The organism is Ruegeria marina, from assembly GCF_900101475.1.
Classification (GTDB): domain Bacteria; phylum Pseudomonadota; class Alphaproteobacteria; order Rhodobacterales; family Rhodobacteraceae; genus Ruegeria_B; species Ruegeria_B marina.
Genome location: NZ_FMZV01000025.1, coordinates 1 through 52,695, shown reverse-complemented (window position 1 = coordinate 52,695; position 52,695 = coordinate 1). Strand labels below are relative to the sequence as shown.

Here is a 52,695-nt window from a genome sequence, read left to right as displayed (position 1 = left end):
CGTCACCCGCAGTGCCCGGATCGGTCTGATCCCCGGAAGCCGCGGTCGTGGTGTTGGTGATGGTATTGCCGGCCTGGCCGGCATCAACCACACCTTCAAGCGTCAGCGTGGCGCTGGCGCCATTGGCCAGAGTGCCAATGGCCCAGACCCCGGTGCCAGCAGTATAGGTGCCGGTGGCGGTGGTGCCGTTATTGGCGGTGGCGGTGAGCCCCGCCGGAAGGCTGTCGGTCAAGCTGACATTGGTCGCCTGCGCCGGACCGGCGTTGGTCACGGTGATCTGGTAGGTGACGGTATCGCCTGGCTCCCAGAACTGGCGCCTTTTAGGCTCCAGACTTCGTCTTTCGCATCCGGCTTCGCCTTCTGGCCGTCGGGTGCATCCCTTATGCCTCGCAAAACGGCCGCAACCGCCTGAGATGCCTTCAGCTGATTTGCCTTGATATAAAATGTCTCTGTGGTGGCTGGTGACCGGTGTCCCAGAAGCGCCCTTGCGTGCAACGCATCCTCCAGCGACGCCTCCGCCAGAAAGGTGGCACTGATCGTGCGGAAGGAATGCGGCGACAATCTTTCACCAAACAAGTGGTGTGACTGGCGGCAAACCCGATCGTAGATCGAATGATGCGCCATTGGTTTCCCCTTGCTGGCAAGCAAAAGCCGGTCGGTCTCTTCCGCGGTCGGGAATGCCGGGCGCACATGATGGATGTATCTGTCCACATGCTGGCGAAGATCCACTTGAAGGACATGATGCAGCGACTGGCCGGTCTTGGTTTCTGAGGTCGCAAAGCGCAAATGCCATTCATGTCCACAGAGCTGCAAATGCTGCCCGATCCGGATCATCGCAAGGTTTCTCAGTCGAATCGGGCAACAGATAAGCACAGCAACCAACAAGGTATCCCGGTAGCCGATTCGATGCTTGCCCACGCTGAAGTCCTGTTCCGCCAGTCGATCCAGCTCGCACAGGCACCGACCAAACATCTGCTGGGCCGAGAGCTGGCGGATTGTGTGAGAGCGGCTCGGCCTGGCCCAGTGCTTGAGGCGCTTTGAAAGATCCATGAGCCACCGCCAATCCCGGTCGGGTGACATCGCCTTTGCCACCACCTTGAGATCGCGCAGATAGGTCTCCACCGTCTTGGGAGCGACGCAGGCCATCAACTCACGCGCATAGGCTGTGACCGCCTCGGGCGTGATGCGGTCGGCAGGTCCAATGTAGGGGTCGAGGATCTCATGCTGATTTAGCCACCCCAACCAGCCCGCGTAATGCTTCTGGACTGTGCTGCGCGTTGCCTCAGCCCAATGAACCCCTCGCCCGCGCCCGTCCAGAATGTCGCCGTCGCGCAGCAAGTGCCGCCAGGCAACGCGATCCGGTTCGGGCCATGCCGGGTAACGAAGGTTGGGCCAGCCGCGCTTCATGTCTCGCCCTCGGAGGGATCATCCCGCAGGTCCTTGAGCAACGCGTTGATGCGACGGCTGGCGGCAGGTCCCTCGGTGCCGAGGTAAGACTGATACGTGGTATTGATGGACTTGTGGCCAAGTCGACGACTGACATCAAGCGCCCGCTCCGGATGCCGTTCGACCACGATCTTGGCGATGGCGTGACGAAAGAGGTGTGGCGAGATACGGATGCCCGCATGCTGCCAAAGAGTGCGGCTCAAAGCGCCCCGCAAAGCGGAGTAAGATCGCGGACCACCCTGCTCGCTAGGGAACAGATACGGCCCATCGGAGCCGGGCAAGAGCGGGCGATGATCCGCAAGAAACTGGTCGAGCAGTCCGACCGTTTCTGAGGGCAACTCCAAGTCCAATGCCCTGTGGCTCTTGGTTTCTTCGTCGGACAGGTGCACGAAGACCCGCTTCCCGCTCCGCAGTATCTGGGCATCCTGGTTGAGCTGGCGCAGGTTCTTGATCCGCATCCCTGTAAAGATCGCCAGCGAGACTGCCAAAGCGCGCTCGACACCTTTCGCACGCCGGAGTTTGTTGCGTTGATTGTGTGCCCGGGCAAGTTCCTCTTCCGGAAAGCGCAACAGGCGCCGCACCACGTCCTCGTCGTCAAATTGCTCAAGGCGCTTGCGATTGCGTTCTCCCATCCTTCCGATGTCTTTCGGCTTAAGACGCTGTGCAATCGCAATCAACGGCGCCAGGCGCGCATCATCATAACCGAGGTGGTATCGGCCAACCGCAATCATCTGCGTTGCCATCTTGTGAGCATACCCTTCTGTCTTGACCCGTTCGCCTTTGAGAAACGGGCGTAGGGCTGACTTGAAGTGATCCTCCACGAAGAACACCTCGAACCCGGTAATCCGATCGATCGGAACGGTGCTGGATTTCACCAGCGCCGTCGCCAGCCTCCGGAAGGCATAGCGATACCCCTCAATGGTCGCCGAACGATATGCGCGGATGGGCGAAGTCGGATCGAGCGGATCGGGATTGCACAAGCGAACTTCCCATGCGACAACGGCCTCCTGAAAGCCCGCCGGGAATGCCTCAAGGGGCAACATGTAGGGATTGGTTTTGAAGGGAGAACCAAGCCCCTCGCCAGGCCAGTCCGGCACCTCCCTCAGGGCACGGTTCCAGGCGTGGATCGTCCGCTTGAAGATCGCCTTCGGCGATTTGGACGTCACCTCATGGCACAAAGCTTGCCAGAAGCCGCCCAGCATCGCGCTGCGGAGCTCATCGGGCGCAATCTTCATCTCCGTGCAGTAACAAGCAATCCGGCCAAGAGCCCAACGGTCTTCCCTGCGCTCCAAAAGATCGAGTAGAGCTTGCCACACAGGTGCTGGCTCAATCTCCTGCGTGATCCATTTCCTACGGGGGCCGTGAGACCTGAGGGTCTGACTAACGATTGACCGGATGTTCTCCAAGCGCTTCACGGAAATGCCCAGGGTATCGGGTCGCTGGTTCTCGAATATTTCGCGGACAATCGCCGCGGTCGCAGGCGTTTGCGTCAGATCTAGACCCATTCGATCCTCCAGGAAACGGAAGGCAGAACGAAGGTCCCGCAGACGCGTGCCAGAGACCTCGCTTACGGCAGCATCGCGCACATCCGCAAACGTCATCCTGGGCAGCGACGCAAAGACATCTTTCGGTTGGATCGGCTTGTGTTCAGTCATGTCGGGACCCCCGGTTTGAGACAAGTGTGGTCTCGGGAAGACTTGAGGGGACTTTCCCCTGGATTCGGGAAAAGGTAGCAGATTGTTCTCCTCTCAGACTGATGGGCATATTCTCCCGAAGCTCTCGTAAACTGCGATTTATCAGGACACTAGAAGACACCATAGGTCACACTCCCCGCCGCTGTTTGATGTAGCGATCGAGGTCCGCGGGATGTACGCGAACCATTCTTCCGTCGCGGATGACAGGGAGATCACCGGCATCTATACGGCGTTGAACCGTCTTCAGAGAGCACTGTAGAACCGCGGCGACGTCCTCAATGGTCAGCAACGGCTCGAAAGCGTGCTTTTTAGGGCGCATCATTTCGGACCCTCCCCGCCCAGACCGTGGTCCACTTGCGACGCGATCCACGCTTCTACGTCACGAAACCTATAGCGAACCATCCGCGCAGAGATCCGCACGATCGGTGGGCCTTCTCGTCGGCATGCAGCCACCTCCAACCACCGCTTGCTCAAGCCAAAGACGTCCTCAACCTCGTCTCGCGTCATCAGCCAATATGGAGAATACCCACACCCGAAGGCTGTATTTTGGGGAGAATTGTCCTGTGCCATGTCTAAGCGTCTCACCTTGCGACCCAAGGGCCGGCTGCAACGAATAATGCGCTCGCAAGAAGCGAGCTCTTAGACGCGCAGCAAGGCGGACGCAAAACGCCGGCACATGCCGAACTCGAGAACCAGACGGCCGATCTTGTCAGCGGTAAGGCCTCTGCAGCAGAAATTAGATCAACTGACGGGGTTTCGCAAGTACGAGGGAACCCAATCTCGCTGTGTTCAAGCGGAATGAAGTCTCTAAGAAGACTGCCAAACAATGAGCTTGCTGTGAGTCAGGTATAGTGGAAACTAAAAAAGGGCCGACGTGCAAACGTCGGCCAGTCCAACTGGGAGGAAAGGGAACTCTCGTTCCCTCCAATGAAGATTATCGCAGAAGCCGGTCCTTGGGGCGGCATTCGAGAACTAGAAAGCAGGCATGTTGTCTCTCGGCATCAATTCGTCGCCCGAGACAGCGGCAAAATTGTGCAATGTGCTCTTGTTTCGACGATTGGCCTTCCGCCTCGATTCCCATAAGGCAGGGTAGCGGCCTAACGGGAGGCCCGAGGCAGGACTTGGGAGAAACAAATGCCGGATGGAACCACTCACAGCGATCAACAGGCATTTGAAGACTTCATCCAACGGGAACTGAAGGCTTTGGCCGATCGCGCGCAAGATCAGAGAATCTGCATTGATTGCCTAACTGACAGGCTTATTGTGGAGATGGTGGCCAGCCTTGCTCGCGCTGGTGTTCCCGCCGCTGACATTCTGAGTATGGTTGCAGACGGGATGACACTGGCGGAGGAGCCGGAAGGCCGCGAAGGTAGTGGTCGGCCGCCACGCATGCATTGATACGGGCGCCAGTTTTAGGTGTGGCATTGCCAAAGCTCTGCGCTTGCAACCCCGTCAGTGCTAGCTCAGCATCGCGCCGCTCAGCAACGCTAGCGCGCGTTTATGCGGCTCTGGAGCTCCGCACAAACTGTCTCCATGGCCGGGCGCAAGGCATCTAAGGATGGTTTCAAATATCTCTGCCCGGTGATCGAAAGCGGCGTGTGGTTTAGCAGTCGACCCACTATCTCCTCTAGGACGCCCGCTTCCATCGCCATCGTCGCGAAGGTGCGCCGATGCGCGTGCGGAGACCAAGTAATCTTCTCAGGGCCGGTAATGTAGCCCGTAAAGGACTTCGGCGATGGAAACACCCATTGCCGGCTCAATCCACGGACCGGCGCCAAGATTTCGTGGTGCAGCTGCGAGATCGGAAAATCGAAACTGCGCCCGTTCTTGGTCATTGGTAGATGGATATGATCCTCATGAATGTTCTTCCATTCCAGTGTCAGGGCTTCGGTCTTGCGAAACCCGGTGAACAGGATCAACTCGTAGAAAACCTTGTGGATCGGGTTGAAGAGGTCATCCACTTCACGGTGCCATTCCTTAAGGTCCTCTATGATCGTGCCCTTCGGTCGTTCATCAAACCACTCGATTGCCATCGTAGGGCTTTCCGTCAGGTCATGCACCCTGCGAGCATTGTTCCAGATTGTACGGAAATACTTCAGCGTGTGATTGGCCGCCGAAGGGGACTTTGCCATCGACCGGTGCCGATCAACGACCATCGCCTTGGTGATCTCATCGAGTGGCAACTTCAGCCAATCCTTCAAATGGAGATCGAATTGCTGCCGGACACTGAGTTTGTGCACATCTGATCTGAGCTTTGGCCGCGCCAGATAGCTCTCCATTGCGTCCTTTAGCGTTGGAGCGCCGATCTGGAGTTTCTTTCCAGCCCCCCTGCCCCATTCCAGCGCAAAGCCCATCGCGGTCTGGCGGGCGATATCTGCCGAGATCGTCGGGAACCGGCCGATCAGAACCCGCTGGGTTTGGCCGCCCACATCTTTCTGAAAATACCAGGTCTTCGACCGCTTCCCGACGAAGAGAACGAGGCCTTTCACCTCGCTGTCCCAGTGCTTGTCGGTTCCCGATTTTGTCTGCGGAACCTTGCGGGCGAAGGTCTCAGTCAGCTTTGGCATTTTGTCGGCTTTTTGTCGGAAGCTACATGATATCAAGTGCAACTGAGTGATACTCGGCGCAATCAATTATTCAACAAAATGAAATTATTAGCAACTACATGCTACTCTGTGCAACTCAAGACTTTTCCTTGGAAGGCAAGGGTCTTACCATTACACAACGCCCGCTCGGCGTTCACCGGTACTATTCTATTGGTTTTCGGGCGTCAAGTTAGGAACGACAAACTCTCTACAGGCTTCGAGAAGACCTGTATTTCCTTGATCGAAAAGCGCCAGAGTCAAAGGGGCAGCCAACGGGACTTCAAGCTCCCAGCCCTGCTCCAGGGCACCAAACAGACACTCGCTCTAGACCTATTGACTTCAGTTTCTTGGCATGATTCAGGCCGCGCACCGCGACCTGAACGATGAGCAACCTTTTCTGGCTGAGCAACGCCCAAATGGAACGTCTGAAGCCCTTCTTTCCAAAGAGCCATGGCAGGCCCCGCGTCGACGACCGACGTGTTCTGAATGGAATATTCTTCATCAATCTCAATGGGGTGCGGTAGTGCGATGCGCTGCGAGAATACGGCCAGCCAAAACCCTGTACAATCGCTGGAAACGTTGGAACGACAAAAGGATCCTTGCCAAGCTCATGTTGCGCCTGGCCGCCGAGGCCGCGACCAACAAGACGATCATAATCGACATGACCTACTTGCAAGCGCACCGCACAGCTTCGAGCCTCAGCGTGAAAAAGGGGGCGCAACCGCGCGAAGTCCGCAGTCGCAGGTTGATTTGGCGTTGATGTAGCCTGTGCACCCTTCCCGCTTAATCGCCATCCGGCGCCACCGCGTTTGCCATCATCGCCGATATTTCTGCTGCCCAAGCTCGACCCATATCCAGCCAAAATCGTACTCTGCAATTGGACCGGTCCTGTCAGACAGATTCTAACCAGTCTCAGTTTGCCACGAACCGAAGGAACTTAGGCAGCGCCGCGCTGACGCCACTCGGCGAGAGCGGCGGCACAGTTGAGCTTGAAATTCTGTCGGCTGGTTAGGCTGCGCTCCGAGTTGAAATGGTTGCAGACCGAGGCGTGGATGGCGGCTAATTTCTGCAAACTTCGCATCCGCCTGAAGCGCAGCGTTGCCCGTTCTCATCGTCGCAATGGCAGGTGCGAGTTCTCGGCCCGCTTGTTCAACCAGCAACCAGTTTCCTGGAGATGGCTGGCTCCGAGGTCCTTCAATGCAGCACCGTAGGACCTGAGCCGATCGGTCACGATCATTTCAGGGCAGCCATGCTTACGCATCGCTTTCCTTGGAAATTTCAGCGCGGCCTTCTTGTCCCGCTTCTTCGTGACGAAGCTTTCCAGGATTTCCCCTTCGTGGTCTACCGCCCGCCAAAGGTAGCGTCTTTCACCGTTGATCTTAACGAACATCTCGTCCAGATGCCAACACCATCGGCTCGATTTCATCCCTTCGACACGTCGTTTCCTGATCTCGTTGGCGAACATTGGCCCGAACCTGTGCCACCAAAACCGAACGGCTTCGTGGCTCACATCGATGCCACGCTCGTGCAGCAAATCTTCCACGTTTCGGAGAAACAGTGGAAACCGCACGTACAACATGACCGCCAAGCGGATGATCTCTGGGCTGGTCTTGAAATAGCGAAATGGCGAACGTTTGGTCATGACCGGACGCGACAAAGCCGCCCTCCCCGCCTCAAGTCAGTTTGCTTTGACAGCACCACTCGCCCCACTGCCAGGGTGCATGTAATTGCGAACGACCTCTTTGAGTCCCCTTCTCAGCGATTGGTCTTTGGTCGAAAAGACGTGGTAGTCGTTCACCAAGTCGTTTTGAAGCGCACCGACCACCAGTTGAAAACAGAAACTCAACCTCGTCTGGGTTTCTGCCTGATCAAACGCCGGGAATTGCGTGCCGCAGGCCCGGCGGTAATTTCGCATGATCTCGCGTGCTGAATCGCGCATTGGCGCCCAAGGGTCGTCAGGTTCGAGGATGCGGAGCAGGGACTCCCGCAAGACACCGCGCACCGGGCCGGTAAAAAGATCTGCCATCAGATCGACGAGCTCGTCCAGAGCTTCCTCGGGTTCCATCTCGTACAGCTTGTCGCCGCCGATGCGAGCATGAATCTCGAGGTTGCAAAGGTTTATCGCTGCCGCGCGCAGCGCGCGAAAATAGGCTTCCTTATCCTGGAACCGAGTGTAAAAGCTGCCGACCGATTGCCCGCAGTCCCGCGCCAGATCCGACACCTTCAGATCGTTGAACCGCATCGAGTTCAGAAGCTTGATGCCAGCTTCGATGTATGCGTCCCTGATGCGGCGGCTGCGTGCCTGCCGGGCCGGCAGTACGCCGGGGATGTCTTCGTTTACCGATATTGCATCGATATTCATCCCGTGCCTTTCCGCACTTTCCGTTCCATGCCCGATTTAGGTTCTCGGCGCGGCCTTGTCAAAGCGTCGCCTTATCCTCCCGCGCTCATCGGACAAACAAAAGCGCGGTTTGGGGTACAAAGGTGACGATCAGGAGAACGGCCATGATAAGCGCGATAAAGGGCAGGACGGCCATACAGATTTCGAGAAAATTTTCTCGAAACGCGGTCATCGCGACGATCAGGTTCAGGCCCATTGGCGGGGTCAGAAAGCCGATCTCCAGGTTGATCACCATGATAACGCCGAAATGGATTGGGTCGACACCATAGGCCATCGCGGGCACCATCAGCAGCGGACCAAGGATAAGAATGGCCGAAATCACGTCAAACAGGCATCCCACGACCAGCAATAGTAGGTTCACTGCCAGAAGGAAGGCGATCTTGTTGTCGGTGACCGACGTGATCCACATGGCCAGCTGGTCGGGCACCTCTTCGATCGTGAGGATGGTCTTGAGGCTCAGGGCGACGGCAACGATCGGAAACAGCATTCCCAGCAATTTCGCCGTCTCGACGCAAGTGTGATAAAAATCTATCGGCTTCAATTCCCGGTGAATGAAGATCTCGACGAAAAGCGCGTAGACCAGTGCCACCGCCGCAGCTTCGGTGGCCGAGAAATATCCCGAATAGATGCCGCCCAGCAGGATCACCGGCAGCATGGCCGACCAACCGCCCCGTTTCAACGCGGTGGTGAACTCCGTCAGGTTGAACGGTTGGGACGGCATCTTGCGATTGACCCAGTAGGAGTAGCCCGCCAGAACCGCCGCAATCATCAGGCCCGGAATGATGCCCGCAAGGAAAAGGTCAGCGATGTTCTTTTCGTTCACGATCCCATAGAGGATCAGCGGGATCGACGGAGGGATGATGATGCCCAGCGTACCGCCGGACGTCAGCGCCCCAAGAGCGAAGCGCTTCGAGTAGCCATTCTGCAAGAGGGCCGGGTACAGGATCGTGCCGACGGCCAGCAACGTGACCGGGGAGGACCCGGAAATAGCCGCGAAGATGGCGCAACTCAGGATCGTCGCCACCGCAAGACCGCCGGGAATGGGGCGGGTCAAGCTGACGGCAAGGTCGATCAGGCGACGGGCGATCGAACCGCGCGTCATGATCGAACCGGCCAGCAGGAACATCGGGATCGCCAGCAAGAGAGCGTTGTCGAGGCTGATCCAGATATCCTCGGCAAGGTACTCCAGATGCCCATCGCCCCAGACCAGATGCACATAGGCCGCAGACGCAAGAAGAATGACGATGATGTTCTGTCTGAACGCCAGAAGCGCCAGCACCATCACGAGAAGGAGTACAGCATACATGGTGTCACCCTGCCGGCTTGTCGGAATAGGTCTTCAGGTCGGGACGTATCGCGAAGATCAGGTGTTTCACACCGGCTGACCCGAAGGCATAGGGTATGATCAGTTGCAGCGGCCAAAGGACGAAGTAGAGGACGGGCGCCTTGTCGCCGACGTCCATCGAGATTTGCACGAACGTCCATGCGACATAGGTCGCAGCAAAATAGAACACCGCTGACAGGACATCACCTGCCCTGGACACCTCATGACCATGCCGACCGGCAAGGAAATCGAGGAACTCCGGCCGAAGGTGAGAGTTGTCGGTCGTCGCCAGAGTCAGGCCGAGAAAACCGGCAACGATAGCCCCGTAAACCGCGATTTGCTGAAGACCCAGCAACGCCGAGGAAAAGACCTCTCGTCCGATGACATCCACCATGAGAAGGGCGGCAACGAGGGCGTATGCCGCCGTTGCCACGATGGATTCGGTCAGCGTGAGTCCCTTGAGGACGGACCGCAACATAATCCGCTCACGAACAGGCTTGCTTGGCCGCGAGGATCTCTTCCCACTTGGCCTTGGCGCTGTCGCCGAGTTCGTTCAGGATCGTCTCCTGCGCCGCCGGAACCAGCGCTTTCCACTGATCCAGTTCTTCGGAAGCAAGTTCGATAACTGTGGCGCCTTCGGATGCGGCTTTTTTCAGCAGCGCGCCCTCAGCCCCGCGGATCGCAGCGCGCAAATCCAGGAAAATGGGGGCCGCTTCCTCGATCCAGGCCCTTTCCTGATCCGTCAATCCCTCCCATGTCTTGGAAGACATGATGATCGCGCCGACCTGATGCTGGTGGCGGGTCAAGGTGATCTGCGGAGCGACCTTGTCATAGCCGGTGGCGATACCGAACACCGACAGCTGGGTCGCAGCATCAACCTGCCCGGTCTTGAGCGCCGGAACGGCCTCGCTGGGCGCGAGAGGAACCGGGGTGCCGCCTGCGGTCTGGATGAACAGGGTGTCGGTCACGGCCGGAGCCGTGCGGATTTTCACACCCTTGAGATCACCCGGCACGCGGATCGGCTGCTTGGAGAAGATCGACTGATAACCGACTTCCATCCAGCTCAACGTCTTTACATTGGCCGCATCAAATTCGGCCCCGAACGTCTTGAGGAGGTGATTATCGGCAACGCAGTCGAACTGTTCCGCATTTTCAAAGGCATAGGGAGAGGCCAAAAGGCCGAATTCCGGAACCAGAAGCGACACCGCCGTATTGGACATGACACCCATGTCGATCCGGCCACGAGCGATCTGCTTTGCGACGTCCTGCTCCCCGCCCAGCTTCGAGCCAAGGTAAGGTTCGATGACCAGTTCGCCACCCGACAGTTCAGCAACCTTTTCGACGAACTTCATGGTTACCGCGCCCCAAGGCGAACCCGGCGGCGGGGCTGCGCTGAGCCGCAACTCCTTGGCTTCGGCGGCGATGCTTCCTGCGACCACCAATGCGGCTGCTATGACTGTTAGTTTCATGACGGCGTCCTCCCTGTGTCACACCAACTTCAAGCTGCACGAATGCTAGTATCACGGCCTGGATTCTGTCAATTAAAATGAATTGTTATTCATGGTTATTCTATTATCTTGTTTTTTCAATAGATTAAGAAAACTCTTAATGGCAATATTTATGAACCTAAAATCATTTTCTTGACATGCAAGTTGGAGAATCAGTAGTTTCATCTCGATCGGCACGGAGGCGGCCCAAAAGAGGCGACCACGCACCGGGGCCTGAAGAAACAGATCGGAAAACAGATGTCCAAAGTCGGCAACAAAGCAACAACTGGACGACGCGACAGAGAAAGCGCCTCGAACGGTCTCGTGCGCGCGTCTCCGACCCGGTCGGGGCTGTCAGATCTGAACGTCGTGGACAATGCTGCCGCGATGACCGTCACTGAAATCGAGCGGGTTGAAGCACCCGAGCCGGAACGCGTTACCCAGACCCATTCGACAATCATCGGCAACCCCGCAGAACAGCAGGTCGAGGAGATCCGTCCGTCAACACCGGCGAGCAATGCGCCCCGCATCGCAAATGGCTTCAAGATCGTCGACAACCGGGCGTATCAACGCAAGGAACGGATCAGGTCAACCCCCCTAACGGTGCCGGCAGGCGACGAGATCGAGTACAAAAAGCTTTTCACGAAATTCGAAGAGGCTTTTACCGCCCGCAACATGGCGGCTTTGCGCGAGTGCCTCTCCCCCGCGTTTACGTGGAAACTTCCGAATGGGCAGGTGGTCTATGGCCGGGACAATGCACTAGAAGAAATGGAACGCCGCTTTGCAATGCCCAATGGACCGAAGTTTTCGGCTTCGGTCTGGCGGTTCAGCGGTAAGACCGTCCTTCAAACCTATGATGTCGAATACATGGCGCCCGACGGTCGTTGGCGGCAATCCAAAGGTTTTGACTACTACGAAATCGGCGAAGGCCTGATCACGCTCAAGGATGCTTACTGGAAAATGATCCCCTGAAAGGTGGGATGGGAGGAAGACATGAAAATTGACTCGGCGGCAGGCGAATTCTCGTTCGACCTGGAAAAACTGGATTTGCGCGCTGACGGTATCGTGCTGACCGGCAAGATGGGGGTCTGGGAAGCCGAGACCACCATGACCGACGCCGATCTGCGGCGCATCCTCGGCATGGTTCTGCGCAAGCCCGGGGCCTGGGGCTATCTGATCAGGCTCTTGTTTAGCGTGCGCCGGGATGTGGCCCGGGAGGCGCGGCAATGAGCGCGCGAAAGCCCGATGGCCTGCCCCCGCAGGCGCAAGCCGCTTGGGATTTCCCCCTGTTCGACGCGATCATGGGCCGCCGGTCGCGCCGGTTTGGCTTGGGCATGGAGATGACCTCTGGCCCGTTCCAACACAAATCCGAGTACCATCCCTATCCGCTGAGTGATCTGGAAACGGCAATGCTGGTTGCTGCGGCCACAGCAACAACGGGACCGATCCTGGCCGAGACCAACCTGCCGGGGGCCATGGTGAAGACCATCGGGAAACCCTATCCCTCGGCCATGGGCTCGCACCGCTCACGGCTCTTCTTCACCAATGACGAAGGCGTATTCGTAGTCAACGCCGACAAGGCCAAGATGACCAAGATGCGCGAGTACGAGACCGCGGACGACCGCGACAAGCTGTTGGGTTTTTACGACAATTTTGTCGAGAAGATCGACAACGGACGGATGGACCTGCCGCCCTCGGAACCGGGCATCTGGCCTCACAACCAGTGGGTCACCAACATGCCAGGCACCACGATCTTCATGCCGGTGATCGACGTCACCAAGGACATTATCAAGCTGATGATCAACCTTTGTGACGGCAAGGCGGGACGCTATGCCCAGAACACCGGTGGGTACTACATTGTCGATGATCGCAACGGCATGCGCCCATGCGGCAACCAGAAATGGGTCGACAACGGGCTTTTGAACAAGCGCAAGGTCATGACCCTGAGCCGGCTGGAAAAACTTTTGTCGGACGGGATGCTGGCCGAAGGCGCCTTCATGGGTCAACTCATGGCACTGACACTTCAGGCGACAGGGCTGGGCGGCTGGGTCTACGGCGGGTTCTCCTCGACCGTAGTGCTGGGAGGCACGCCCGCCTGCCGCGGGCTCGGTTTCCGCTTTATCCAGTCCAAGTCGGATCCGTTCCCGATCCCAGTTGGCCGCGACGGCGTGTTTGAAGCCTATTGCCCGCCCTACTTCGCCAACATGTCCGATGCGGTCGACGCGGCGCTGGAAGGCGCGCTTCAGACAATGGATCAATGGGAAGCCAAAGGCATGGTTAAACCGCACACGGCGCCCAACGCCGAGTTCGACGCCGCCACAATCCCCGCCAGCCCCGATGGCATTCAGTGCGTCAAGGACATGTGTCAGTACATCTACGAAACCTATGGCAAGTTCCCCGCCACAGTGGACCCGATCCAGATGACGCTGTTCATCCAGGCCCATCACCTCGACCTCGATTTCTATGACAAGCACATGAAACCGGGGGCGTATCTCGACACTCACAAGAACCATTTCCGCGACTGGCACGGCAACAACGGGCCGACGAAGCGCGCCACGGAGGAATGACATGGACCCGTTTCGCCTGATCATCGATGGCAAGAAAGTCCCGACAAAGCAATGTTTCGAAGTGCTGAATCCTGCCACGGAAAAGGTCGCCGGGCTGGCGCCTCTGGCGACCAGGGAACAGCTTGAGGACGCGATCCGCGCCGCCAAGGTGGCACAGAAATCATGGGCCAAGGAAACCGAGCGCAAGCGGCAGACTGCCTGCCGCCGCATCGCCGAGCGGATCGAGGCGCATGCCGAAGAGCTTGCCGCCCTTCTGACCGCCGAACAGGGTAAACCGATGGGCGGGTTGGGATCGCGCTGGGAAATTGGTGCCGCAATCGCCTGGACACAGTATACGGCCAGCCTGTCGATGCCGCCCAAGGTACTACAAGACAACAATGAAGGCCGGGTGGAACTGTTCCGCAAGCCGATCGGGGTGGTCGGTTCGATCCTGCCGTGGAATTTCCCGGTCATGATCGCAATCTGGCACATCATTCCGGCTGTGCTCTCGGGCAATACAGTTGTCGCAAAACCCTCGCCCTACACGCCCCTCACCACGCTGAGGTTGGTCGAGCTGATGAATGAGGTTCTGCCGCGCGGCGTCGTCAACTGCGTCACTGGCGACGACGACCTTGGCCCGGTCATGACCAGCCATCCCGACATCGGCAAGATCGTGTTCACCGGCTCCTCGGGCACCGGCAAGAAAATCTACGTCAATGCCGCAGAGACCATGAAACGCATGACCCTGGAACTGGGTGGCAACGATGCGGGCATTGTGCTGCCAGACGTCGATCCCAAGCAAATTGCCGAAGGGCTGTTCTGGGGCGCCTTCATCAACACCGGTCAGACCTGCGCCGCACTCAAACGCCTCTACGTGCATGACGATGTCTACGAGGATGTCTGCGAGGAACTAGTCAAGTTCGCCCGCAAGATGCCCATGGGCGAAGGCACTGACGAGACCGCGATGCTGGGGCCGGTGCAGAACCTGCGCCAGTTCGAAATTGTCAGCGATCTTGTCGCTGACGCCCGCAAAAAGGGCCGCGTTCTGCTGGGCGGCGACCCGCCCGCGCGCACCGGCAAGAAACAGGGCTATTTCTTTCCGCTCACCATCATCGCAGACCTCGACAACGGTGACCGCCTGGTGGACGAAGAACAATTCGGCCCGGCGCTGCCGATCATCCGGTTTCACGACATCGACGAGGTGATCGAAAAGGCCAACGACAACCCCAACGGGCTTGGCGGGTCGGTCTGGAGCCGCAACATAACGACTGCCCGCCAGGTAGCCAGCCGGATGGAATGCGGGTCGGTCTGGATCAACAAGCACGGCATGATTCAACCCAATGCGCCATTCGGCGGGGTAAAGCAATCTGGTGTCGGCGTCGAATTCGGCCAGGAAGGGTTGGAGGAATACACCAACATCCAAGTCGTATTCTCCTGATAGTTCGCACACATGCTGTCGTTTCTTGATCCCAGCATTGTGCCACCCCTTCTGGTCGCCGCAGTGTTCGCGGCGTCCCTGTTGCAGGCTGTTACCGGCATCGGCTTTGGCGTGATCGCCGGGCCGGTGCTTCTCGTCACGATGGCCAGCGCGGGCGCCATTCAGGTTTCAATCGTGCTGAGTTTCCTGATCGCGCTGTTGCTGGCGCCAATGACCCTTCGCGCGGTCAACTGGCGTCTGTTGCGGCCGCTGTTCATCGGTGTTTGCCTCGGGACACCGGTGGGCGCCCTGGCCTATCTGTCGCTATCGTTGGAAACCCTGAAACTGTGCGCGGCGATAGTCGTCGGAGCAATGACTGTCATTGCGACCGGGATTCTGGCCAAATTTCCGATTTTTCAGTCTGACACTGCCACTAGGCGCGGCGCCGTCGGAGTGGTCTGCGGAGTTCTTAACGCCGCACTCGCGATGCCTGGTCCTCCGGTCGCAGCCTATGTCACCGCGATCAAGGGAGACGGAAGAGTTGTTCGGGCGACAACACTGGTTACATTCCTTCTGTCGTATCCGATCGCATTGACGGTCCAGGCATTGTTCGTCGGTGTTTCGGAAAGCCTGCTTCCAACGGTCTCTGCGTTAGCCATTCCGACCATCGCTGGTACCGCGTCAGGCCTGTTTCTCGCTCGTTCCATCAACGAGCAAGCGTTCAAGTGGCTGACAGTCCTCTTCCTGATTGTCAGCGTCTCGCTGCTCATTGCGAAATAGCACTTATTATATCCTGGAGGAACGAGAACATTCAGGTGCTGTCAGACGGACGAGAACCGGTCTCTGAAAGGCCGGTCAAGCTAGCCCCTTATGCCGCCCTAAGTTGACGCCACTCGGCGAGAGCAGCGGCGCGGTGGTGCTTGAAGTTGGCTCGACTGGTGAAATTGCGATCGGCGATGAAATAATTTTGGACCGAAGCGTGAACTGAGGCGAACAGCTAAAAACTTCGAACTCGCCGAAACCGAAGCATTGCCCGTTGCCGTCGTTGGAATGGCAGATGCGAATTCTAAGCGCGATTGTTGAGCCACCGATCATTTTCTTGGCGGTCTACGAAGCCAATCTCTCTCAATGCGGCACCACAGGATCGAAGCTTGTCTGCCAGGAAAACATGCGGCCGGCCGCGGCGGTTCATCGTTTTCTTCAAGAATTTCAATGTCGCCTTCTTGTCCCGCTTCTTCGTGACGAAGCGCTCCAGGACCTCTCCTTCGTGATCGACGGCCCGCCACAGGTAGTACCGTTCAGCATTGATCTTCACGAACATTTCGTCCAGATGCCATATGTGGGCTGCCCCCGTCTCGCAAAGTGAGTTTGCAGCATCTGATCGGATCGCTTGCGTTCATATGTCCGGCCTTTCGATGCGTTCACTCATGAACGCTGGCCAAGATGGCTTCCGCGACCTGGGTTCCCATCACCTCCGCGACCTCATTTCGGCCATTGGCATCTTCGGATTTTCCCGGGTTCCGGATCGATCGATCACTCCATCTGCTGATCAACTTGCAAGTTCCTACGACAGGCACCTCATGACGGAGGGCGGTCTATCGTGGTTTCACGAAAACCTTCATAGTTATGCAGATGCGTTTGGAAGCGCCGCAGTTCTGGGAGCATAGGCCTCGCCCGAAACCAAGAGCTTCCAGGCAATTCGTGCCATCTTGTTGGCCAGAGCCACTGCCGCCAGTTTCGACGCCTTGCGTTTCAGCAGGTTGGCCAGCCAGGGAAATGCATTGCCCCGCCTCATACTGAGCTGGCGAATAACTGCGGTCGCCCCGACCACCAGAACGCTGCGCAAGCTTTCGTCACCGGCACGCGTAATGGAGCCGAGCATGACCCTGCCCGCTGTGGAGTGAACCTTGGGTGTCAAACCGATCCAGGCCGCGAATTGCCGCGCGGAACGGAATGCCTCGGGCGCCGGCGTTTTCTGGATCAACATGGCCGCACCAACAGTGCCAATTCCAGGTATCTTCGCCAGACGGCGACTGCAGGCGTCAGCCTTGTGCCAGGCCCGAAGCCTGGCCTCGACATCATCAATCCTTTGCTGGAGCTGATGATATTCTTCCGCCTGGGCGACAAATAGATCGCGCGCCAAAGCCGGAAGGCTTTCATCAGACTGAATGCGTGAGAGCAGTTTGGGAATGTGCACCATGCCCGTCGCGATCGTCAGACCAAATTCCGCGGCATAGCCCTATCCGCCTCTATCTCCCCGCGGCAGAGCGGTCAGACCAGACGCTTACGACCGAGACGCTGTAGCCACAATCTGACCGACTCGTGGCTCACATCGATGCCACGCTCGTGCAGGAGATCCTCGACGTTCCGCAGTGACAGGGGAAATCCGACGTACAGCATAACCACCAGCTGGATGATCTCGCGGCTCGTGCTAAAGTAGCGAAACCGGTTGGGAGTCGTCATGGCCAGAGTCTACGGCTCGCCCTGCCCCGCTCAAGCCCATCGCCTTGACACCTCCTGCTGTGGAAATATTTAAAGGAGCACGTTTCGGCAGGCCGAGAGGCTACGAGACTGCCCAGCCCGTCTCAACCGGTTTCCTTCTGACACCACCTAAGCGACGCTTTCGCCGCCACTTATAGCCTGCCATGCCGAGATACCGATCTGCCCTGTGCATCGGGGTTCAGCCGCCATACTCCTCGACCAGCTGCGGCTGCATCGAATAGCTGACAGAAACCGGGGCCTGTCCGTCGACATAGCCAACCGTCTGAACCGAACTCTGGGCGACCATGGTCCCGGTGATCCATACCGGGGTGAAAAGACCGCTAACCTCGATGCCCTCGGGATACACGACATGGACGATCTGGTTGGCGGGCGGCGGCGGAGTATGGATGCAGGCGCCGACCGTAGGCACGAGGAGAAACTCGACGACCTTACGACCCTTAAATTCCAGGGGCAGAACATAGCCCGGCAGGCGGACGCTCATGCCAACGAGGTCTTCGTTCACCTCGGTGGCCGCAGCTTCACGTTCTTCCATGATCGCGAGGCGCGCGGCGAACAACCCGTCGACATCAAGGCCCTCGTCGGCCAATTGTTTGCGCAACGCTTGCGCTTCGGCGCGGGCTTCAGCGTCATCGCTCCGCTCCGCCCGTGCCTCGAACCGTAGGATCTGGCGCAAGCTGTCCATCTGATCATCGGTGAGGTTCTCGAACGGGTTCTCAATCACGGCGGCAGGAGGTGCAAGCGTAGCCCACGAGATTTCCTGAGGTTCAGTCGCCTGTGCGAAGCCCGGAGAAAGGGCAAGCGAGAATATCAAGACGAGACGGGCGAACGTGGTCATGGAAATATCCCCTTCATTTGTCATAGCCGAACCGACAGCCCGTCGGCCAGCGTCATGCGGTAGACCCGGACCGCCGGGATGAGCGAGGCGAGGAGCCCGGCGCAGAAGATGACGAAAAGGGTGGCCATTTCGCGCGCACCGAAGACATTCAATCCCAACCTCAGACCGAAGCGGGCAGACAGGATCGGGTCGGTCACGAACGTGGCCACCGTGAGCAGAACAAGGCCAAGGATCAGCCCCGCCGCGGTGAGGATGGCGGCCTCGGCGACAATTAGCGCAAAGATACGGGTGGGCGTGGCGCCAACAGACCGCAGAATCGCGAATTCGCGGCGGCGTGTGTCGAGGGTCGCAGAGAGCATGACCACCATGCCGATCATCCCTGCCAAAGCCACGGCCCACGCCATCAGTCGCATCGCGCGCTCCGCTGTCCCGGTAATCCCCCAGAGCTCGGTGAGCGCGACCGCCGGGAGGACTGCGCTCAACGCATCGGAGGGGCGTTCGTTGATGGCCCGCTGCAGACCAAGGACATTCGTCCGATCGATCAGCCCAACGTAGACGGCATTGATCCGGTCCGGTTCGTGACTGTGTTTGGCCTCCGTGCCTTCGTGTTCGCCATGATCTTCATGATCGTCATGCCCGTCATGCCCGCCATGATCGTCATGATCGTCATGATCGTCGGTGGGCATGGCGGCCGGGTCGAGGGGGTCGGCAGCAGGCGCATCTTCTTCCGCATGCAGGGCGTCGAACCCTTCGAGCGTGACGAAGACCATCCGGTCGACGGCGGTACCCGTCGGCGCGAGCACACCCGATATTGTGAAGGGCGCGTCGTCGTGCAGGTCGAAGGAAACCTCGCCCGAGCCGTGGGCGTTGACGATCACCGCACCGGGGGCATAGTCGAACCGCGCCGCGACCTCGGCCCCGACCACGGCGGCATCCGCCCCGTCACCGGAAAGGAACGTGCCTGCGGCGAGGGAGAGAGGCTGACCGCCAGAGTGCCGGAAATGCTCGAAATACGATGCATCCGTCCCGATCACCGGATAGCCGCGATGATTGTCGCCCATCTGGATCGGGACCGCCCAGGCCACCTCGGGCCGATCTTCCAGCCACTCGAAGCTGTCCCATGTCATGCCCGTCCCGGTGCCGCCGACGCCGAAGACGGTGGCCATCAGGATCTGCACCGAATTGCCGCGCGGCGCCACGATCAGGTCTATCCCGGACGCGGAGTTGGCAAAGCTGTCACGCGCGCCGTCCCGGAGCCGTTCAACACCGAGGATCAGCGCGACGCTGAGGCTAATGGCCAGCACGGTCAGGCCGGCCACGAAGCGGCGGTTCCACAGGCTGCGCAGGCTGAACCCCAGCATCAGGCCGCGCCACCGTTTAGGGCGAGAAAATCAACACTGCGGTCGAAATGATGCTCCAGGCTGCGGTCATGGCTCACGAAGAGCAGCGCGGTGCCCGCTTCGGCGCACTCCCTTGCCAGCAGGTCGACAAAGGCCGCCTTGGCCACCTCATCGAGCGCCGAGGTCGGTTCATCCGCAAGGATAAGGTCCGGCTTGCCGATTAGCGCGCGCGCGGCAGCAACCCGTTGTTGCTGGCCCACGCTGAGCTCGCTAGCCGGCTTGGATGCTAGGGACGGATCCGACAGACCCAGTTCGTCGAGCAGATTCCGGGCCGTTCCCGCAGGATCCTCGCCCGAGCGCTCGAGCCGACGCTTGGAGAATGTACAGGGAAGAAGGACGTTCTCGAGCGCGCTCAGCCATGGGATCAGATTGAATACCTGAAAGATCATGCCGATATGATCCACCCGGAACCGGTCCCGCGCGCCGCCATTCAACGCGCCTACGTCCTTGTCCGCAACAAGTATGGCCCCCGTGGGCACATCGACCACTCCCGCAATCGCCGACAGCAGGGTCGATTTTCCGCACCCGCTGGGACCATGGAGAAACAGGCGCTCGCCGGACGCCAGAGACAGCGCGCCAATACCCAGTGTGCTGCGCGCCGCGCCCGGCCACCGGTAGACAAGTCGTTCAATTCGCAATGGGTGCATAAACCGGCCTCGCGGACAAAAAGCCGCCCACCGCGCTTTCGCGGCGGGCGGTCGTTGTTACTCCAGCGTGTTCTTGTAGATCACGCCGTCCTTCATGATGATCTTGAAGTTCGAGTTGGGGTCGGCGACCAACTCGATGTTTTCCAGGGGATTACCTTCGACGAGCAGCAGATCGGCATAGGCTCCTTCCTGCACGACCCCGAGCGGACCTTTCTGATAGGGATGCCGCTCACCCGCCATCTTGAAGAACTCTTGGTTGATGCTGGTTGCCATTTGCAGAGCCTCGACTGGTGTGTACCAATTCGTAAGCTTCACCAGCTGCGCGCCCCAGCGGTCGATCATGGCAGGATTCTGCTGCATGTCCGTACCGAAGCCGACATTGACATCGTATTTCCTGGCCAGCTTGTAGGCAGTGTCGGTTCCACCAAGCATCTGATCGTACTTGCGGTTGTTGAACTCTCCATCCAGAGGGATCCTATCCTCGTCGTCCAGGAAGGGTTGCAGGCACAACCATGCGTCAGTCTCCGCAAGCATCTGCGCCGTTTCCTCGTCGATCATCTGGCCGTGTTCGATGCTTCTGACGCCAGCCTCCAAGGCGTGCTGAACCGCTTTCGCGGTGTAGGTGTGAACGGTGACGTAAGTGTTCCATCTCTCGGCTTCCTCGACGATCGCGTTGAGTTCCTCAAGACTGAATTGTGCGCCGTCCAGGGGATCGGAAAATGACGCGACGCCACCGCCTGCCATCGCCTTGATCTGTGTGGCCCCGCGCATCAGGTTTTCCCGTGTGCGCCTCAAGACTGCGGGCACTCCGTCGGCAATCGCCGTATGTCCCAGAATTTCCTGGTCGATCAATGCACGGCCTTCGGGGCGCAGCAGGACATTGGGCAAGCGCATTTCACCGTGACCGGAGGTCATCGTCAGGTAGGCCCCGGAGGGCAGAATGCGCGGCCCCACGAGGCGCCCCTCGTCAATCAGTGCCTTGACGCCAAAAATGTTGCCGCCCACGTCGCGCACGGTGGTGATGCCCTGCATCAACGTATGCTCTGATTCGAGGGCAACCTTGATAATGTTCTTGAAGGGATCCCCGAAAAGCAGTTCGGGATTGGTGACTGCGATCGAATGCGAATGCCAGTGGCAGTCCGAGAGGCCCGGCATTAGTGTCCGTCCATCGCCGGCGATGATCGTCGCATCGCCGTCAGCCGTCACGTCGGGCCCGATCGCACCGATCATGTTTCCGGTGACCAGCACATTGGTCGGGTCGCTCAGTTCCGTTCCGACCCCGTCGAAAACGCGCACGTTCTTGAACAGGACTTGCGTTTCTTTTGCCTCCTCCTGCGCTCCCACGACCGAAGCCGCAACGGCGAAAGCAGTGGCGATAAACGCTTTATGCAGCACTATGGTCACTCCAAGTCGCTTTTGTAGATGACACCGTCCTTCATGATCAGGGCAATGTTGTTCGAGTCCATCAAAAGGTGAATGTCTTGGGTCGGGTCACCGTCGACCAGAATGATATCCGCGTAAGCTCCTTCGGCGATGACACCGAGCGGACCATCTACGTACGGGTTCTTCAAACCGCTCAGAGCGAGAATTTCTCCGTTCACACCGGTGACTTGTTGCATCTGCTCAATGGGTTCGTAGAACTCGTCACGAAAGGCGAATTCCTGCCGGAAAGTAGCAAAGATATCATTTGCTCCGAAAACATCACTTCCCCAGCCCGTCTTGACGCCGTGTTCAATGCCCCATTCGAAGGCTTGGCGCGCGCCTGCATTGACCTTGGCCAACTTGGCATTCTGGATCGGGTCCTGAAACAGTGGATTGCTCGAGACGTCCTGAAGCGCGAGAAACGCCTGTGGGATCCAGTAGACGCCTTCCTCGGCCATCCTCACCATGGTTTCCTCTTCCATGATCAGGCCGTGTTCAACGGTTCTGACGCCTGCATCGAGGGATGCCACAACGGCGTTATTCACTTGGGCATGTACCGTCACATAGGTGCCGTAACGCTCAGCCTCTTCCACCGCTGCGTTGAGTTCTTCCTGGGTGTACTGAGCTGCCTCCAGCGGGTCTTTGAAGCTGGTTACGCCGCCACCTGCGTGTACCTTGATTTGGGACGCTCCCCGGAACAGCATTTCACGGACAGCGGCGCGCACGTCATCCACGCCATCAGCGATGATAGTGGTCTTCGTCGTGTTGGCGACACCAGAGGCCGCAAAGCCGTCAAACCTCGGGTGCCCGTCGTTCGTCATCCGGAAGTCGCCATGTCCGGATGTTTGAGTGATACTGGCGCCGCCGCAGTAAATCCGTGGCCCTGGTGAAACGCCCGCGTCGATGACATTCTTTACGCCAAAACAATTTCCACCCAAGTCTCGCACAGTGGTAAACCCGGCATCCAAATAGGCCTTCGCACGTGCTGCGCCGCGAGCCCCTTGTTCGAATGCATCCTGCGTCATCAATTGCGTCACGGGATCCGAATGCAGCATGATGTGCGTGTGAGTATCGATCAGCCCCGGCATAAGCGTGCGGCCGCCGCCGTCGATCACCCGACCACCGGCAACCACAACATCTTCGGTGGTGATCTCCGCAATCAGGTTACCGTCGATGACGACATTCGCGCCCTCGATCAGTTCTTCGCTCGACCCGTCGAAGACATTCACATTCGTGATGACGATGGGTCCCGTCGGGTCGTTCTGCGCGCCCGCCACGGGAGCCGCCAGTGCGAAGAAAGAAGTTATCATAAATCGTCTGAGCATTGCGTTTTACTCCATATCATTTTTGTATATGACACCGTTTTTCATGATCAGGTCGAAGTTATCTTCGGGGTTTGCGACGAGGCTCAGATCTTCCAACGGGTTCCCATCGACAAGGATCAGGTCTGCATAGGCACCAACGCTGATCTCGCCCAGCGGGCCTTTCTGATAGGGATGACGCGGCCCAGCCATTTCCATGAGTTCAGCATTGTCCGAAGTCGCCATCTTAAGCGCTTCATAGGGCGTGAAACCAAGCTTTTCGAGCTTACTGAGATATTTGCCCTGTTTGGCAGCCATTTCCGGGTCCATCAACGCGTCCGTACCGAACGCAATCTTTACCCCGATTTCCTTGGCCATCTTGTAGACCTTTTCGGTGCCAGCCGTTGCGACAAGCCATTTCTTGGTGGACTCTGCGGTCGGGAAGACCATGCGGTCTTCGTCGTCCAGCAAGGGTTGGGTGCTGAGCCAGACGCCTTTTTCTTTCATGAGTTCCAAAGTTTCGCGTTCAAGCAGCATCCCATGTTCGATGCTCTTGATTCCGGCCTCGACGGCCATCCGGACAGCTTCGTCAGCGATTACGTGCGCTGCGACATAACTATTATAGCTCTCAGCCACGTCCACGATCGCCTTCATTTCTTCCAGCGAGTATTGGCGCACGTCTAGAGGGTCAAAGATCGACGCAACACCACCGCCGGCGGCTATCTTGATCTGACTGGCTCCCATCCGAAAGATTTCACGCGCACGCTTTCGAACCTCTGCGTCTCCGTCACCAATTACAAAAAAAGCCGTGCGCCCCCAGTAGTCCATCGTACTGTCAGCTGGCACGTCGTGCGGCAGGCGATAATCATAATGTCCCCCGGTCTGCGTGAGCGGCGGGCCTGCGACCAGCATGCGCGGTCCGACAAGAATCCCGCTATCAATCAGTTTCTTTAAAGCAAAGCTATTGCCACCAAGGTCGCGAACCGTAGTGAAGCCACGCATAAGAGTGCGCTCGGCCGTCGGAACTGCCCTCGCCGCGATCTCGTAGGCGTCGCCAGTCAGAAGAGTAGTCTGAGGCACCTCTGCCATAGTCACGTGCCAATGTACGTCTGACAACCCCGGGATCATGACCCGTCCGTTTGCGTCGATCACGGCAGAGCCCTCGGGAGGTGTCAAAGCGGCACCGATTGCCGCAATCATGCCGTCTTGGATCAGAACATCCTGCCCCTCGATCAGATCAGGCGACAAGCCGTCGAAGATACGCGCGCCGGTGATTACTGTGCCAGGGTCGGATGTCTCCTGCGCCGCGACTAGCGACGCCGCCACACAGAACACGGCCGTTATTAGTTTCCTCCTGTTTTTCATGTCAGTTCTCCAGAGCGTTTTTGTAGATAACTCCATCTTTCATGATAAGGACAAAATTGGTGTGCGGGTCGGCGACAATATCGATGTCCACCAATGGGTTACCGTTGACGAGGATCAGGTCGGCATAGGCTCCTTCGGTGATCTCGCCCAGCGGGCCCTCCTGGTAGGGATGGCGGGGGCCGGCAAGTTCCAAAAGCTCGGCATTGTCCGAGGTCGCCATCTTCAGGATCTCGTAGGGTGTGAACCACGGCTTCAACTTCGTCAGGAACTGGGTCTGCGACTCGGCTGTCTTCGGGTCAAACAGCATGTCGGTTCCGAAGGCGATCTTCACCCCAATCTCCTTTGCGAGTTGATACACCTTCTCAGTGCCATCTGTGACCTGAAGGAATTTCGCCGTGCTGACCGGATCATCGAACGCCAGCGCGGTCTCGTCATTCAGGATTGGCTGGGTCGAGAGCCAGACGTCGTTTTCCTTCATCATTCGAAGGGTTTCTTCGCTGAAGAGCATACCGTGCTCCAGCGACTTCACGCCCGCCTCGATTGCCACCTGCGCGGCATCGTCGGTAAAGATATGCGCCAGAACGTATGTGTTGTAAGTGTCGGCGACCTCGACAAAGGCTTCCAACTCGGCCCGCGTGTATTGCCGGACGTCAATCGGGTCATAGAGCGAAGACACGCCGCCGCCTGCCGCGATCTTGATCTGCGAGGCACCCATGCGCATCACCTCGCGCGTGCGCAGAATGACATCGGGCACGCCGTCCGCCTGGAGCATCAGCCCATTGGCGTACCAGTACCACTGCGAGTCGCCTTGGTTCATCGGAACCGCCTGGTAGGGGCGATAGTCGAGATGGCCTCCGGTTTGCGTAATGGGCGGCCCCGAGGGCAGAATGCGCGGTCCGACAAGTTCGCCCGAATCGATCATCTTCTTGATCGAAAATGGATTCCCCCCGGTATCACGGATCGTTGTAAAGCCGCGCATCAGTGTTTTTTCGGCGCCAAGCGCTCCGCGGATCGCAACTTCCGAGATATCACCGGATACGACCGTACTTTGCGGTGTGTAAGCGTAGGTCGTGTGCCAGTGCGCGTCGATCAAGCCGGGGATCAGCGTGCGGCCGCCCCCGTCAATCACCTTGCCGCCGGCCACGGCCAGCGGTTCGGTCGAGATGGTCTCGATCAGGTTGCCGTTGATCACCACATTGGCGTTCTCGATCAGTGCCTCGTTCACGCCGTCAAAGACATTTACGTTGGTGATCAGGGTCTGGTTGGATGCCTCCTGAGCGAACACGGCGTTCGCTGAAACCGTAAAAAGAATGGCGACAAGATTTTGAATTTGCATGGTTCTTTCTCCAAATAATACCCGAAACAAGCTAATTGGACTTCCGCCGTCTCGAGAAGTCAATTACCTGAGTCTCAAGTTGCAGATGCACAGGGCAAAACACGGTGGCAAACGCCCCCTGCCCCGCAAGATCAGATGCTGAGGCTGCGTTCTCTTCAGCGATGCGGTCCAGATCCGGGGCAACCAACTGCGCAAGCGGATCTAGGGACGAGAGGCCAAGAGTTCCTACCATCTTCTCATCCCTATCGTTGGCCGACGCGATCGTCCCGATTGCGACGCAAATGCTCGCTACAATCGCCAGGCTTGGACGGATAGGTGGCCGCATCACTCATCCCCGGTTTGGCGCGACACGCCCGCGTCAGCACCGCTGTCAGGCTGACCCAGCGCGCCGGGGTCGATGGTGAAGCCGGTAATCGTGTGCGCCTTCTCCCAAGCCTCGAATGTGACGGGCTCGAAGCGGCCCTTTTGTTCCACCGGGAAGCGGATCGACTTGCCCGGACGAACATCCAACTGGAATTCGCTTTCCTTCACGACAGGCACACCGCTCACGATGACATAGGGAATGCCCGTGGTCGGCTGACCCTGCTCACCGGCCTTGTAGGTGGCATTGTCTTTCACGTTCTCCGGATCGAAGATCGTGATGTCGGCGACCATACCTTCCTGCAGGCGGCCCCGCTCCTGCATCCCCTCAAGACCTGTCAAGCCCAGGTGATATGCCGGCCAATAGGCCATCTGCGCGATCGTGAACATCAGTGGGACGCCTTGCTCGCGCCCGCCGGCCAGAACCTTGCCGCGCGTGCCCGCAGTTCGCGGATGACCGACATATTCTTCGGGCGGCAGGTCCCAGGAGTCGATCCCCTTGCCGGAAAACATTGCATCGGAGGCGACGATCATGTGCGGCATTCTCTGCCAGTAGGGGAGCCATTCGTCACGTTTGGGATTGAAGGCAAAGATCGAGCGACCCGGAAACTCTGCCGAGGTTTTCTCCCACTCTTCCTGCGTCAGGAACTTGTCCTGAACCGGATCGTAGATCGTCTCTTCGTAGGGTCGCCCACCCGAAATAATCGCGAACTTGTCCGGATGAAAGAACTCTGCGGAGATCGCCGTCGAAGCCGCCGAATAGGGATAGTATTCCGACCAGACGTTGTATCCTTGCGCGCGAGCCTTCTGAAGTTTCTCCTCGTTCTCCCACCAACCATACTCGTTGTTGTGGTTAAGCGAGAACGGAGCATCCAGCGCCAGCGCGTTGGCCAGCAATTCGCTGGTGCCTAGCGGACCTTCGGGGTTGGAGGGGTTGCCGTGGAACCGCACATGCGCGCCGAGGAAGCGGCCGTATTTCGCCGCGATTTCTTGGGTCTTGAACATTTCGAAGGTGGTCACGCCTTCGGTCATGTAGCCGATGGTCGAGGAAATTCCGATTGCACCCTGACGCAATTCTTCGTCGATATAGGTTAGGATTTGGTTGAACTGATCAGAGTTGCTGCGCGTAACCGACCAACCCGGCACACCATCCTGCACTGCCTGAGCGCGCAGGTCGAAAACGCTGGTGGCGTCGTGCCAACCGCTAGTATCGACCTCGGGGTCATGGACTCGGGTCCGTGTCATCTCCTGACTGACCCCGGTTCCATAGTTGAGCGGCCAGCCGGTTGAATCCTTTTCAGTATACCATTCGGCTACGTTAATTGCACCAGCTTCCAGATCCATCCCGGTGGTCACGCCGTCAAGCGCGGCCAGCTTCAGCGAGAGCCCGTCGAGGGCGTGGAAATGCAGGTCTATGAATCCGGGCGCGACGACATGGCCTGATGCATCAATGGTTTCGGCGCCGGTGATCTCGCTTGGCGTGATGACCTCGATCCTTCCATTCTTGATACCCACGTTGAACTGCCCGTCAAGCATCGTTTCGGGGTCCATGACCCTCCCATTCAGGATGACCAGATCATAGTCCTGTGCATGTGCGGTCGACCATGCAAGAGAGGCCAGTAAGGCGGTTGAAATTATCTTTTGCATAAAGTTCTCCGTTTCAGGATTCCGTTGACTAGATCGTTAGAACCGTTGCCCTTTGTCTCAGAAGTTCAGAATCTTGTATCCAAACTGCACCGACCAATCGGCCGGAGCGTCGCCGCCGAAAAGGACACCGGGTTTGATGAATAATTGGCTGTCGCCGCCAAATGCCTTGCCCGTCATGATCCCAAATGTGACCTGCAAGCTGCCGAAGGTCGCGTCGTTCTCCCAGTCGTGGATGATCGCCGGGTCGAAGGTCATGTAGTATTTCGACGTTGGGAGCTTGGGCACATAGTAGAAGTCGATAGTTGTGGTATTGACGTCCACGCCCAGGCTGTTGCCACCTTCGAGCCCGAAGGTGTGAACTATGGCTGGCGAAAAGATCGACCCGTTATCGAGGAACCACGCGTAGTAGGCAGAGGCTTCGGCAGCAAATTGACCATAGCCTGCCGTCGGCGTCTCGGCCGTGTCCAGAAACAGTTCGAACGTGGCCGCGGCGCCATTCTTTTCGGTTACGCCGAAGACCTTGATGAACATGAGGCTTATATCGCCAAGCCGCATTTCGTTGCCCACGGAAGGATTGGCCGCTGCAATGGCTGCCGTATCCCCAAAGGTGGGGTTAGCGTTGAACGGACTGTCCGAGAAAGGCACGGTCAGTCGGAAGGATTGGCTCATATCGCCGAAAGGCTTTGTATAGGCAAACTCGAGCAGACCCGTGTTGAGGTTGGAATCGATCTGATTGAACTGGTACTGAAGCGCGATTTGGCTGGTGAGCTTGATGGGGTTTGTCCCGTTGTTGATTTCCTCCTCCGCCAAAGTCGCGCTTGCGAACGCGATTAGACAAGCGGCCGAACTGCACAAACGCGCGTATCTCCCGGCATTTCCCAACCCTGAACAGTCGCGTTTTGTGCTTATGCTTCGGATGAAATGAGTGTCACCGTGTTGTTCCACGTTTCGTCTCCTTATGATCAAGCGGTTCTGTATGCACAGGTTCAACCGGCATCCGCCTGGTCGGATCTGCTCCTTAGTTCCTTAGCCGTGTCCTGAGGGCGCGCGCTCATCAAAACGATGCCCGGAACCGCAAGCCGAACAATGCAACCGTATCCTTGTTTGGGTTCAGGGCCGGGTTCTTGATGATCTGAACGCTCGGCGTCAGCTCCAAGCCTTCGGTCAACTGCCATTGCTGAAAAACCTCCAGCGTGTACTGGTCTCTTAAATTTGGCCCAAAGGTTGTATCATTCGGCCGACTCCAGTTGAGACCCACACCGAGCAGGTTTCTCCCAGGCTGACGGGTGTAACCGAAACCCGCGCTGACGGCGGCCTCGTAGAGGCTGCCGCCATCGTCGGCCCAACCTCCACGTATGAAGGGCAGCCATGCATCTCCCAAAACATGAGTGTAGGAAAAGGCAATGCCGTGGCCTCCCGGCGTTCCTGCCTGTTGACGCGCGTCGATTTGCCAGAAGGTTAGATGAGCATTGTTGACGAAAAGCGCTTCGGCACCCGAAGTCCAGCCGATTTCAAGCGACTTGAATGTTTCGCCTTGATCGAACAGAGTATCGAAACCACTAATCGGGTCGGTCGGATCCGCATTGGCATCTGCGATCCCTGCTGAAGCATATATGTTATCGGTCAGGAACCCGCCGGCCATTGCCCCCAACGCCCCGTCCGGCAGGCCTCCGATGGTTCCGGACCCAGTCTGAAACGCAATGTTGGAAAAACCGGTCCAGGGGCTGGCAAGGGCATAAACATCGACGAAATCCGTCACATCCAACCACCCAATATAGGCTACGCCGCGTCCTTGGGCGAATTCCTGTTGCCAATAGAGATGCGTTGCACGCCAACCTTGATCGCTGAACACTGAGCTGTTGAGACCAGCATAGCCCAATTCCCCACCGAAGCCCGTGGGCGGCACCGTAGTGAACGCGTGTCGGTTTTCGAACTTGAAAATCAAGCTACCGGTATTAGGACCCTCACGGTTGACCAGATCCCATGTCCCGAAAAGACGAAAGGCGCCGCTGGCACTTTTCCTTTCTCCGAGGCTAGAACTCGCAGTGTATCCAAGTACGTTGTAATCGATCCCAAAATCCAGCCCGAACCGCTCCTTTATGCCCGCTTTCCAGTCGTCAAAGCCCTGCTGAGCATCGACGTTCAGCAGGTCGTCTTTTTCCTGCGCATCAGAGCTGAGAAGGTTAGGCGTGGAGTCAGGCCCCGACAGCAGGCTACTCACCTGCTGGGCCAAAACAGTGGACGGCAAAACGAAGGCTGGCAACGATAGAATAATCGGCAAAGCTGAAAGTCGGCAAAAGGTCGAAAAATTCAAAACTTCTAGCCCCTCGTTTGGCTTAGACGGCACAGCTCGCTCATGGTCTTGCAACTTCAAAGGCAAAGCCGTTCTGGTCTTGAACCTGCTTCTTTACTCACGCTCCTTTAAGTGTATGTCATAAGTGGGGTTCTTCCATCACGAGAACGGGCCTGAATCCTTCGCTGTTCAGGCCGAAAATCCTTTATCTACAGGCTTTTTGCTCAAAAACTAAACATGAGACCAAAAGTTCGTCACTCTATCGGGCTGTCAAACGCCAAAACTGAAGAAATTTCTGGAAAACCGGCGGGTCTCCAGAAGATTGTAAGTTTTGCGGAACAACTACGCGGTATGCCGATAGGAGAAGGTCATCTAGCGTTACTTGACGCGGGTGCCCCGAGCCTTTTCGGGAAAAAATTTGCAGGAAAGATGTCTTCGGTGTCTCGGATGTATCTTCCGGGCCGTTTCACTGGCTACACCGTTCCTCACCGTGAATGGCTAGCTTGGCACATCCCGTTGTCATGGATAGGCGATTACATCTTCGACGGGCAGGAGGTCAAGCCGGGCGATGCCTTCATCACCGGTGAGCCCAACGGCTATACAGCGCACGGCAAAGGGCGGGATAATCTAACAATAGGAGTTTATCGACCAGCGCTGGAGGAGGCCTTGCGTGCGCTTTCGGGTCAGCCCGATTTACGGTTGGATATGAAATGGTTGAGGTTCAGGCCTTCGAGGCGGCTAGTGTCTCAGGCGCTTAGACTTCAAAGCAGTCTCTCGCAAAACGACACGAAAGAAACCGCAGACAGGGTATACAAGTACCATGGTACGCTGGATCGGGATTTTGTGGATGTGCTGGCGCACGAGTATTTCACGACTGTCGGCAACGCACCGCGCATTCATGGCGCGCGAAGGCGAGCCTTTGATATCGCAGCGGAAGCACGGCGACTGACGTTTGATACACCGGATGCGCCTCCGAGCCTGTCACAGCTTTGCAGCTTGTTGGGTGTTGGTGAGACGCGGCTTTTCGAGGCGTTCCATGAAATTCACGGGCTCGCACCAGGTGAGTGCCTAATGGCCTTGAGACTAGGCGCAGCATATGAGCGGTTGACCAACCCTGCCACCCCGCCCAGGTCGGTGAAAGAGGTGGCGCTGGATGCCGGCTTCACCAAATCCGGCTATTTCGCCAGAAAGTTCCAAGAGCAGTTTGGCAAACTGCCCTCGGCAGTGCTTGCTGAAACACGAGCGGTTCTACGGGATACCAATTTTACTTGTTCAGCCCCATAGCGATCCAAGGTTTTCAGATCGCCGGACTGGTCAACAGTATTGTCCGCCCTAAGAGTGCCGAAGACGCCACTGCCAGTTCGCAGTATCTTTGACGGGCTGCAGTGATGGACACCATCCCGGTCCTCCCGACAGGCGGCGACAGAAAACTGATCCAGACATTTGGGAGCATATTGATCCCGATAAGCGCGAGATCGTGTCCAATCGCCATTATATGGCCGCCGAACGCTGTCGAGTCAAGGTACGGCAACAGCGCGAGACATGGTTCAGGCACCGTATCCCGGCGGTGTCGGCACAGCCCGAGCGCGTTGTCTTCATTGACGAAACCTCGGTGAAGACAAATCTGACCCCACTCAGAGGATGGGCACCGTACGAGGATCGGTTGATCATACCGCAGGACGATCAGAGTCGATAACGGCAGCGATTTCATCGCGCGAGACCTCGATCTCTGGGCCCACGCCAGCGACGTTACCCTCGACTTCTCTTGGCTTGGGAAGCCCACGGACAATGGCTTCACTGAGCCGTTTGGCAGCAAGCCCCGGGCGGAATGCCTGAACGCACACTGGTTCATGAGTCTTCCAGATGCCCGCGAATACCTGGAGGACTGACGTCGGCACTAAAATGAGGACAGGCCCCACAGTGCAATCGGATACAACGTCCCAATTGCCATGCAATATCCCGATGGCGTCACCAGCCCATCATCGTGACAGAGCCGGAAAAATGCTGCTTCTGGCGATCCAAGATTGGGGTTCAGAGCACAAACCCGCAGGCTCTCGTTATGGGCGAGGAACCGATGGGGGGCAGGTCATCCGCATGCAAGCCATTTCGGCTTCTTTGTGGCGCACTACTCTTTTAGGTTGTCCGGATCGGGGGGGGCATCTTTCCGGGGCCCGATGACCAAAGCGCGCGCAAACTGAGCAAAAAGCGCCACGAACACCCCTACACCAACGAAAATGTAGAAAACCGTGAAAATCTTACCGAACTCGGTAACAGGGTAGAGATCACCAAGGCCGACTGTCGATATGAGCATCACGGAAAAATACAGGCTGTCGAGCCAGGACCATCCTTCTACCATCCGGTAGAAGGTCGTCCCGGAAAGCAGAAGCAGGATTGCAACTGCCATCCCAGCCCTGAAGGTTTCGTCGGACCAAGAACGACAAATCGCCTTCAGGAAGCGCAGGATGGTAAGAGCAAACGGAAGCATCGTGTTACAGGCTATACATGCTTGGGAAACAGCTTTCTATCGGTTTCGTGTCAATCACCGCATTGCTTCCGTTTGCGATATCCGGAGTTTGTTTTATGAACGAGGCGTCGCCATGCCCAGTCTATCATGCGTGCCAGACAGCGGATCTCGGAAATTCTGAACTAGCTTAATAAAGATGGCGCGGGCGACGCTCGTCGAGCGTTTGGATCTATCGTGTGACTTAGGTGCCCCTAGTTTCCTGGACACCTGCCTTGTTCAATTTCTGCTGTCTGATCTCATAGTCAACGGGCGACAGCATGCCGTTATTCGTGTGCTTGCGCTTCGGGTTGCAGAACTGCTCGATGTATTCGAACATGTCTCGCCGCGCATCGTCGCGGGGCGGATTTGTCCGTCACCTGATCTGCTCCCGCTTCAGCAGCTGAAAGAAGCTTTCTGCAACGGCATTGTCATGGCAGTTTCCGCGCGGGCTCCTGCTCGGTTCCAGATTGTACTGATGTACAAACGTCTGCCACTCCCGCCTGGTGAACTGTGAACCCTGATCGGAATGCACCATGACCTGTCCAGCGGGTTTTCGTCGCCAAACGACCATTTGCAAAGCTTGCAGGGCGAGGTCCGTGGTCATTCGGGATTGCGCAGACCAGCCGACCACGCGGCGCGAGAACAGGTCGATGACGACACACAGATACAGCCAACTCTCGTGGGTCTTGATGTAGGTGATTTCGGCTACCCAGACCTGATCGGGGGCAGAAGCTTGGAACTGCTGCTCCAACCTGTTCTCGGCCACGATGGCTGGCTTGCCGCCATACCGGCCCGGACGGCGCTTGTACCTGATCTATACAGCGATCCTGGCCATGGATGCCAAGCGGGCCAGACGGTTCTCTAAAATTTGCTCGCCCTGATCGCGCAGATCGTCCGTCAGCTTGCGATAGCCATAGACCTTGCCGCTGCCCGCCCAAGCCTGTCGGATCAGCTCGGTCTGGCGCACGTCCGGGGTTTAACAGTTCCTTAATCCATGCATAGAAGCAGATGAAATGAACCCGCAGCACCCGGCACATGGCCCGGACGCCGAACGCTCCGCGATGCGCCCGGATGAAGGCGTACTTCATTGGGACTCGCGCGCGAAGTACGCCGTCGCCTTTTTTAAGATGTCACGCTCCTCGGTCACCCTCGCCAGCTCCCGCTTCAAACGCCGGTTCTCGGCTTCGTGGTCTACGCCCGGCTTCGGTGATGGTTCAGCAAACAGCTTCAGCCACTTGCACAGAGAGTGCGTGCTCACACCCAAACGTTGCGAAACCTCCCGAACCGGATACCCACGTACCGTAATCTGGTGCACCGCGTCGCGCTTGAACTCGTCGCTGGGATTGCTTGTCCCCATATCTGCCTCTGAGCTTCAAAGTTCGGGGGCAAAGCGTCTATAAATCTAGGGACACCTCACATCGCGAAGCACTTGAACGGGTCGCGTCTTACCATTACAGAACGCTATCCAGCCCACTACCCCGTCGCAAGCAAAGTTCCGTTCAAATTAGCCATCGCCAGCCTCGTTCCCCTAACTATCCCTGCAAGTTCATTCACTAGTTCAGGTCGCCGCGGATCGGCTGGCCCGGAAACACCTCCATGACAACCCGCGAGTCATCAACGACTATGCTCCCGTTCACAATCACGTACGGTATGCCTTCGGAGGCCAATCCACCCCGTTTCTCGGTGGCCATGTCGGCAACGTTTTCCGGATCGAAGATGGTGATGTCGGCATCGGCGCCTTTCTGGATACGGCCCTTCTTCGCCATCTGGGGAACACCATTTCTTTCCATGAAAACCGCAGGCATGTAAGTCATCTTGGACACAGCCAGCATCAACGGCATCAGATCTTGTTCACGCACTAGCCGCAGGACCTTGGCATGTGACCCTGCCGCACGCGGATGGGCCTGCACTTCCTCATAGGCGACATCCCAACCGACGGCCGTCTCACCCGTGGCTGAAACAACAGAGGTGAACGCATCGCTTTCCACGAGAGTTTTCGGGTCGGCAAGGGCCGCGAGCATGATGTCCTCTTCAACACCCACAAACAGGATCGGGGCGGTTGGCTCGTTTGCTATCAGTTCCTCGTAGCGCTCCTTCGTCAGCGGCTGCATGGTCGCCTGTTCGGTTATGTCTTCGTAGCTGCGCCCCATGTTCGGACCGTAGTTCAAGGGATCCAAGTAATCGGCGCTGATGACCGAAGCGCCGAAATTGTAAGGATAGATTGCTGCAACGACGTCGATACCGGCAGACCGTGCATCTTTGATCATGTCGAGGGCGTAAGGAGTATTCCTCAGCGTCTGTTGATGGATGTGGCTCACGTAGAGGCCGCCGCCATAAATCGCGACACTCGAAAGCGCCTCCTGAACCGACATGATGCCTGTCGTTGGCGGAAGATTGCTCGAAAACCGCCCATGCATGACACTGAAACTGCCATATTCGCCTGCAAGGCGGTGCATCTCGACCATTTCCTGCGATGTCAAATTGGCGGTTGCGTAGCCGACGGGATTACCAAATCCGAGCCCACCCTGTTTCAGGCCTTCTTCCATGCGTTGCACGATTTCGGCAATCTGATCGGAATCCGGCCTTGACTGGAGAGCGTCAAGCGTGAAGTCCATGGTCGGTTCCGTGAGCCCGCCATCCAGAAGATATGAGCCATACTTACTGTTGTAGTCCGGGTTCATGACGGATTCTCGAATACCCAGGACAGACACGCTCGCGCCGTAGTTCGTTTTCGACTTGCCTTCCAGCCGCTCATAGTAGAGCGATATCGGATACGCACCCGCCTCCAGCTCCAGCTGGGTTGTCACACCGTCGCGCAAGGCCTGTTTTTGACCAAACGGCAACCCACCGACATGGTTGTGCATATCGATGAAGCCTGGTGCCACAACAAGACCACTAGCGTCGATTTCCTTCGAGCCCGAAATATCTTCTTCAGTGATGGCAGATATGGTGCCGTCAACGACGCCGACATTAGCCACGCGGTCAAAACCGGTTTCGGGGTCCATTACCCGGCCATTCTTGATGACGAGATCGTAGCTTTGAGCCAACGTCAGGGTCGAGCTCGAGGACAAGAGTGCCGTGGCCAGAGCAAATATTCTCAAAATCATTTTTAAAACCTCCACTTAGCCACAAACTTTTTAACCTGTCTGAGCGCTCCTTCAATTGTACTCGGACTATCCATTACCAAACCAGTATGTTTTCCAATCTATGGTCCAGTTCGTGAAAGACCATTTCATTCGATTGCACTGCTGCCCAACATTGGACCGACAGACGCTGGATTTTTCCGACTGTCTCACGATGCCAGGCTGGTGCCGCCATCGGGATAATGCATGGCAATCGGGACGATGTATCCGATCGCGCGCGTAGGGCCTGTCCTCATTGTAGTTCCTGCGCCAATCCTCCAGCTTTTCCCGCGCATCTGCAAGGCTCATAAACCAGTGCGTGTTTAGACACTCCGCCCTGAGCTTGCTGTTGAAAGCTTCAACATAGCCGTTGTCCGTGAGTTTGCCAGGCCGAGAAGTCCGACGTGACGTCGTTGACATAGACCCAGAAATTAAAGACTCGCTAGACGAACTCGCTGCCATAGCACGTAGGGAAGAAGCGCAACCGACAGGTTATGGCCACTCGCGCAGCCTTCATGTCGCGCAACGGGTAGCTAAAAACGGTTCTCAGGTCTCAAAAGTGTTTTTTGGTGAACCATACCGCTTAGAAGACCGGTTATGACCGTTATCCAATATACCGCTTCGACCGTTCTGGTCGCCATCGACATTTCCAAGCATCGCCACGAGGTGCTGATCCGGATCCCGGACAAGAAGCGTTGCCGCCGGATGACGATCAACAATACGCTCGAGGACATCAGGCGACCATTGGCGGCTCTTGAGAGCTACGACCTTCCCGTCCAGTTCGGGTTCGAAGCGACCGGCAACTATCACCGACCGCTGGCGCATCATCTCGACCAGGCCGGGTTCAAGCTGAAGCCGGTTTTCTCGGTCGGCCTGGCCCGGACGCAGGAGGTCTTGCCCAACAGCTGGAACAAGAACGACCCGAAAGACGCCCAGGTCATCCTGCACATGCTCGGGATCGGCGCCATGCAGTTCTTTCACGATCCCTTGGTGGTCGGGACGGCGGACATCCAGGAGCTTTCTAAGACGCATGCGGGCGGTGATGGTTATAGTCGTCGCGCCATGCCGCGATCAGTTTGCGGGCATCGCGCAGGCCTGTGAAGAGGTGCTTGTTCAGGCATTCGTCGCGTAAGCGGCCGCTGAAGCTTTCCACGAAACCGTTTTTTAAGGGCTTACCGGGCGCGATGTCGTGCCACTCGACACGGCGCTCCTCCCGCTACTTCAGGATGGCGTTCGAGGTTAGTTCGGTGCCGTTGTCGCTAACTACCATGCAGGGATAGCCCCGGATCTCAGCGATACGGTCCAGTTCGCGAACCCCATGACTCCAGAGATTGAGGTATCGACGACCGAGGCCAGGCACTCCCGGCTGAAGTCGTTGATCACGCACAGCACCCGCAACCGTCGTCCGCAGAACAGTGCGTCAGACACGAAGTCGAGGCCCCAACGCTGGTTTTGGACCATGCGGGATCGCCATCGTTGCCCGCGCGCCAAGCGCCCGCGTCCGGCCGCCGCGTTTGCGCACCGTGAGCCGCTCTTCACGGTCGATGCGGTAGAGCTTCTTCCAGTTCACGCCCCCGCCCTCTCGGCGGAGCAAGATGTGCAGGCGCCGGTAGGATTGGTATTGCGGGAATTTTCACTCGGCCACCATTATGGATGAAATCAAAACCGTTGCCCAAGAGAGAGGTATAGAAACGCTTCACCTTGATCGTTGACCGCGTAATCAACAGCGTAGTCCAAACCGAATTTCTTGGCGATACGATACCTCAAGCCTACGCCAGCCGCGGCTCCGCCGTTTTTCGTCGAAATGGCGCTGATGCTTTCACCGCCGCCGCCGAGACCGGCAAACGCGACATAACCGAAACGTTCAGAGACGCGGCCTCGATACTCGACTTGGGCGGAGGCAGACCAGTTTTGCAAGTTGTCCAGAGTACCAAATCCACGCAAGCCGTCAGAGAAACCAACACCGCAAGAGTCAAAGAATGGCGCATCACGGCCAGCACCGCAGACAGAGGCAATGACGGCAAGAACACCACGTTCCCCAATCGCGTTGTAGGTAGATGCGGAAGCCACGCCTTTGTAGTAACTTCTGTCCGATATCGTAAGCAGGTTTCCGAATGCCTGATCCGTGATGCCCGCGCGCGAAATCTTTCCTGAGATCAGCACACCGGTCGTCGGATAGAAAGTGTTATCTCGCGTGTCCCAAGTTGCATGTGCGCTGAATTTGACCAACTCGACGTCCAAATCAGGCCGCAGATCAACTGGAAAATCACTCACACGCAGAGTGCCCAATCCAATCGACGTGTCGAGGTATCCCAGGTTGAACCCGATTTTCAGTTGATCCGTAACGTTATAGCCCAAGATGGCGTCAACCGCTTTGCCGGATTGCGTGAGTGGCAACTTGAGCCTGCCAACGGGCAACGTGTAATTGACATCTGCGGTGCCGCCAAAAAGCCCGAGCGTCCAGCGCCCGTTGCCGAAGTTAACAAGCCCACCGCCACCGTAGCCAGTGCTTCCCTTATCGGTCTTCAGCGTCGCAACACCGACCCCTGATGGCTTTGATCCAGGGAGGGTAAACAGATAACCCGCGCCCAAAGAAATTCCGTTGCCGATCACATCGTTGCTGAAAGGGATCGGTGCGATGACCAGCGAGCCGCTTCTAAGGCCGACATCCGTTTGAGTTGCCGCGTCAACAGCGGTATTGCGTTGTTCGAAGAACGGGTTCTGCGCAAGGGCAGCGCCCGATAGGCAACCCGTGAAAAGGATCACCCGTAGCAAGGTGTTCGCTGCACCGGCAAGGCTAGCTCTGTCGCAAAAAGGAACACCGGAACGAAATCCCGATCCGTGCTTACGTGCAAGAACGATCAAACGATCAATCAACAAGACAAATGCCCTTTTCAGTCGCAAGTTAAAGTGTCAGCGAAACCGAATAGAAACAAGCCCAACCGCCAAGAAAGCCTGTGACCTTCCCTCATCGAGTGGTCCCGTTTCAGTGTTAGTGCATTACGGGTCTTTGCGCTACAGCTGGCGTGGCCGGCGAAGCGGCTCAGATGGCGAAGCTGGCCACTGCACCACTTGCGGAACTGGCGGTCGTTAGCCGAGTGATGAGTGCGGGCGCTTGGTGTTGTAGTGACGGCGCCGGTCCTGTCAGAACAAACTGACGTGAGCCGAGCGGGGCGGTTCCTTACCGTCTGTGGATGACCAAACCTGACCCGTTCTGCTATTGTAAAACGATACACAAGATCATCCGCCTGGCGGTGATGCTGTACGTCCGATTTCCCCCTGTCACTGCGCAATGTCGAGGATCTGCTTCACAAGTGCTGCGTCGATTTCAGCCACGAAACGATCCGCTTCTGGTGGCATCGCTTCGGTCCGATGTTTGCCGCCGAGATCCGCAAGCGCCGTATCGAAGGCATGAAATCAAGCTGGTGGCGTTGGCACTTGGACGAGATGTTCGTAAAGATTAATCGTGAGCGACACTACCTCTGTCGGGCCGTCGACCATGAGGGCGAGGTGCTGGAAAGCTTTGTGATGAAGGCGCGCGATAAGAAAGCCGCGTTGAAATTCTTAAAGAAAGCAATGCGTAAGCATGGCTGCACGGAAGTATTCGTCACGGATCTGCTGCGCTCTTACGGTACCGCCCTGAGGGAAGTGGGTGCGGGGCATCGCCAGCAAACGGGTCGATGGTTGAACAATCGGGCCGAGGACTCGCACCTTCCATTCCATCGACGAAAGCAGGCGATGCTTCGTTTCAGTCGGATGCGAAGTTTGCCGATGTTCGCCGCCATCCACGCCTCGGCCTGCAACCATTTCAATTCGGAGCGAAGCCTCACCAGCCGACAGAATTTCAAATCACACCGTGCCGCTGCTCTGGCCGAGTGGCGCGGTCTCTGTGCTGAATATGGGACGGCCTCAATCTGGTGCTGACAGAAAACCGCGTCCCGGTCGAGATGGTTAACTTGCTGCAGGACTTGTTCACTTCGCCCTTGATGTTCATCATCACGGTCAATCTGCTGCTGGTCGTGGGCGCGGTGATGACCACGAACGAAGCCATCCTGATCCTCGCACCACTATTGATGACTGCCGCCAGCGCCTTCGGGTTCGACCCGGTGCTCTTCGGGATCATGATGATCCTTAACCTCGAAATCGGCTATCTGGCGCCGCCGGTCGGACTCAACCTGATGATGGCCATGACCGCCCTTCGGCAGAGGTTCGGTGAGCTGGAAATTGCGGCTCTGCCCTTCATCGGATTGATTATCCTGTCGCTCGCGCTGGTCATCTGGCAGACGTGGATCGCGATGGAACTGGTGCGGTAAGTCCTTCGGAACCGGCATGTTTTCGACTCCTAAAGCGCTGCTTTCCAGTCGGTCTTCTGCCGGGGAGATGCACCGGGCAGTTCCGGGTTGACGCACATCAAAATAATATATTATATATTTTATGAGACGGAAGACGGGGCATCCAAGCCGCTCCGCGCGCACTGACACATGCCGCCCAAGAGGGAGCCGAGCCATGCCTGATTATGTCCCCACCAACGCCGCGTCCTCGGGCGTCCGGCTGGACAAGAAGACGCTGAAATCCATTGCCACGCGCACCGACCGGCCCGGTCTGATCTGGCTCGCGCAGTGGACCCTGGGGCTGGTCGCTACCGGCACTCTGGTCTGGGCGGCACTGGGCACGGTTTGGGTCTGGCCCGCGATGCTGCTGCACGGCACCCTTCTGACCGTTCCAGCCTATGCGGCCAGCCACGAGACGGCGCATGGGACGGCCTTCCGCAGCCGCTGGCTGAACGAAGCTGTCCTCTGGGTCAGTTCGTTCATCTTCATCGAAGAGCCGCTGCACCGCCGCTACAGCCACACCAACCACCACACCCACACCTGGCATGTGGGCGAAGACAGCCAGATGCCATACAATATTCCGCTGCGCTTTGCCGAATGGTTCGCGGCGACAACGGGGATCATCCCGCTGATTTACCATGTGAAGGTCCTTTATGTGCTGGCCACGCGGAACTTCTCAGACATGATCCTGAAATTCACGCCGGAACCGGAATTGCCCAAGATGACCCGCAATGCGCGGATCATGATCGCGCTATATGTTTTGATTGCGGTGCTGCCTCTTGCGGGTATCTGGTGGCCGGTCTGGTTCATCATCCTGCCGCGGGTTCTGGGAACGCCTGTGATGATCCTGCTGGTGCTGATCCAGCATGCAGAATTGCAAGAAAACTCGCCATCGATCCTCGAAAGCACGCGCTCCTTCACGACGAACCGGGTGATGGCATTCCTCTACATGAACATGAACAACCACGTCGAACATCACCTCTATCCGCAGGTGCCGTTCCACGCGCTGCCGAAACTGGCCGAAGCGGTCAAGGACCAGGTGCCTGAACCCGATCACGGCTTTGTCCGCACCTGCGCGGAACTGGGGTTGGTCGTCCTGCGTAGGTCGCTCGGCCGCTCGACCAAGGCCCCAACGATCCGCCAAGCGCCACGCATGATCACGGATGGCGGACCGATCCACAGCATCGCGCAGAAAACCATGTGAACCCGCCCGCTGGTCACCGATACCCAAAAGACAAAGACACGAGGACGATATGAATCAATGGATTGACGCCTGCGCGCCCGATGACATCGACGAAGAGGACCTGATCGCGTGGGAGCATGCGGGGCGCAAATACGCCATCTACAACACGGAAAAGGGCTTTTTCGCCTCCGACCTGATGTGCACCCATGAAGAACAGAGCCTGGAGGACGGGCTGGTCATCGATTGCGTGATCGAATGCCCGCTGCATGGCGGCCGGTTCGACGTGTGCACGGGCAAGGCTCTCTCGGCGCCGGTTTTGGTCGATCTGAAAACTTACCCTGTCAAGGTCGAGAGCGGCCGCGTCTTTGTTCAGGTGGAGGGATGAGCGGCGCCTGCAAAGGCGATGAGGTCATCACATCAAAGGACAAAGGAACCGTCATGCCCACCAAACTGACCATACCCGATCTGGCCGCGAAGAAGGCGGCGGGCGAACGTCTCGCGCTTCTTGCCGTAGGGGAAGTGCTGACCGCCAGATGGGCCGAACGCGCCGGCATCGACATCGTTGGCGTCGGCGACAGTATCGGCATGACGCTCTATGGCCATGAGAACACTTTGTCGATGAGCATGGACCAGATGATCAACCACACCCGCGCCGTCCGCACGGGCGCGCCCAACACGATGTGCGTTGTTTCCATGCCTTACGGGTCGTATGCCACGCGGGAAATGGCTGTCATCAACGCCTTGCGCCTGATGAAGGAAAGCGGCTGTGACGCGGTCAAGATGCAGGGCGGGCGCGAGAAATTCGACATCATCAAGGCCATCGCGGATGCCGGTGTTCCGGTGATGAGCCAGGTCGGGCTGGTGCCGCACATGGTCCACAAGTTCGGCGGCTTCAAGATGCAGGGCCGCACCGCCGAAGCGGCGATGGAGATCGTTGACAACGCCCGCGCCATCGAGGAAGCGGGCGCCGTCGGCATCGAGGTCGAGGCCATGCCCTATGAGGTCGGCAAGGCCGTTGACGAATCGGTGAGCATCTTCACCGCCGCCATCGGTGCGGGATCGGCCTGCACGGCGCAGATCCTGAACGGCTACGACGTTCTGGGCGCCTTCGACACATTCAAGCCGAAATTCGCCAAGCGCTACGCCAACATGTCGGAAATCGCCGTAAAGGCCTTTGCCGAATTCCGCGAGGACGTGGTGTCGGGGTCCTTCCCAGACGCAGACCACAGCTATCAGATGAAGCCCGAGGAAGCGCAGCGGCTTGCGGATATGCTCAGGGAGGAAAAACCATGAAGGACACCGCCACAGGCCTGACCAAGGGCGCGCAACTGATCCCGAACGGGATGCTGGATGACAACGCACCGCGCAACATGTGGTGGTGCGCGGCGCATGTCGATGAAATCACCGACAAGCCGCTGGCTCGCTGGCTTCTGGAAAATCCCGTCGTCCTGTATCGCCTGTCAGACGGCACGCCAGTCGCGCTGGATGACCGCTGCCCGCACCGCTGGGCACCCTTGTCCGAGGGCAAGGTGATCGATGACCAGATCGTCTGCCCCTATCACGGCATGGAATTCGGTGCGGACGGGATCTGCACCAAGGTGCCAACACAGACCAGCGTGCCCAATTCGGCGCGGGTTCAAAGCTATCCGCTGCGCACATCAGGGGCATTCGTGTGGATCTGGATGGGCGACCCGGAGGCGATTGATCACGACCCGGTCGACATGGGCTTCACCACCGATCCCGGCTGGTCGGTGATCACCGGTTATATGGAAGTTCAGGCGAACTGGGTGCTGATCCGCGAAAACGTGCTGGACCTGACGCATATCGCCTTCCTGCATGCGAACACCTTTCAGCAGGACGACTGGGAAAATGCGCCCGAAGTGCACATGGAAGGCGACACGATCGTCTATGAACAGGACTTCCCGCCCTCGCCTCTGTCGCCGCTCTTCTGCGCGGCCTTCGGCTTCGAGGACAAGCACATAGTCAAGCGGGAACAGCGCGGATGGATGCCGTCTCTGGCGGTCTCCTTTTCGGACTGGAACATCCACGACATCAGCGCCGAGCTCGGCAAGCGGCGTGACTTTATCGGGCGCGGCGCGCATATCGTGACGCCGGGTGAGCGGGGAAAGACGCATTATTTCTTCGTCGCTTCGTTCGACAGCCCCAACGCGCCCGTCGCGCTACTGGAAAAGACCAAGGCCGGCGTGATCTCCGCCTTCCAGGAAGATAAGGACCTGCTGGAGAAAATCCAAGCGCAGGTGTCGCGCGATCCGCGCGGACTGGACTTTCCGGAGATCAACCTTGGCGCGGATGGTGCGGGCGTGGCCGTGCGCCGTGTGCTCAAACGCAAGCTAGAGGCCGAACGCCGCGCCTAGCGATGTCCCGAAGCCGGATGCGGCGCCTTGCGCCGCGTCCAAAAACGATGAATTGAGGGATATCGCATCGGACAGGAGCGGGACTTGGCATCGACGGCTATCAAACTGGGCGAGGCAGGCAATCTGGTGGATCGCCTCGTAGTCAATATCCGCGATGCGATCATTGCCGGAGACTTCGCGCCCGGCGAGCATATCCGCATCAAGACCGTGGCCGATCGCTACGGTGTCAGCTTGATCCCCGTGCGCGAGGCGCTCGCCCGCCTTCTGGCCACGCGCATCGTCATCTCCGAGCCGAACCGTGGCTATTTCGTTGCCCCCGCCCCGACCCGCGCGGAGTTCCGGCAATTCATCGAGTTCCGCGAATTATTCGAAACCTCCGCCGTGCGGCTCGGCTTCGCGAGTGTCAAAGATGCCGATATCCGAAAGCTGGAGCGCCTCAACGCGCGGATGAGCAAGGTCGCCGAGGACGCCAGCCAGCCGAAACATCTTGTGTCATGGGCTCATTTGAATGGCGAGTTTCACGCCATCCTTGTTGGGCTGGCGCGCAATGCGTTCATCAGCGACCAGCATCAGGAGCTGTCTTTCGTGCATATGCACTATCAGCTCAGCCTGATGGACGATCCCGACTACGGCATCCTGAGTGCCCTAGCCGAGGAGCATGACGCGCTGATCGCGGCTCTCAAGGCGCGCGACCAGTCCGTGTTTCTGGAGCGCCTGTCGGCCCATATCAACGCTGCCGAAATCGGCACGGAGCAAAGCGGCGACGAGGCCCGCTCCGACGCCGCCGGTCGATGTTAGCTCAGGACGTGCTGCCCCGCCACACCAGATCGCCGGTGATCTGCGACAGATCCGTGACCCCACACAGCGCCATAGCCACCGTCAATTTTCGCTTGAACGCCTGCAACAGGCTCAGCACGCCCGCCCGCCCCTTGGCCGCCACCGCATAGGCCCAGTGCCTGCCGATCAAGACCCCCTGCGCGCCCAACGTCCGGGCCCGGAACACGTCCAGACCGATGCGTACGCCACCATCCATCAGAACCTCGGCAGATCCGCCAATGGCCTGCGCGACCTCGGGCACCACCGAGATGCTGTAGGCGACGCCATCAAATTGCCGCCCGCCATAGTTGGACACGATGACGGCATCCGCCCCTGAATTCACCGCGCTCTGAGCATCCGCGGCGGACAGAACGCCCTTGATGACCAGTTTTCCCTTCCGGATGCCCCGCAGCCACTCGATCTCCGCCCACGTCACCGAGGCGTCGAATTGCTGGCCGTCGGCACATAGGCGGCGAGTTTGCCAAAGGTATGCGGCTTGCCCTTAACGCCCACATCCAGCTCCCAGCCTGGATGCGCAGCATAGGACAGCGGTCCGGCGCGCAGCTTGGCAAATTTCGACGTGACCCCGCCCGCGATACCGTTGCTTGTGTCGCGATAGCGCTCCCCAACCATCGCGAGGTCCACCGTAAAGACCAGCGTCCACACACCCGGCCTCCACGCCCCGTCCAGCAATTCGGTGACGATGCCCCGATCCCGCTGCATGTAGAGCTGGAACCAGAAGGGCTTGTCGGAGACCACCGCTACCTCTCCGAGCGAGCAGATCGACACCGTGGACAGGGTGAACGGGACGGCGCGCGACCGCCTGCGCGCGCCGCCTCGGGCGCGGCCAGCGCCAATCGCCCGAGATGAAAGGCCTGCGGGTTCTTCGCCACGGCCACGCCGTTCAACTCGATCGCGCGGTGAATGGCCGCCAATGACAGCGGGATGCCGCCCTGCTGCCACTCGGCGCCCATCAGCACCATGTTGGCGAACATCCGGACCCATGGCTTTCTCGGCGAGAGTCTGCGCCTCGAACGCATGGACCGCCTCGCCCAACACCCGGGTCAGCCGCTCGACCTGCTCCGCGCCACTAAGCTGCCAGTCGGGGTTTTTCGAGAACTCAGATGTCGGCAACACCGTAGTATCCGTCACCGCCACCGACTTGCCCAGCGTCACATTGGACAGCGCCTCGTCCCCGGCCGCCGCCACCAGATTGCAGCCCAGAAGCGCGTCCGCCTCGCCGCTGACGATCCGGGTGGCCCGCATTTCGTCAGGGCTATGAGCGATCTTGATAAGCGAATGCACCGCGCCGTACTTCTGCGCCAGCCCGGTGATGCCGAGGTTCGAGGAGAAATACCCGTCCGTACGGGCCGCAACGGCAAGGGTCTGACCGACGGTCACGACAACCGCGCAGCCGATGCCCGAGACGAGGATCGACCACGACCCGTCGATTGCGCGCGGAGATGGGTCCGACAGGTGACTGACGTCTATCCGCACCTCACCGATCTGTGTCTTGGCGGCGTCGCATCGGTTATAGGTCAGAACCTTGCGCAGCTTCACATCCAAGAGCATCTGCTCCTGTACCGGGATCGGCGTGAACGGCTTGATCGACTCATCGGGCCCATCCGCCTCCGGCAGAACGATCTCCGGGCTGTCGGTCGCGACATAGACCGACCCGCCGCCTTCGACCACCTCGATAACCAGTTTCATCCCGCTCAGCGTTCCGCTGAACAGGCTCATCGCGATCCCGTGCAACCCCATGTCCAGCACATCTTGCGCATTGGCCGGCGCCAGCAAGGGCGCGCCAAGAGAGGCGAGGTTCAGGTCCGAGTATCAGACCAGCGTCGAGGATTTGGCGCCGTAATCGTCGCCGACCAGCAAGAGCGTCCCGCCTTTTGGATTGGTGCCCGCCAGGTTGGCGTGCCGCAGCGGGTCCATCGAGCGGTCCATCCCTAGCGCCTTGCCGTACCAGATCGAGAACACACCCTCGACCCGGGCACCGGGAAACAGGCCGAGATTCTGGGCGCCCCAAGTCGCGGTCGCCGTCAGATCCTCGTTCAGCCCGGGCTGAAAGTGGATATTGTGCTCCTTGAGCGCCGCCTCGGCCTGCCAGAGGTTCATGTCATAGGTGCCCACAGGGCCGCCGCGATAACCGGAGATGGAGCCGCCCGTGTTCTAGCCCGCAGCGGCATCCTGCTTACGCTGCTGGATCGGCAAGCGCACCAGCGCCTGCATCCCGGTCATGTAGACCCAGCCTTCTTGCTGGCTCAGACGGTCTTCGAGTGTCATATCGAGGCGTTGAACGGGGCTGTGCTGGATCATTGGAAAAGGTCCTTTCGTGGCCGGATCAGGCCAGCAGGTCAGAAGTTGCGATCGGGCGCAGATAGCGGGTCAGTTGCATCTCCGGCGTGGTCGAGAAATAGGCGATCACCAGATCCCGGTCGGGGGAGACATACAGCCCCTGATCCATCAACCCGCCCTTGTAGAGATCGCCATCGGGCCAGATGCAGTCCCATTGCCGCGCATTGCCAAGCATCTCGTCCGTGCCGAGCCGGTCGACGAAAACCGGCCCGTCGAACCCGTCCATGAAGAACTTCTTGGTCCGCACGGCCCCGCGGATACGGGCAATCACCGCCTCGCTGACGATCTGCCGAGTGGCGACCTTGTTCCAGCTTGGCGTGTAGAGCATCCCAAAGCGGGCCATGTCCCTCAGCGTCGAGGACACGATACCGTGCGCACAGGCGACCCCGTCCGGGGTCAAGTGCACCTGCACGGGACCATCCGCCCTGACATGCGCCCAGACCCGCTCACGGAAAAGATCAGCCCAGCGCTTGCCGGACACGGCCTCTGCCAGAAACACCAATATCTGCGTGCAGGGCGAGCTGTATTCGAACTTCTCACCCGGCGGGCATTGGCGCGGGACGTCCTGCAGCACTTCCAGCAACGTCTCCATCTTGCCCCGGAAGGGCACATTGAACTCGGCGCAATAGGCGCGAATGGCGTTCGAATTCGGATCGTCGCGGGTCTCGGTCGTGTCCTCGCAATCCATGCCGGGCGACATGTCGAGCGTGTCGCGCACGGTCACGCTGGCCCAATCGGTATCGCGCAAGGCAGGCACATAATCGCCCAGCGTGCGCGCCTCGCCGATCAGCCCGTCGTCAATCAGGTGCTCGATCATCAGACCGGCCATCGGTTTGGCGCAGGAGGCCCAGAGATGCGGCTGTTCGGGGCGCAGATCGGGATAGCTTTCCGCGACGATCCGACCGTTCTTGACCACAAGGAACCCACGCCCGCGGGCCTGCGGATGGACCAGAAAATCCCGCAGGCTGTAGGTGCCGAAGTCCGTATCGGCCTCGATATCGAAGATCGCATGCATCGGCGCTTGCTCCAACTCGGCGGTAGGCTGTGCGCTATGCAGCATCGCAGTCGGCATGCATTCGGAGATATGTGTGCACCACCAATGCGCGACCTCGCCACCTTCGATCAGTTTCGGGATCGAGACCTGCGAGCGCAGCCGGTAATTCGTTTCCGCGGAGAGTTCAGGCATTTTTGCCTCCATGCTAGGATTGCTCGAGTTCCTGGGAAATGCCCGTACGCCGATCTTTCGGGTCCGGACGCGGGCGGGAAGGGAGTGGGCGGCGCCGGGCATCACAGCAGCCCCAGTGACAGCCACGGCACGGCGGTGATGACGATCAGGCCGATGACCATCACCGCGATGTAGGGCAGGACCGATATCACCAGTTCGGCGAATTTCTGTCTGAAGGTGACCAGCGCCACCATCAGGTTCATGCCGACAGGCGGGGTGAGATACCCGATCTCCAGGTTGACGATCATGATGATCCCGAAATGGACCGGGTGGAAGCCGTAGGCCTGCGCCACCGGCATCAGGATCGGCCCCAGGATCAGGATCGCCTCATTCGTGGTCATGAAGGCACCGACCACCAGCAGCAGCAGGTTTATGGTCAGGATGAAGGCAAGCGGGCTGTCGATCCAGGCACCCACCAGTTCGACCATTTGCGCCGGCACCCGATATTCGGTTAGCACTAGGTTCAGTGACAGTGCTACCGCAATCAGCGGGAACAGTGCACCGCCCAGCTTGGCCGTCTCGGTGACCACGTTGAAGTACTTGGCGAGTGTCATCTCGCGATGCACGAAGAACTCGATGATCAGCGCATAAATCAAGGCGACGGCCGCGCTTTCGGTGGGCGAGTAAAAGCCCGAATAGATGCCGCCCAGCAGGATCACCGGAAAGAGCGCGGCCCAGATCCCTTCACGGAGCGCGGTGCGCAACTCTGCCCAATCCATCATCTGGGGCGGCTGGTGGCGATTGGCCCAGATTGCATAGGCCGTCATAAGGCCGATCAGGACCAATCCTGGCAAGATGCCTGCAAGGAACAGATCGACGATCGAGGTTTCAGTCACCAGCCCATAGAGGATCAGCGGGATCGACGGCGGGATTATGATCCCCAGCGTACCACCCGACACGACCGTGCCAAGCGCAAAACGGTTGGTATAGCCCGCCTCTTTCATCGCCGGGTAAAGCACCGAGCCCACGGCGATCATCGTCACGATGGACGAGCCGGAGATCGCGGCGAAGACCGCGCAGCTGATGATCGCCGCCACGCCCAGACCCCCGCGCGTCGGCGCCGTGAAGGCCCGCACGATTCGCACAAGCCGGCGCGCGGCCGTGCCTTCTGTCATCACCGCACCGCAGAGCAGGAACAAGGGCACTGACAGGATCAGCTCCTTGTTGAGCGAGGTCCACATGTCCTCGATGATGTAGTCGAGGTAGCCATGCCCCCAGACCATGTGGACATAGGCAATCGCAGCGATGAGGATGACGGTCAGCGGCTGGCGCAGCACCAGCAGCGCAAGGATGAGGGCGAATAGAAGGAACGCGCTCATTCCGGCAACTCCTCACGCAGGGGTGCCGAGGCAGGCCAGATTGCGAAAATCACGTACCGAATGGCCGCCGAAGCAAATCCGACGGGGATCGCGGTCTGGATGATCCAGACCGGCCAGTCGAGACCCGGCATGACCGTTCCGATGTCGCGCGAGGCGCTGACAAAGACCCAGCCATAATAGGCGACGGCGAAAAACACGATCCCGCTGAGCAAATTGGCCAGCCGGTCGACATGCGGCGACCAGCTGCGCGGGAGCCAGGCGAAGGCGATGCGCGGAACGATCTGCGCACCGCTTGCCACGCTGACCCCCAACCCGGCGAAGGCGCCGATCACCAGCATGAAGAGGGCCAGCTTGCCCGCCCCGTAGATGCCAGTGAAGCCAAGGTCGAAACCCAAGGCGCGGCCGACCGGGCCGATGAACTCGCGCCCCGCGACATCCCCGAAGATCAACGCTCCGATCAACGAAAAGGCAAGCACGGCGATCCAGCGTTCAAGCAGATTCCAGACGGTCAGCAGTCGTTCGACCGCAGCCGGTAGGGTTTGTTTTGTCATTGGATTTGCTTCTCGATTGCGAGAGGGCTGCCCCGACATCCGGCAGGGCAGCGAGTTTTTCAGCCAATTACGGTCAATTGCCGCATTCTGCCTTGGCTTTTTGGACCAATGCCATGATCTCGGCGCCCACGTCACCATATTCGGCTGTCATCGTTGCCCAGAACGGGGGCAGCATCGCGCTCATCTCGTTCTTGAACTCTTCGCTGACCTGGACGATTTCCCCCCCCGAAGCGATGTGGATTTCACGCATCTTGTCCTCGAAGGCAAAGATCTCATCCATGATCTCCTTGGATGTGAAGCGATCGAAGGCGCGGTTGATGGCGGCCTGATCCTCTTCGCTCATGCTGTCGAGCGTGCGCTGGCTCACAGCGAACATCGCAGGACCATTGGAATAGTTATACTCCGACACAACCGGAATGATCTTGTTGAGACCAGACGGGATGTAGAAGGAATAAACGGTCGGATACATTTCGATCAGACCGGTCGAGGCCCCCGAAGCCGCTTCGCCCGGGCTGACCGGAACCGGATTGGCACCAACCGCTTTCCAGTATTCAGTGTTGATCTTGTTGACCGAAATCCCGACTTTCATGCCCTTGAGTTGCTCGACGCTCGTGATCGGCTCCTTGGCGAAGAAATACCCGTTGCCGACCTCGGCCCATGTGCCGAAATAGACGCCCTTGGGGCTGAGGCGTTCGCGGATCTTGTCGGTCAGGTAGTTGTCCTGGACGCAGGCGCGCTGATCGGTGCTGTCATAAAGGCCGTATAGCTGCATCAGGCCGACTTCCGGTGCCTGTTGCGCGCCGGCGCTGACCGTAAACAGGCCCATTTCGATCCGGCCGCGAGCCAGTTGCGCGAGCGTATCGTTTTCCGTGCCTAGTTGCGAGTTGAAGTAAGGCTCGACCTTGAGGCGCCCCTCGCTTTCCTCGGCAATGGCGTCTGCCAAACGCATGATCTGCGCACCCCAGGGGGTCTTTTGGGGCGCGGCCGTCGCAAGCTTGAGGACGGTTTCCGCGGTCGCGGGCGAAACCACGGCAATGGCAATGGCGCCAGCCGCGGCGAGTGTCTTGTAGAATGTCATGCTGTCTCCTCCTTGCCACGGCACAGCGTGGGTAGAGACATCATTAAACCGCAGCCAATTACACGCCAGTTTACTTTTTCAATGATATCATTCATGTTTTGATTTATATAAAAATTAAACTGCTTTCTCAGTTGCTTGCGACCCGCGATAGCTATCCCGTAACGCAGCGTAACAGACATGAAACGCGTCGAAGAAAGGCAATGACGTGCAAAATCTGTCACAACTCCAGCACTTCAAGCTCGTCGCACAGGAAGGCAGTTTCGCACGCGCGGCCGAGTTGGCGAACATCACGCAGCCCGCTCTGAGCAACTCGATCCGAAGCCTTGAACGACGACTGGGCTTTCCCCTTTTTGAGCGTTCAGAACGCCCGATAAGAATGACACCCTTTGCGAAGATCATTTTGGAGCGCGTAGAGGCGATCCTTTTCGAGGCCCGCAATCTTGACCAGATTCTAGACAACGTCGCCTCTGGAAGCGGGGGACATCTGCATGTAGGCATGACGGCGGTATTTTCGACGTCCCTAGGTGGGCCCATTATCGCCGAATGGCATGAAAAGCACCCCGGCGTGAAACTGGACATAGACATTCAGGAAACCAAGGTGCTGGTCGACGGGCTCCGTGACGAAACCTTCGACCTGATCGTTGGCGACACGCGCGATTTGCGGACAGGCGTTGATGATCTTCAGATGGTCGAATTGCCCCCCCAGCGTGGTGGCGCTTTTTGTCGCGCCGGCCACCCGGTCCTGCAAATCCGGAAACCTCAGCCTTCCGATCTTGCAAGATATCGCTTTGCCGGAACCCATTTCCCCGAATCCGTGACACGCGCGTTTGCAAGCTATCTTGGGGTGGACCACCGCACCGGAGATCCGGTTATTTCCATCGACTGTCACAACATAGCGGCCCTGCGTGACGCAGTCGCCGAAAGCAATCTTATACTGCTGACTACATCAGGTACTGTCCGCAACGCATTGGCTCTCGGCATCCTCAAGGAAATTCCGGTCAATCTCGGGATTGATGGCGTCTGGTCCGTCGCCACTCTGGATGGCAGGATTCTCCACCCCGCCACTGACAAACTGATCACCAAAATAGTCGAAATCGCGCAACGTGAACATAACCACAGGTTAGCACCTTACACTGACCGAATAACCTCTGCACCTTGATCGCCTTGGAGCGATTGCCAGCGAGAGATACTCCACGCCATTTCGGAAAACACTAAAAAGAGCCCGCGATATGGACGTTTTGTAACGCATGAATGAACATTTGCAGCAAAAGGCCGGTTTGGTAAACCCGATGGCAGGGCCTATTTTCATGCCCCTGGTCAGTGCGGAACTGCACCTATCGGGAAGTCACCTTTTTCTGCAGTCAATCTAGAAACGTCATGGGCAAGCCGGGAAGCCAAAGTCGCAGGCTTTCGCAGGCAAGCGGATCAGTTTTCTGTTCGAAAACGTTCGGCCATCTCCTTGAATCCTCGCGCCTCTGCGTGTTGAAGCGGCGTGAGACCAACGCAGTCGGCCAGGGAACTGGTCGGCACTTGCGGACAAGAACGCGTAAAGCACAATAGAAGGACAGCGGCGCGAGCTGTAATTTGGTGCTAGAAGCGGCCGAACTTCAGACGGATCAAGAAACCGGTGTCAACTGCGGCGTAAAAAACTGCCAGCGGGGCGGAGCAAAAGTCGGCCACGGTAGCGGCGGGATGAGCCGGCGGAAAACAATCGAAATTGTACAAGGCGGTGTCATTTGTGGACGGCTCCGGTTTTGCAAGGGATTTCGTGAGGCGAGGAGATCGAGGCAGGTTGCGGTCATTTGTCCGGCCTATCGGCGCGG

At 58.3% G+C, this 52,695-nt stretch carries 46 protein-coding genes and 12 pseudogenes; 18 read left to right on the top strand and 40 right to left on the bottom strand.

What is annotated here, in order from left to right; genetic code table 11:
* The 4 genes from BLT75_RS22395 to BLT75_RS25325 form a co-directional block, all read right to left on the bottom strand.
* A partial coding sequence (locus BLT75_RS22395) for a DUF11 domain-containing protein (RefSeq protein WP_143028640.1) occupies positions 1–271 on the bottom strand: 271 nt, incomplete at its 3' end.
* The gene (locus BLT75_RS22390) at positions 268–1,407 is read right to left on the bottom strand and encodes a site-specific integrase (protein WP_093037546.1); all 1,140 of its coding nucleotides are present in this window, start codon (positions 1,405–1,407) and stop codon (positions 268–270) included. The genes BLT75_RS22395 and BLT75_RS22390, both read right to left, overlap by 4 nt.
* Entirely contained in the window at positions 1,404–3,101 is a 1,698-nt protein-coding gene (locus tag BLT75_RS22385) for a tyrosine-type recombinase/integrase (protein ID WP_093037543.1), read from the bottom strand. The genes BLT75_RS22390 and BLT75_RS22385 overlap by 4 nt, the downstream gene beginning before the upstream one ends.
* 166 nt (positions 3,102–3,267) lie before the next feature.
* Positions 3,268–3,459 (bottom strand): helix-turn-helix domain-containing protein, encoded by a 192-nt coding sequence (locus BLT75_RS25325; protein WP_425441153.1) that lies wholly within the window; start codon positions 3,457–3,459, stop codon positions 3,268–3,270.
* Between the two features lie 815 nt (positions 3,460–4,274).
* Between BLT75_RS25325 and BLT75_RS22370 the strand changes: the two genes are divergently transcribed.
* Complete coding sequence (locus BLT75_RS22370) at positions 4,275–4,538, top strand: hypothetical protein (protein ID WP_093037537.1); 264 nt, start codon at positions 4,275–4,277, stop codon at positions 4,536–4,538.
* Positions 4,539–4,627: 89 nt separating this feature from the next.
* Here BLT75_RS22370 and BLT75_RS22365 read toward each other — a convergent pair whose 3' ends face one another.
* Positions 4,628–5,707 carry an integrase family protein gene (locus tag BLT75_RS22365; RefSeq protein ID WP_093037534.1) on the bottom strand — a complete coding sequence of 360 codons (1,080 nt, stop codon included), beginning with the start codon at positions 5,705–5,707 and terminating at the stop codon, positions 4,628–4,630.
* Between the two features lie 401 nt (positions 5,708–6,108).
* Between BLT75_RS22365 and BLT75_RS22360 the strand changes: the two are divergent.
* Positions 6,109–6,458, top strand: a pseudogene (locus BLT75_RS22360) (transposase); the annotation flags it as partial.
* Positions 6,459–6,662: 204 nt separating this feature from the next.
* Here BLT75_RS22360 and BLT75_RS22355 read toward each other — a convergent pair.
* The 5 genes and pseudogenes from BLT75_RS22355 to BLT75_RS22335 form a co-directional block, all read right to left on the bottom strand.
* Positions 6,663–7,367: pseudogene (locus tag BLT75_RS22355) on the bottom strand (IS6 family transposase).
* Between the two features lie 36 nt (positions 7,368–7,403).
* A complete protein-coding gene (locus BLT75_RS22350) occupies positions 7,404–8,087 on the bottom strand; it encodes a TetR/AcrR family transcriptional regulator (protein ID WP_093037531.1) in 684 nt (227 codons plus the stop codon).
* Positions 8,088–8,172: 85 nt separating this feature from the next.
* Complete coding sequence (locus BLT75_RS22345; protein WP_093037528.1) at positions 8,173–9,432, bottom strand: TRAP transporter large permease; 1,260 nt, start codon at positions 9,430–9,432, stop codon at positions 8,173–8,175.
* Positions 9,433–9,436: 4 nt separating this feature from the next.
* On the bottom strand, positions 9,437–9,928 hold the full coding sequence (locus tag BLT75_RS22340) for a TRAP transporter small permease (protein WP_093037525.1): 492 nt from the start codon (positions 9,926–9,928) through the stop codon (positions 9,437–9,439).
* 7 nt (positions 9,929–9,935) lie between these two features.
* Positions 9,936–10,919, bottom strand: a complete 984-nt coding sequence (locus BLT75_RS22335; RefSeq protein ID WP_093037521.1) for a TRAP transporter substrate-binding protein — start codon at positions 10,917–10,919, stop codon at positions 9,936–9,938.
* A 276-nt stretch (positions 10,920–11,195) separates the two neighbouring features.
* Between BLT75_RS22335 and BLT75_RS22330 the strand changes: the two genes are divergently transcribed.
* The 5 genes from BLT75_RS22330 to BLT75_RS22310 are packed head-to-tail and all read left to right on the top strand — an operon-like array spanning position 11,196 to position 15,680.
* Positions 11,196–11,909: a nuclear transport factor 2 family protein gene (locus BLT75_RS22330; RefSeq protein WP_093037518.1), complete on the top strand. Its 714-nt coding sequence runs from the start codon at positions 11,196–11,198 to the stop codon at positions 11,907–11,909.
* A gap of 21 nt (positions 11,910–11,930) precedes the next feature.
* Positions 11,931–12,167, top strand: a complete 237-nt coding sequence (locus BLT75_RS22325; RefSeq protein WP_093037515.1) for a hypothetical protein — start codon at positions 11,931–11,933, stop codon at positions 12,165–12,167.
* The gene (locus tag BLT75_RS22320; protein ID WP_093037512.1) at positions 12,164–13,504 is read left to right on the top strand and encodes a hypothetical protein; all 1,341 of its coding nucleotides are present in this window, start codon (positions 12,164–12,166) and stop codon (positions 13,502–13,504) included. Before BLT75_RS22325 ends, BLT75_RS22320 begins: the two co-directional genes overlap by 4 nt.
* 1 nt (position 13,505) lies before the next feature.
* Complete coding sequence (locus tag BLT75_RS22315) at positions 13,506–14,921, top strand: aldehyde dehydrogenase family protein (protein ID WP_093037509.1); 1,416 nt, start codon at positions 13,506–13,508, stop codon at positions 14,919–14,921.
* Between the two features lie 12 nt (positions 14,922–14,933).
* Positions 14,934–15,680 (top strand): sulfite exporter TauE/SafE family protein, encoded by a 747-nt coding sequence (locus tag BLT75_RS22310; protein ID WP_093037506.1) that lies wholly within the window; start codon positions 14,934–14,936, stop codon positions 15,678–15,680.
* A gap of 88 nt (positions 15,681–15,768) precedes the next feature.
* Here BLT75_RS22310 and BLT75_RS24950 read toward each other — a convergent pair.
* From BLT75_RS24950 to BLT75_RS22240, 13 genes and pseudogenes are all read right to left on the bottom strand, one after another.
* Positions 15,769–16,236: pseudogene (locus BLT75_RS24950) on the bottom strand (IS6 family transposase); the annotation flags it as partial.
* 288 nt (positions 16,237–16,524) lie between these two features.
* Positions 16,525–17,139: pseudogene (locus BLT75_RS22300) on the bottom strand (IS110 family RNA-guided transposase); the annotation flags it as partial.
* Positions 17,140–17,189: 50 nt separating this feature from the next.
* Positions 17,190–17,363, bottom strand: a pseudogene (locus BLT75_RS24945) (IS6 family transposase); the annotation flags it as partial.
* 217 nt (positions 17,364–17,580) lie between these two features.
* The gene (locus tag BLT75_RS22290; RefSeq protein ID WP_218129004.1) at positions 17,581–18,237 is read right to left on the bottom strand and encodes a DUF3299 domain-containing protein; all 657 of its coding nucleotides are present in this window, start codon (positions 18,235–18,237) and stop codon (positions 17,581–17,583) included.
* A 20-nt stretch (positions 18,238–18,257) separates the two neighbouring features.
* Positions 18,258–19,598 carry an ABC transporter permease gene (locus BLT75_RS22285; RefSeq protein ID WP_218129002.1) on the bottom strand — a complete coding sequence of 447 codons (1,341 nt, stop codon included), beginning with the start codon at positions 19,596–19,598 and terminating at the stop codon, positions 18,258–18,260.
* Entirely contained in the window at positions 19,598–20,284 is a 687-nt protein-coding gene (locus BLT75_RS22280; RefSeq protein ID WP_093037494.1) for an ABC transporter ATP-binding protein, read from the bottom strand. The genes BLT75_RS22285 and BLT75_RS22280 overlap by 1 nt, the downstream gene beginning before the upstream one ends.
* Positions 20,285–20,341: 57 nt before the next feature.
* The gene (locus BLT75_RS22275; RefSeq protein WP_093037491.1) at positions 20,342–21,688 is read right to left on the bottom strand and encodes a metal-dependent hydrolase family protein; all 1,347 of its coding nucleotides are present in this window, start codon (positions 21,686–21,688) and stop codon (positions 20,342–20,344) included.
* Positions 21,685–23,031, bottom strand: a complete 1,347-nt coding sequence (locus BLT75_RS22270; protein WP_093037487.1) for a metal-dependent hydrolase family protein — start codon at positions 23,029–23,031, stop codon at positions 21,685–21,687. Before BLT75_RS22270 ends, BLT75_RS22275 begins: the two co-directional genes overlap by 4 nt.
* Before the next feature lie 6 nt (positions 23,032–23,037).
* Complete coding sequence (locus BLT75_RS22265; RefSeq protein ID WP_093037484.1) at positions 23,038–24,372, bottom strand: metal-dependent hydrolase family protein; 1,335 nt, start codon at positions 24,370–24,372, stop codon at positions 23,038–23,040.
* A gap of 1 nt (position 24,373) precedes the next feature.
* Positions 24,374–25,771 carry a metal-dependent hydrolase family protein gene (locus BLT75_RS22260; RefSeq protein WP_245706627.1) on the bottom strand — a complete coding sequence of 466 codons (1,398 nt, stop codon included), beginning with the start codon at positions 25,769–25,771 and terminating at the stop codon, positions 24,374–24,376.
* Between the two features lie 261 nt (positions 25,772–26,032).
* Positions 26,033–27,715, bottom strand: coding sequence for an amidohydrolase family protein (locus tag BLT75_RS22250; protein ID WP_093037475.1), 1,683 nt, complete (start codon positions 27,713–27,715; stop codon positions 26,033–26,035).
* 57 nt (positions 27,716–27,772) lie between these two features.
* On the bottom strand, positions 27,773–28,660 hold the full coding sequence (locus BLT75_RS22245) for a hypothetical protein (RefSeq protein WP_143028639.1): 888 nt from the start codon (positions 28,658–28,660) through the stop codon (positions 27,773–27,775).
* 109 nt (positions 28,661–28,769) lie between these two features.
* The gene (locus BLT75_RS22240; protein ID WP_176828202.1) at positions 28,770–30,029 is read right to left on the bottom strand and encodes a carbohydrate porin; all 1,260 of its coding nucleotides are present in this window, start codon (positions 30,027–30,029) and stop codon (positions 28,770–28,772) included.
* Between the two features lie 216 nt (positions 30,030–30,245).
* Between BLT75_RS22240 and BLT75_RS22235 the strand changes: the two genes are divergently transcribed.
* Entirely contained in the window at positions 30,246–31,292 is a 1,047-nt protein-coding gene (locus BLT75_RS22235; RefSeq protein WP_093037467.1) for a helix-turn-helix domain-containing protein, read from the top strand.
* Positions 31,293–31,678: 386 nt separating this feature from the next.
* Positions 31,679–31,996, top strand: a pseudogene (locus BLT75_RS22230) (integrase core domain-containing protein); the annotation flags it as partial.
* A gap of 137 nt (positions 31,997–32,133) precedes the next feature.
* Here the strand turns inward: BLT75_RS22230 and BLT75_RS22225 are convergent.
* The 4 genes and pseudogenes from BLT75_RS22225 to BLT75_RS22210 form a co-directional block, all read right to left on the bottom strand.
* On the bottom strand, positions 32,134–32,493 hold the full coding sequence (locus BLT75_RS22225) for a potassium channel family protein (protein WP_093037464.1): 360 nt from the start codon (positions 32,491–32,493) through the stop codon (positions 32,134–32,136).
* A gap of 220 nt (positions 32,494–32,713) precedes the next feature.
* Positions 32,714–33,868: pseudogene (locus BLT75_RS22220) on the bottom strand (IS3 family transposase).
* Between the two features lie 196 nt (positions 33,869–34,064).
* Positions 34,065–35,618, bottom strand: coding sequence for an amidohydrolase family protein (locus BLT75_RS22215; protein WP_093037461.1), 1,554 nt, complete (start codon positions 35,616–35,618; stop codon positions 34,065–34,067).
* Between the two features lie 185 nt (positions 35,619–35,803).
* A pseudogene (locus tag BLT75_RS22210) lies at positions 35,804–36,060 on the bottom strand (integrase core domain-containing protein); the annotation flags it as partial.
* 170 nt (positions 36,061–36,230) lie between these two features.
* Between BLT75_RS22210 and BLT75_RS22205 the strand changes: the two are divergent.
* A pseudogene (locus tag BLT75_RS22205) lies at positions 36,231–36,665 on the top strand (IS110 family transposase); the annotation flags it as partial.
* Here the strand turns inward: BLT75_RS22205 and BLT75_RS22200 are convergent.
* The 3 genes and pseudogenes from BLT75_RS22200 to BLT75_RS24225 all read right to left on the bottom strand — a co-directional run.
* Positions 36,658–37,245 (bottom strand): annotated as a pseudogene (locus BLT75_RS22200) (integrase core domain-containing protein); the annotation flags it as partial. The pseudogenes BLT75_RS22205 and BLT75_RS22200 sit on opposite strands and share 8 nt — an antisense overlap.
* Positions 37,246–37,292: 47 nt before the next feature.
* Complete coding sequence (locus tag BLT75_RS22195; RefSeq protein ID WP_176828198.1) at positions 37,293–38,513, bottom strand: BamA/TamA family outer membrane protein; 1,221 nt, start codon at positions 38,511–38,513, stop codon at positions 37,293–37,295.
* Positions 38,514–38,625: 112 nt separating this feature from the next.
* Positions 38,626–38,768: pseudogene (locus BLT75_RS24225) on the bottom strand (IS3 family transposase); the annotation flags it as partial.
* 59 nt (positions 38,769–38,827) lie between these two features.
* Between BLT75_RS24225 and BLT75_RS22190 the strand changes: the two are divergent.
* The 7 genes and pseudogenes from BLT75_RS22190 (at position 38,828) to BLT75_RS22160 (ending at position 44,320) form a co-directional block, all read left to right on the top strand.
* Positions 38,828–39,557: pseudogene (locus BLT75_RS22190) on the top strand (IS6 family transposase).
* A 32-nt stretch (positions 39,558–39,589) separates the two neighbouring features.
* A complete protein-coding gene (locus tag BLT75_RS22185) occupies positions 39,590–39,946 on the top strand; it encodes a TRAP transporter large permease subunit (RefSeq protein ID WP_245706626.1) in 357 nt (118 codons plus the stop codon).
* A 193-nt stretch (positions 39,947–40,139) separates the two neighbouring features.
* Positions 40,140–41,168 (top strand): fatty acid desaturase, encoded by a 1,029-nt coding sequence (locus BLT75_RS22180; protein ID WP_176828196.1) that lies wholly within the window; start codon positions 40,140–40,142, stop codon positions 41,166–41,168.
* A 49-nt stretch (positions 41,169–41,217) separates the two neighbouring features.
* Positions 41,218–41,532: a non-heme iron oxygenase ferredoxin subunit gene (locus BLT75_RS22175; protein ID WP_093037447.1), complete on the top strand. Its 315-nt coding sequence runs from the start codon at positions 41,218–41,220 to the stop codon at positions 41,530–41,532.
* Positions 41,533–41,585: 53 nt separating this feature from the next.
* A complete protein-coding gene (gene panB, locus BLT75_RS22170; RefSeq protein WP_093037549.1) occupies positions 41,586–42,440 on the top strand; it encodes a 3-methyl-2-oxobutanoate hydroxymethyltransferase in 855 nt (284 codons plus the stop codon).
* Positions 42,437–43,522 (top strand): aromatic ring-hydroxylating oxygenase subunit alpha, encoded by a 1,086-nt coding sequence (locus BLT75_RS22165; RefSeq protein WP_093037444.1) that lies wholly within the window; start codon positions 42,437–42,439, stop codon positions 43,520–43,522. Before panB ends, BLT75_RS22165 begins: the two co-directional genes overlap by 4 nt.
* Positions 43,523–43,606: 84 nt before the next feature.
* On the top strand, positions 43,607–44,320 hold the full coding sequence (locus BLT75_RS22160) for a GntR family transcriptional regulator (protein WP_093037441.1): 714 nt from the start codon (positions 43,607–43,609) through the stop codon (positions 44,318–44,320).
* 1 nt (position 44,321) lies between these two features.
* Here the strand turns inward: BLT75_RS22160 and BLT75_RS25140 are convergent, their stop codons facing one another.
* The 9 genes from BLT75_RS25140 to BLT75_RS24220 form a co-directional block, all read right to left on the bottom strand.
* The gene (locus BLT75_RS25140; protein WP_093037438.1) at positions 44,322–44,774 is read right to left on the bottom strand and encodes an alpha-hydroxy acid oxidase; all 453 of its coding nucleotides are present in this window, start codon (positions 44,772–44,774) and stop codon (positions 44,322–44,324) included.
* Positions 44,771–46,135: an alpha-hydroxy-acid oxidizing protein gene (locus tag BLT75_RS25135; RefSeq protein WP_093037435.1), complete on the bottom strand. Its 1,365-nt coding sequence runs from the start codon at positions 46,133–46,135 to the stop codon at positions 44,771–44,773. The genes BLT75_RS25140 and BLT75_RS25135 overlap by 4 nt, the downstream gene beginning before the upstream one ends.
* 36 nt (positions 46,136–46,171) lie before the next feature.
* Positions 46,172–46,474, bottom strand: a complete 303-nt coding sequence (locus BLT75_RS22145) for a hypothetical protein (RefSeq protein ID WP_093037432.1) — start codon at positions 46,472–46,474, stop codon at positions 46,172–46,174.
* 39 nt (positions 46,475–46,513) lie between these two features.
* The gene (locus BLT75_RS24530; RefSeq protein ID WP_176828194.1) at positions 46,514–46,660 is read right to left on the bottom strand and encodes a hypothetical protein; all 147 of its coding nucleotides are present in this window, start codon (positions 46,658–46,660) and stop codon (positions 46,514–46,516) included.
* Positions 46,661–46,685: 25 nt separating this feature from the next.
* Positions 46,686–47,885: a serine hydrolase domain-containing protein gene (locus BLT75_RS22140; protein ID WP_176828192.1), complete on the bottom strand. Its 1,200-nt coding sequence runs from the start codon at positions 47,883–47,885 to the stop codon at positions 46,686–46,688.
* A 101-nt stretch (positions 47,886–47,986) separates the two neighbouring features.
* Entirely contained in the window at positions 47,987–49,243 is a 1,257-nt protein-coding gene (locus tag BLT75_RS22135) for a TRAP transporter large permease (RefSeq protein ID WP_093037426.1), read from the bottom strand.
* The gene (locus BLT75_RS22130) at positions 49,240–49,794 is read right to left on the bottom strand and encodes a TRAP transporter small permease (RefSeq protein WP_176828190.1); all 555 of its coding nucleotides are present in this window, start codon (positions 49,792–49,794) and stop codon (positions 49,240–49,242) included. The genes BLT75_RS22135 and BLT75_RS22130 overlap by 4 nt, the downstream gene beginning before the upstream one ends.
* A gap of 73 nt (positions 49,795–49,867) precedes the next feature.
* Positions 49,868–50,872: a TRAP transporter substrate-binding protein gene (locus BLT75_RS22125; protein ID WP_093037420.1), complete on the bottom strand. Its 1,005-nt coding sequence runs from the start codon at positions 50,870–50,872 to the stop codon at positions 49,868–49,870.
* Positions 50,869–51,051, bottom strand: a complete 183-nt coding sequence (locus BLT75_RS24220; protein ID WP_143028636.1) for a hypothetical protein — start codon at positions 51,049–51,051, stop codon at positions 50,869–50,871. The genes BLT75_RS22125 and BLT75_RS24220 overlap by 4 nt, the downstream gene beginning before the upstream one ends.
* Before the next feature lie 26 nt (positions 51,052–51,077).
* On the opposite strand from BLT75_RS24220, the gene BLT75_RS22120 reads away from it, so the two are divergent.
* A complete protein-coding gene (locus BLT75_RS22120) occupies positions 51,078–52,031 on the top strand; it encodes a LysR family transcriptional regulator (RefSeq protein ID WP_093037417.1) in 954 nt (317 codons plus the stop codon).
* Positions 52,032–52,462: 431 nt separating this feature from the next.
* Here the strand turns inward: BLT75_RS22120 and BLT75_RS24670 are convergent.
* The coding region (locus BLT75_RS24670; protein ID WP_218129000.1) for a hypothetical protein at positions 52,463–52,695 on the bottom strand (233 nt) is incomplete at its 5' end.

What these genes read in the sequence shown, in the direction of transcription:
- BLT75_RS22390 (WP_093037546.1), bottom strand. Translation starts at nt 1,407, where the DNA reads ATGAAGCGCGGCTGGCCCAACCTTCGTTACCCGGCATGGCCCGAACCG.
- BLT75_RS22265 (WP_093037484.1), bottom strand. Translation starts at nt 24,372, where the DNA reads ATGAAAAACAGGAGGAAACTAATAACGGCCGTGTTCTGTGTGGCGGCG.
- BLT75_RS25325 (WP_425441153.1), bottom strand. Translation starts at nt 3,459, where the DNA reads ATGCGCCCTAAAAAGCACGCTTTCGAGCCGTTGCTGACCATTGAGGAC.
- BLT75_RS22135 (WP_093037426.1), bottom strand. Translation starts at nt 49,243, where the DNA reads ATGAGCGCGTTCCTTCTATTCGCCCTCATCCTTGCGCTGCTGGTGCTG.
- BLT75_RS22235 (WP_093037467.1), top strand. Translation starts at nt 30,246, where the DNA reads ATGAGACCAAAAGTTCGTCACTCTATCGGGCTGTCAAACGCCAAAACT.
- BLT75_RS22250 (WP_093037475.1), bottom strand. Translation starts at nt 27,715, where the DNA reads ATGCAAAAGATAATTTCAACCGCCTTACTGGCCTCTCTTGCATGGTCG.
- BLT75_RS22350 (WP_093037531.1), bottom strand. Translation starts at nt 8,087, where the DNA reads ATGAATATCGATGCAATATCGGTAAACGAAGACATCCCCGGCGTACTG.
- BLT75_RS22345 (WP_093037528.1), bottom strand. Translation starts at nt 9,432, where the DNA reads ATGTATGCTGTACTCCTTCTCGTGATGGTGCTGGCGCTTCTGGCGTTC.
- BLT75_RS22280 (WP_093037494.1), bottom strand. Translation starts at nt 20,284, where the DNA reads ATGCACCCATTGCGAATTGAACGACTTGTCTACCGGTGGCCGGGCGCG.
- BLT75_RS22310 (WP_093037506.1), top strand. Translation starts at nt 14,934, where the DNA reads ATGCTGTCGTTTCTTGATCCCAGCATTGTGCCACCCCTTCTGGTCGCC.
- BLT75_RS22370 (WP_093037537.1), top strand. Translation starts at nt 4,275, where the DNA reads ATGCCGGATGGAACCACTCACAGCGATCAACAGGCATTTGAAGACTTC.
- BLT75_RS22320 (WP_093037512.1), top strand. Translation starts at nt 12,164, where the DNA reads ATGAGCGCGCGAAAGCCCGATGGCCTGCCCCCGCAGGCGCAAGCCGCT.
- BLT75_RS24530 (WP_176828194.1), bottom strand. Translation starts at nt 46,660, where the DNA reads ATGATCCAGCACAGCCCCGTTCAACGCCTCGATATGACACTCGAAGAC.
- BLT75_RS22315 (WP_093037509.1), top strand. Translation starts at nt 13,506, where the DNA reads ATGGACCCGTTTCGCCTGATCATCGATGGCAAGAAAGTCCCGACAAAG.
- BLT75_RS22175 (WP_093037447.1), top strand. Translation starts at nt 41,218, where the DNA reads ATGAATCAATGGATTGACGCCTGCGCGCCCGATGACATCGACGAAGAG.
- BLT75_RS22290 (WP_218129004.1), bottom strand. Translation starts at nt 18,237, where the DNA reads ATGACCACGTTCGCCCGTCTCGTCTTGATATTCTCGCTTGCCCTTTCT.
- BLT75_RS22285 (WP_218129002.1), bottom strand. Translation starts at nt 19,598, where the DNA reads ATGCTGGGGTTCAGCCTGCGCAGCCTGTGGAACCGCCGCTTCGTGGCC.
- BLT75_RS24220 (WP_143028636.1), bottom strand. Translation starts at nt 51,051, where the DNA reads ATGTCTGTTACGCTGCGTTACGGGATAGCTATCGCGGGTCGCAAGCAA.
- BLT75_RS22130 (WP_176828190.1), bottom strand. Translation starts at nt 49,794, where the DNA reads ATGACAAAACAAACCCTACCGGCTGCGGTCGAACGACTGCTGACCGTC.
- BLT75_RS22385 (WP_093037543.1), bottom strand. Translation starts at nt 3,101, where the DNA reads ATGACTGAACACAAGCCGATCCAACCGAAAGATGTCTTTGCGTCGCTG.
- BLT75_RS22165 (WP_093037444.1), top strand. Translation starts at nt 42,437, where the DNA reads ATGAAGGACACCGCCACAGGCCTGACCAAGGGCGCGCAACTGATCCCG.
- BLT75_RS22365 (WP_093037534.1), bottom strand. Translation starts at nt 5,707, where the DNA reads ATGCCAAAGCTGACTGAGACCTTCGCCCGCAAGGTTCCGCAGACAAAA.
- BLT75_RS22125 (WP_093037420.1), bottom strand. Translation starts at nt 50,872, where the DNA reads ATGACATTCTACAAGACACTCGCCGCGGCTGGCGCCATTGCCATTGCC.
- BLT75_RS22270 (WP_093037487.1), bottom strand. Translation starts at nt 23,031, where the DNA reads ATGCTCAGACGATTTATGATAACTTCTTTCTTCGCACTGGCGGCTCCC.
- BLT75_RS22180 (WP_176828196.1), top strand. Translation starts at nt 40,140, where the DNA reads ATGCCTGATTATGTCCCCACCAACGCCGCGTCCTCGGGCGTCCGGCTG.
- BLT75_RS22140 (WP_176828192.1), bottom strand. Translation starts at nt 47,885, where the DNA reads ATGCCTGAACTCTCCGCGGAAACGAATTACCGGCTGCGCTCGCAGGTC.
- BLT75_RS22325 (WP_093037515.1), top strand. Translation starts at nt 11,931, where the DNA reads ATGAAAATTGACTCGGCGGCAGGCGAATTCTCGTTCGACCTGGAAAAA.
- BLT75_RS22335 (WP_093037521.1), bottom strand. Translation starts at nt 10,919, where the DNA reads ATGAAACTAACAGTCATAGCAGCCGCATTGGTGGTCGCAGGAAGCATC.
- BLT75_RS22330 (WP_093037518.1), top strand. Translation starts at nt 11,196, where the DNA reads ATGTCCAAAGTCGGCAACAAAGCAACAACTGGACGACGCGACAGAGAA.
- BLT75_RS22225 (WP_093037464.1), bottom strand. Translation starts at nt 32,493, where the DNA reads ATGCTTCCGTTTGCTCTTACCATCCTGCGCTTCCTGAAGGCGATTTGT.
- panB (WP_093037549.1), top strand. Translation starts at nt 41,586, where the DNA reads ATGCCCACCAAACTGACCATACCCGATCTGGCCGCGAAGAAGGCGGCG.
- BLT75_RS22340 (WP_093037525.1), bottom strand. Translation starts at nt 9,928, where the DNA reads ATGTTGCGGTCCGTCCTCAAGGGACTCACGCTGACCGAATCCATCGTG.
- BLT75_RS22215 (WP_093037461.1), bottom strand. Translation starts at nt 35,618, where the DNA reads ATGATTTTGAGAATATTTGCTCTGGCCACGGCACTCTTGTCCTCGAGC.